54 protein-coding genes and 6 pseudogenes (2 of these 60 only partly in view) are annotated in these 54998 nt (G+C 59.9%); 34 read left to right on the forward strand and 26 right to left on the reverse strand.

The window, feature by feature from the left end; genetic code table 11:
* The 5 genes and pseudogenes from ctlX to ACZRKZ_RS08870 all read left to right on the forward strand — a co-directional run.
* A protein-coding gene (ctlX, locus tag ACZRKZ_RS08850; protein ID WP_463969379.1) for a citrulline utilization hydrolase CtlX crosses the window boundary here: on the forward strand, positions 1 to 386 show its final stretch. It extends 556 nt beyond the left edge of the window; 386 of the gene's 942 nt are visible here — the last part of the coding sequence; its start codon lies beyond the left edge, outside the window; the stop codon is at positions 384 to 386.
* Positions 383 to 1429 carry an ornithine cyclodeaminase gene (locus ACZRKZ_RS08855; RefSeq protein WP_463981386.1) on the forward strand — a complete coding sequence of 349 codons (1047 nt, stop codon included), beginning with the start codon at positions 383 to 385 and terminating at the stop codon, positions 1427 to 1429. Before ctlX ends, ACZRKZ_RS08855 begins: the two co-directional genes overlap by 4 nt.
* Before the next feature lie 277 nt (positions 1430 to 1706).
* Positions 1707 to 1997 (forward strand): annotated as a pseudogene (locus tag ACZRKZ_RS08860) (ABC transporter substrate-binding protein); the annotation flags it as partial.
* A gap of 47 nt (positions 1998 to 2044) precedes the next feature.
* Positions 2045 to 2547: pseudogene (locus ACZRKZ_RS08865) on the forward strand (ATP-binding cassette domain-containing protein).
* Positions 2548 to 2559: 12 nt separating this feature from the next.
* Complete coding sequence (locus tag ACZRKZ_RS08870; protein ID WP_463969377.1) at positions 2560 to 3057, forward strand: Lrp/AsnC family transcriptional regulator; 498 nt, start codon at positions 2560 to 2562, stop codon at positions 3055 to 3057.
* 133 nt (positions 3058 to 3190) lie between these two features.
* Here ACZRKZ_RS08870 and ACZRKZ_RS08875 read toward each other — a convergent pair whose 3' ends face one another.
* The 3 genes from ACZRKZ_RS08875 to ACZRKZ_RS08885 form a co-directional block, all read right to left on the reverse strand.
* A complete protein-coding gene (locus ACZRKZ_RS08875; protein ID WP_463969376.1) occupies positions 3191 to 4024 on the reverse strand; it encodes a TIGR03915 family putative DNA repair protein in 834 nt (277 codons plus the stop codon).
* On the reverse strand, positions 4021 to 5241 hold the full coding sequence (locus ACZRKZ_RS08880; protein WP_463969375.1) for a putative DNA modification/repair radical SAM protein: 1221 nt from the start codon (positions 5239 to 5241) through the stop codon (positions 4021 to 4023). Before ACZRKZ_RS08880 ends, ACZRKZ_RS08875 begins: the two co-directional genes overlap by 4 nt.
* Positions 5242 to 5373: 132 nt before the next feature.
* Positions 5374 to 5718 (reverse strand): FKBP-type peptidyl-prolyl cis-trans isomerase, encoded by a 345-nt coding sequence (locus ACZRKZ_RS08885; RefSeq protein ID WP_463981387.1) that lies wholly within the window; start codon positions 5716 to 5718, stop codon positions 5374 to 5376.
* A gap of 243 nt (positions 5719 to 5961) precedes the next feature.
* Between ACZRKZ_RS08885 and ACZRKZ_RS08890 the strand changes: the two genes are divergently transcribed.
* The 3 genes from ACZRKZ_RS08890 to ACZRKZ_RS08900 all read left to right on the forward strand — a co-directional run bounded on the left by ACZRKZ_RS08890 (position 5962) and on the right by ACZRKZ_RS08900 (position 8115).
* Entirely contained in the window at positions 5962 to 7458 is a 1497-nt protein-coding gene (locus ACZRKZ_RS08890; RefSeq protein WP_463981388.1) for a PAS domain S-box protein, read from the forward strand.
* 122 nt (positions 7459 to 7580) lie between these two features.
* The gene (locus ACZRKZ_RS08895) at positions 7581 to 7832 is read left to right on the forward strand and encodes a CsbD family protein (protein ID WP_463969372.1); all 252 of its coding nucleotides are present in this window, start codon (positions 7581 to 7583) and stop codon (positions 7830 to 7832) included.
* Positions 7833 to 7842: 10 nt separating this feature from the next.
* Positions 7843 to 8115 (forward strand): DUF1652 domain-containing protein, encoded by a 273-nt coding sequence (locus ACZRKZ_RS08900; protein ID WP_149413086.1) that lies wholly within the window; start codon positions 7843 to 7845, stop codon positions 8113 to 8115.
* Here ACZRKZ_RS08900 and ACZRKZ_RS08905 read toward each other — a convergent pair.
* A pseudogene (locus ACZRKZ_RS08905) lies at positions 8078 to 9269 on the reverse strand (MFS transporter). The gene ACZRKZ_RS08900 and the pseudogene ACZRKZ_RS08905 overlap by 38 nt on opposite strands.
* 292 nt (positions 9270 to 9561) lie before the next feature.
* On the opposite strand from ACZRKZ_RS08905, the gene ACZRKZ_RS08910 reads away from it, so the two are divergent.
* From ACZRKZ_RS08910 to ACZRKZ_RS08920, 3 genes are read left to right on the forward strand one after another with little or no spacing between them, the layout of a single operon-like run.
* Positions 9562 to 10119, forward strand: a complete 558-nt coding sequence (locus ACZRKZ_RS08910; protein ID WP_133100401.1) for a cupin domain-containing protein — start codon at positions 9562 to 9564, stop codon at positions 10117 to 10119.
* A gap of 33 nt (positions 10120 to 10152) precedes the next feature.
* On the forward strand, positions 10153 to 11499 hold the full coding sequence (locus ACZRKZ_RS08915) for a glutamine synthetase family protein (RefSeq protein ID WP_463981389.1): 1347 nt from the start codon (positions 10153 to 10155) through the stop codon (positions 11497 to 11499).
* 50 nt (positions 11500 to 11549) lie between these two features.
* Positions 11550 to 12647 carry a DNA alkylation repair protein gene (locus ACZRKZ_RS08920; RefSeq protein WP_463981390.1) on the forward strand — a complete coding sequence of 366 codons (1098 nt, stop codon included), beginning with the start codon at positions 11550 to 11552 and terminating at the stop codon, positions 12645 to 12647.
* Positions 12648 to 12649: 2 nt separating this feature from the next.
* Here ACZRKZ_RS08920 and ACZRKZ_RS08925 read toward each other — a convergent pair whose 3' ends face one another.
* Positions 12650 to 13537: a LysR family transcriptional regulator gene (locus ACZRKZ_RS08925; protein WP_463981391.1), complete on the reverse strand. Its 888-nt coding sequence runs from the start codon at positions 13535 to 13537 to the stop codon at positions 12650 to 12652.
* A gap of 130 nt (positions 13538 to 13667) precedes the next feature.
* On the opposite strand from ACZRKZ_RS08925, the gene ACZRKZ_RS08930 reads away from it, so the two are divergent.
* From ACZRKZ_RS08930 to ACZRKZ_RS08955, 6 genes are all read left to right on the forward strand, one after another.
* The gene (locus ACZRKZ_RS08930; RefSeq protein ID WP_463981392.1) at positions 13668 to 15314 is read left to right on the forward strand and encodes a GMC family oxidoreductase; all 1647 of its coding nucleotides are present in this window, start codon (positions 13668 to 13670) and stop codon (positions 15312 to 15314) included.
* Positions 15315 to 15407: 93 nt separating this feature from the next.
* Entirely contained in the window at positions 15408 to 17030 is a 1623-nt protein-coding gene (locus tag ACZRKZ_RS08935) for an MFS transporter (RefSeq protein WP_463981393.1), read from the forward strand.
* A gap of 164 nt (positions 17031 to 17194) precedes the next feature.
* Positions 17195 to 19144 carry a DNA topoisomerase III gene (locus ACZRKZ_RS08940; protein WP_463981394.1) on the forward strand — a complete coding sequence of 650 codons (1950 nt, stop codon included), beginning with the start codon at positions 17195 to 17197 and terminating at the stop codon, positions 19142 to 19144.
* 133 nt (positions 19145 to 19277) lie between these two features.
* The gene (locus ACZRKZ_RS08945; RefSeq protein WP_463969363.1) at positions 19278 to 19718 is read left to right on the forward strand and encodes a CBS domain-containing protein; all 441 of its coding nucleotides are present in this window, start codon (positions 19278 to 19280) and stop codon (positions 19716 to 19718) included.
* A 203-nt stretch (positions 19719 to 19921) separates the two neighbouring features.
* A complete protein-coding gene (locus tag ACZRKZ_RS08950) occupies positions 19922 to 20227 on the forward strand; it encodes a hypothetical protein (protein ID WP_463981395.1) in 306 nt (101 codons plus the stop codon).
* Positions 20228 to 20308: 81 nt separating this feature from the next.
* The gene (locus tag ACZRKZ_RS08955; RefSeq protein WP_463969361.1) at positions 20309 to 20638 is read left to right on the forward strand and encodes a hypothetical protein; all 330 of its coding nucleotides are present in this window, start codon (positions 20309 to 20311) and stop codon (positions 20636 to 20638) included.
* A gap of 63 nt (positions 20639 to 20701) precedes the next feature.
* Here ACZRKZ_RS08955 and ACZRKZ_RS08960 read toward each other — a convergent pair whose 3' ends face one another.
* Positions 20702 to 21607, reverse strand: a complete 906-nt coding sequence (locus tag ACZRKZ_RS08960) for a LysR substrate-binding domain-containing protein (protein WP_133100410.1) — start codon at positions 21605 to 21607, stop codon at positions 20702 to 20704.
* A 133-nt stretch (positions 21608 to 21740) separates the two neighbouring features.
* Here ACZRKZ_RS08960 and ACZRKZ_RS08965 point away from each other — a divergent pair, with 133 nt between their 5' ends.
* From ACZRKZ_RS08965 to ACZRKZ_RS08975, 3 genes are read left to right on the forward strand one after another with little or no spacing between them, the layout of a single operon-like run.
* Entirely contained in the window at positions 21741 to 22439 is a 699-nt protein-coding gene (locus tag ACZRKZ_RS08965; RefSeq protein WP_463969360.1) for a CoA transferase subunit A, read from the forward strand.
* 34 nt (positions 22440 to 22473) lie between these two features.
* On the forward strand, positions 22474 to 23139 hold the full coding sequence (locus ACZRKZ_RS08970) for a CoA transferase subunit B (RefSeq protein WP_133100412.1): 666 nt from the start codon (positions 22474 to 22476) through the stop codon (positions 23137 to 23139).
* 11 nt (positions 23140 to 23150) lie between these two features.
* A complete protein-coding gene (locus ACZRKZ_RS08975) occupies positions 23151 to 24332 on the forward strand; it encodes an acetyl-CoA C-acetyltransferase (RefSeq protein WP_463969359.1) in 1182 nt (393 codons plus the stop codon).
* A 134-nt stretch (positions 24333 to 24466) separates the two neighbouring features.
* Here ACZRKZ_RS08975 and ACZRKZ_RS08980 read toward each other — a convergent pair whose 3' ends face one another.
* Positions 24467 to 24895 carry a PaaI family thioesterase gene (locus ACZRKZ_RS08980; RefSeq protein ID WP_463981396.1) on the reverse strand — a complete coding sequence of 143 codons (429 nt, stop codon included), beginning with the start codon at positions 24893 to 24895 and terminating at the stop codon, positions 24467 to 24469.
* A 157-nt stretch (positions 24896 to 25052) separates the two neighbouring features.
* Between ACZRKZ_RS08980 and ACZRKZ_RS08985 the strand changes: the two genes are divergently transcribed.
* Positions 25053 to 25832 carry a DUF4349 domain-containing protein gene (locus ACZRKZ_RS08985; protein WP_463969357.1) on the forward strand — a complete coding sequence of 260 codons (780 nt, stop codon included), beginning with the start codon at positions 25053 to 25055 and terminating at the stop codon, positions 25830 to 25832.
* Positions 25833 to 25863: 31 nt separating this feature from the next.
* Here ACZRKZ_RS08985 and ACZRKZ_RS08990 read toward each other — a convergent pair whose 3' ends face one another.
* On the reverse strand, positions 25864 to 26949 hold the full coding sequence (locus tag ACZRKZ_RS08990) for a DUF1615 domain-containing protein (RefSeq protein WP_463981397.1): 1086 nt from the start codon (positions 26947 to 26949) through the stop codon (positions 25864 to 25866).
* 160 nt (positions 26950 to 27109) lie between these two features.
* Here ACZRKZ_RS08990 and ACZRKZ_RS08995 point away from each other — a divergent pair, with 160 nt between their 5' ends.
* Positions 27110 to 27724 (forward strand): LysE family translocator, encoded by a 615-nt coding sequence (locus tag ACZRKZ_RS08995; protein ID WP_463969355.1) that lies wholly within the window; start codon positions 27110 to 27112, stop codon positions 27722 to 27724.
* Between the two features lie 52 nt (positions 27725 to 27776).
* Here ACZRKZ_RS08995 and hemB read toward each other — a convergent pair whose 3' ends face one another.
* The 3 genes from hemB to ACZRKZ_RS09010 all read right to left on the reverse strand — a co-directional run bounded on the left by hemB (position 27777) and on the right by ACZRKZ_RS09010 (position 30512).
* Positions 27777 to 28751, reverse strand: coding sequence for a porphobilinogen synthase (hemB, locus tag ACZRKZ_RS09000; protein ID WP_149413104.1), 975 nt, complete (start codon positions 28749 to 28751; stop codon positions 27777 to 27779).
* A gap of 195 nt (positions 28752 to 28946) precedes the next feature.
* Complete coding sequence (locus tag ACZRKZ_RS09005; protein WP_463969354.1) at positions 28947 to 29789, reverse strand: PhzF family phenazine biosynthesis protein; 843 nt, start codon at positions 29787 to 29789, stop codon at positions 28947 to 28949.
* 21 nt (positions 29790 to 29810) lie between these two features.
* Positions 29811 to 30512: a glutathione S-transferase N-terminal domain-containing protein gene (locus ACZRKZ_RS09010; RefSeq protein WP_463981398.1), complete on the reverse strand. Its 702-nt coding sequence runs from the start codon at positions 30510 to 30512 to the stop codon at positions 29811 to 29813.
* 252 nt (positions 30513 to 30764) lie between these two features.
* Here ACZRKZ_RS09010 and ACZRKZ_RS09015 point away from each other — a divergent pair, with 252 nt between their 5' ends.
* Together ACZRKZ_RS09015 and ACZRKZ_RS09020 are read left to right on the forward strand one after the other, a co-directional pair.
* Complete coding sequence (locus ACZRKZ_RS09015; protein WP_463969353.1) at positions 30765 to 31466, forward strand: histidine phosphatase family protein; 702 nt, start codon at positions 30765 to 30767, stop codon at positions 31464 to 31466.
* Between the two features lie 95 nt (positions 31467 to 31561).
* Positions 31562 to 32617 carry a permease gene (locus tag ACZRKZ_RS09020; protein WP_463969352.1) on the forward strand — a complete coding sequence of 352 codons (1056 nt, stop codon included), beginning with the start codon at positions 31562 to 31564 and terminating at the stop codon, positions 32615 to 32617.
* Here ACZRKZ_RS09020 and mnmH read toward each other — a convergent pair.
* From mnmH to ACZRKZ_RS09040, 4 genes are all read right to left on the reverse strand, one after another.
* Entirely contained in the window at positions 32614 to 33717 is a 1104-nt protein-coding gene (gene mnmH / locus ACZRKZ_RS09025; protein ID WP_463981399.1) for a tRNA 2-selenouridine(34) synthase MnmH, read from the reverse strand. The two genes, ACZRKZ_RS09020 and mnmH, sit on opposite strands and share 4 nt — an antisense overlap.
* Entirely contained in the window at positions 33717 to 34751 is a 1035-nt protein-coding gene (gene selD, locus ACZRKZ_RS09030) for a selenide, water dikinase SelD (RefSeq protein WP_463969350.1), read from the reverse strand. The genes mnmH and selD overlap by 1 nt, the downstream gene beginning before the upstream one ends.
* A 129-nt stretch (positions 34752 to 34880) precedes the next feature.
* A complete protein-coding gene (locus ACZRKZ_RS09035) occupies positions 34881 to 35627 on the reverse strand; it encodes a TerC family protein (RefSeq protein ID WP_149413111.1) in 747 nt (248 codons plus the stop codon).
* Between the two features lie 28 nt (positions 35628 to 35655).
* Entirely contained in the window at positions 35656 to 35916 is a 261-nt protein-coding gene (locus tag ACZRKZ_RS09040) for a hypothetical protein (protein ID WP_149413112.1), read from the reverse strand.
* A 149-nt stretch (positions 35917 to 36065) separates the two neighbouring features.
* On the opposite strand from ACZRKZ_RS09040, the gene nhaR reads away from it, so the two are divergent.
* On the forward strand, positions 36066 to 36971 hold the full coding sequence (gene nhaR / locus ACZRKZ_RS09045; protein WP_463981400.1) for a transcriptional activator NhaR: 906 nt from the start codon (positions 36066 to 36068) through the stop codon (positions 36969 to 36971).
* On the opposite strand, the gene ACZRKZ_RS09050 is transcribed toward nhaR, so the two are convergent.
* Complete coding sequence (locus ACZRKZ_RS09050) at positions 36968 to 38122, reverse strand: MFS transporter (RefSeq protein ID WP_463969347.1); 1155 nt, start codon at positions 38120 to 38122, stop codon at positions 36968 to 36970. The genes nhaR and ACZRKZ_RS09050 overlap by 4 nt on opposite strands.
* A 326-nt stretch (positions 38123 to 38448) precedes the next feature.
* Here ACZRKZ_RS09050 and sstT point away from each other — a divergent pair, with 326 nt between their 5' ends.
* Complete coding sequence (sstT, locus tag ACZRKZ_RS09055; protein ID WP_463981401.1) at positions 38449 to 39672, forward strand: serine/threonine transporter SstT; 1224 nt, start codon at positions 38449 to 38451, stop codon at positions 39670 to 39672.
* 69 nt (positions 39673 to 39741) lie between these two features.
* Here sstT and ACZRKZ_RS09060 read toward each other — a convergent pair whose 3' ends face one another.
* On the reverse strand, positions 39742 to 40251 hold the full coding sequence (locus ACZRKZ_RS09060; RefSeq protein WP_463981402.1) for a DUF1993 domain-containing protein: 510 nt from the start codon (positions 40249 to 40251) through the stop codon (positions 39742 to 39744).
* A gap of 125 nt (positions 40252 to 40376) precedes the next feature.
* On the opposite strand from ACZRKZ_RS09060, the gene ACZRKZ_RS09065 reads away from it, so the two are divergent.
* The gene (locus ACZRKZ_RS09065) at positions 40377 to 41024 is read left to right on the forward strand and encodes a YceH family protein (RefSeq protein WP_463981403.1); all 648 of its coding nucleotides are present in this window, start codon (positions 40377 to 40379) and stop codon (positions 41022 to 41024) included.
* 70 nt (positions 41025 to 41094) lie between these two features.
* Here ACZRKZ_RS09065 and ACZRKZ_RS09070 read toward each other — a convergent pair whose 3' ends face one another.
* A complete protein-coding gene (locus ACZRKZ_RS09070; protein WP_463969343.1) occupies positions 41095 to 41913 on the reverse strand; it encodes a shikimate 5-dehydrogenase in 819 nt (272 codons plus the stop codon).
* 155 nt (positions 41914 to 42068) lie between these two features.
* Between ACZRKZ_RS09070 and ACZRKZ_RS09075 the strand changes: the two genes are divergently transcribed.
* The 3 genes from ACZRKZ_RS09075 (at position 42069) to ACZRKZ_RS09085 (ending at position 43152) form a co-directional block, all read left to right on the forward strand.
* A complete protein-coding gene (locus tag ACZRKZ_RS09075; RefSeq protein WP_463969342.1) occupies positions 42069 to 42419 on the forward strand; it encodes a hypothetical protein in 351 nt (116 codons plus the stop codon).
* A 245-nt stretch (positions 42420 to 42664) separates the two neighbouring features.
* Positions 42665 to 42859 carry a hypothetical protein gene (locus tag ACZRKZ_RS09080; protein WP_133100434.1) on the forward strand — a complete coding sequence of 65 codons (195 nt, stop codon included), beginning with the start codon at positions 42665 to 42667 and terminating at the stop codon, positions 42857 to 42859.
* A 113-nt stretch (positions 42860 to 42972) separates the two neighbouring features.
* On the forward strand, positions 42973 to 43152 hold the full coding sequence (locus ACZRKZ_RS09085) for a hypothetical protein (protein WP_463969341.1): 180 nt from the start codon (positions 42973 to 42975) through the stop codon (positions 43150 to 43152).
* Here ACZRKZ_RS09085 and ACZRKZ_RS09090 read toward each other — a convergent pair.
* On the reverse strand, positions 43149 to 44210 hold the full coding sequence (locus tag ACZRKZ_RS09090; protein ID WP_463981404.1) for an AI-2E family transporter: 1062 nt from the start codon (positions 44208 to 44210) through the stop codon (positions 43149 to 43151). The two genes, ACZRKZ_RS09085 and ACZRKZ_RS09090, sit on opposite strands and share 4 nt — an antisense overlap.
* Positions 44211 to 44372: 162 nt before the next feature.
* On the opposite strand from ACZRKZ_RS09090, the gene trhP reads away from it, so the two are divergent.
* The gene (gene trhP, locus ACZRKZ_RS09095; protein WP_463969339.1) at positions 44373 to 45692 is read left to right on the forward strand and encodes a prephenate-dependent tRNA uridine(34) hydroxylase TrhP; all 1320 of its coding nucleotides are present in this window, start codon (positions 44373 to 44375) and stop codon (positions 45690 to 45692) included.
* Positions 45693 to 45771: 79 nt separating this feature from the next.
* Here trhP and ACZRKZ_RS09100 read toward each other — a convergent pair whose 3' ends face one another.
* The 3 genes and pseudogenes from ACZRKZ_RS09100 to ACZRKZ_RS09110 all read right to left on the reverse strand — a co-directional run bounded on the left by ACZRKZ_RS09100 (position 45772) and on the right by ACZRKZ_RS09110 (position 48890).
* Positions 45772 to 46593, reverse strand: coding sequence for a methyl-accepting chemotaxis protein (locus ACZRKZ_RS09100; RefSeq protein ID WP_463981467.1), 822 nt, complete (start codon positions 46591 to 46593; stop codon positions 45772 to 45774).
* A gap of 36 nt (positions 46594 to 46629) precedes the next feature.
* Positions 46630 to 47451: pseudogene (locus ACZRKZ_RS09105) on the reverse strand (cache domain-containing protein); the annotation flags it as partial.
* Between the two features lie 119 nt (positions 47452 to 47570).
* Entirely contained in the window at positions 47571 to 48890 is a 1320-nt protein-coding gene (locus ACZRKZ_RS09110) for a Na+/H+ antiporter family protein (protein WP_463969594.1), read from the reverse strand.
* A gap of 475 nt (positions 48891 to 49365) precedes the next feature.
* Between ACZRKZ_RS09110 and ACZRKZ_RS09115 the strand changes: the two are divergent.
* Both ACZRKZ_RS09115 and ACZRKZ_RS09120 read left to right on the forward strand, forming a co-directional pair.
* A pseudogene (locus ACZRKZ_RS09115) lies at positions 49366 to 50436 on the forward strand (cache domain-containing protein); the annotation flags it as partial.
* A 348-nt stretch (positions 50437 to 50784) separates the two neighbouring features.
* Positions 50785 to 51294 (forward strand): annotated as a pseudogene (locus ACZRKZ_RS09120) (methyl-accepting chemotaxis protein); the annotation flags it as partial.
* Between the two features lie 84 nt (positions 51295 to 51378).
* On the opposite strand, the gene ACZRKZ_RS09125 reads toward ACZRKZ_RS09120, so the two are convergent.
* Genes ACZRKZ_RS09125 through ACZRKZ_RS09140 form a run of 4 tightly spaced genes read right to left on the reverse strand, consistent with a single transcriptional unit; the run spans position 51379 to position 53994 of the window.
* Positions 51379 to 52698 (reverse strand): sensor histidine kinase, encoded by a 1320-nt coding sequence (locus ACZRKZ_RS09125; RefSeq protein ID WP_463969338.1) that lies wholly within the window; start codon positions 52696 to 52698, stop codon positions 51379 to 51381.
* Positions 52695 to 53363 (reverse strand): response regulator transcription factor, encoded by a 669-nt coding sequence (locus ACZRKZ_RS09130; RefSeq protein WP_463981405.1) that lies wholly within the window; start codon positions 53361 to 53363, stop codon positions 52695 to 52697. Before ACZRKZ_RS09130 ends, ACZRKZ_RS09125 begins: the two co-directional genes overlap by 4 nt.
* Entirely contained in the window at positions 53363 to 53686 is a 324-nt protein-coding gene (locus tag ACZRKZ_RS09135; RefSeq protein ID WP_133100443.1) for a PepSY domain-containing protein, read from the reverse strand. Before ACZRKZ_RS09135 ends, ACZRKZ_RS09130 begins: the two co-directional genes overlap by 1 nt.
* Entirely contained in the window at positions 53686 to 53994 is a 309-nt protein-coding gene (locus tag ACZRKZ_RS09140; RefSeq protein WP_463969336.1) for a PepSY domain-containing protein, read from the reverse strand. Before ACZRKZ_RS09140 ends, ACZRKZ_RS09135 begins: the two co-directional genes overlap by 1 nt.
* 158 nt (positions 53995 to 54152) lie before the next feature.
* Here ACZRKZ_RS09140 and ACZRKZ_RS09145 point away from each other — a divergent pair, with 158 nt between their 5' ends.
* On the forward strand, positions 54153 to 54998 hold the 5' portion of the coding sequence (locus ACZRKZ_RS09145) for a patatin-like phospholipase domain-containing protein (protein WP_463981406.1). 234 nt of this gene lie beyond the right edge of the window; 846 of the gene's 1080 nt are visible here — the first part of the coding sequence; it begins with the start codon at positions 54153 to 54155; the stop codon falls past the right edge of the window.

A 54998-nucleotide genomic window follows, 5' to 3' on the forward strand; every position in this document is an offset into this window, starting at 1 on the left:
ACAGCAACGTGATGATGAGCGTGGGCCGCAACCTCGCCGTGGCCTGCCTGCAAGCGCTGCCCGAAGAGCACGAACGCCTGGCCCTGGAACACTCCCTGCGCGACACTGGCAAGGACATCCTGGCCCTGGACTTCGACCAGTTGGAAGCCTTCGCCGGCAACATGCTGGAAGTCCACGACCGCCACGGCCAGCCGCTGCTGGTGATGTCCGCCAGCGCCTGGCACTCCCTCAAGCCCACCCAGCGCCTGCACGTGGAACGCCACACCCGACCGGTGGTGGTGAACATCGACAACATCGAGCGCATCGGCGGCGGCAGTGCCCGCTGTATGTTGGCGGAAGTGCATCTGCCAGCCCGTCCCTCATACCAACAAGGAGTCTTCCCATGACCCGTTATATCGACGTCAACGACCTCAGCTATCTGGTTTCGCAAAAAGGTCTGCTGACCTGTATCGCCGAGATGGCCGAGTACATTCGCGCCGACTACCTGCGCTGGCATGACTTTGAAAAATGCGCACGCCTGGCCAACCACTCACCGGAAGGTGTGATCGAGTTGATGCCGGTTTCGGACGCCTCGCTGTACGCCTTCAAGTACGTCAACGGCCATCCGAAAAACACCCAAAGCGGCATGCTCACCGTCATGGCCTTCGGCGCCCTCGGCGATGTCGACACCGGTAAGCCGGTGCTGCTCAGCGAAATGACCCTGACCACCGCGATCCGCACAGCTGCCACCTCGGCGCTGGTCGCACGCTACCTGGCCCGGGAAGACAGCCGCAGCATGGCGTTGATCGGCAACGGTTCCCAGAGCGAGTTCCAGGCCCTGGCCTTTCATTCGATGCTGGGCATCAATGAGATCCGCCTGTTCGATATCGACGCCAAGGCCACCGCCAAGCTGGCGAACAACCTCAAGGCCTTCCCGGCGATCAAAGTGATCCTGGCCAGCAGCGTGGCTGACGCCGTACGCGGTGCCGACATCGTCACCACTGTCACCGCAGACAAGGCCTACGCCACGATCCTCGCTGACGAGATGATCGAGCCCGGCATGCACCTCAATGCCGTCGGCGGCGACTGCCCCGGCAAGACCGAACTGGACCGACGAATCGTCGAGCGTGCGCGGGTGATCGTCGAGTACGAACCACAAAGCCGCATCGAAGGCGAAATCCAGCAAATGCCGCAAGATTCCCCGGTGACTGAACTGTGGCAAGTCATCAACGGCCAAGTGGCTGGCCGGGAAAATCCGCGCCAGGTCACGCTGTTCGACTCGGTGGGTTTTGCAATCGAAGACTACTCGGCCCTGCGGTACGTACTGGACGTGGCCAAGGCCCTGGAAGTGGGCAGCGAACTGGAACTGGTTCCGGATCTGGCCGATCCCAAGGACCTGTTTGCACGGCTTGCGCAGCAGCCGTCCGCACAGCAGAAAAAACACGCCTGAGACCGCTCTGGCCTGCCGCTTTGCGCAAGGGGCAGGCTGGAAATAGTTGAACAACAAGCCGATTTAACGGGTATTTCAGCCGATTGCGCCGCCACTCGCGTTTTAACAGTCTATTGCGCGTGTCATCGCTGGGGTAAACGACACAAAAGACGCACCACCTTGAAGCATTCTTTGTGGCGAGCCCGCTCACCACACAAACCCACTTGCCATAAAAAAGCTCGCGACAACACCTTGTTTACTGCCCTGACATCTAATTACAAAATATAGGGAATACACCATGACTCCGCTCCGATCACTTTTCGCTGCGCTGCTCCTGCCTTTGTGCGCAACTGCTGCCCAGGCCCAGGAATGGAAAGAAATCCGCTTCGGGGTGTTCCTCAGCCCAACCTCAGTGATCACCCGCAAGAGCGCCGATTTCGGCGACACGCCTGAGTCGTTGAAAGGCAAACAGGTCGGCGTCCTCCAGGGATCTCTGCAAGAAGCCTAAGCGCGTGCTCATCTGGCCAAACTCGGTGCCCAGGTCAAGGCCTACCAGTCCCTGGACCAGAACTACGCCGACCTGCAAAACCTACCGTCGTAGCGGAAAACGCCAACGTCAAACTCAAGGTCGAAGGCCTGCATAAAAGTTATGGCGAACATGAGGTGCTCAAGGGTGTCTCCCTCAATGCACGCAACGGCGATGTGATCAGCCTGATCGGCGCCGGGTGTTGGGCGTGAGCGCAGCAGAGGCGGATAAACGCGCGCGCATGTACCTCGACAAGGTGGGCTTGCCGGGGCGGGTGGCTGATCAATACCCGGCGTTTCTCTCCGGCGGCCAACAGCAACGAGTGGCCATCGCTCGTGCCCTGGCCATGGAGCCGGAGATCATCCTGTTCGACGAACCCACTTCAGTGCTAGACCCGGAGCTTGTAGGAGAAGTACTTAAAGTCATACAGACGTTGGCTGAGGAAGGTCGTACCATGCTTATGGTCACCCACGAAATGGGCTTTGCTCGGCAGGTGTCCAGCCAGGTGCTGTTTCTGCATCAGGGTCGGGTCGAGGAACAAGGCGGAGCCGAAATCCTCGATCACCCCAACAGCGAACGCTTGCAGCAATTTCTTTCCAACCGCTTGAAGTGAACACCAAACCCCATGGATACCAAGGCAAAAGGCCCTCATTCTTCCCCAGTGCTGGATCGCATCGACGAAGCCATCATCGATGTGCTGCGACATCAGGGGCGCATTACCTACGAGAAGCTGTCTTCCTTGGTGCACCTTACGCCCAGGCCTTGCCTGGAGCGGGTGCGCAAGCTGGAGCGACGTGGGGTGATCCGTGGTTATGGCGCCATCATCGATGTGCAAATGGTCTCGCCGGGGCTCTCCTTGCTAGTGCTGATCGCCCTCTCCAACCAGAGCGGTCGTTCGGCACAGAAAGCCTTCGAGGCCTGCGTCAAAGCTTGCCCGCAGGTGTTCGAGTGCCAATTGATCAGCGGCCCGTTCGACTACAGCCTGCGCATGCGCTGCCGGGACATGGAGCATTATCGGGTGCTGACGGAAACCTGGTTGAACAACGGCGAGCTGCACATCGATAAGCTGGTGGCGCATCCGGAGTTGGCGGTGGTGAAGAATACCGCGACCGAATTAGCCTGAAACCCGGTGTTTTAAATACTGGAGAACCCATGTGGGGCTGGCTTGTCGGGTCGCCGCATCGCTGCGGTAGCATCAACTCGGTTCTACTAATGGACCGAGTCGTCTGCATTGCGGGCAAGCCCGGCTCCCACACTTAACCGTGCCCGCTTGAAATCCGCTTGCCCGGCAGCGCCGCAATCAACTTCGCCTGCCCATCCCGCTGCTTACCCGTGCGAGCCTCACTGATCAACCCCGGTATCAACTTGCCCTCCGGCAGATTCTTCCAGAACCGACTGGGCAAATGCCCTTCCATGACCTTGGGGTTCAACCGTGCCGGGTTGAAGATATGGCTGTAGTAGGTCAGCCACATGGCGCTGTGGGGGTCTTCGACGTTTTGCGCCAACTGCCGCCATTGCGGCGGGCAACTGCGCTGATGAATCAGTTGCTGACCGTCGTAATACACCCCATCCAAAGGCGTGGCGATCAACCAGCGATGCCGGCCCATTCGCCCAACAAAGTGCTGGCTCGCGCTGTGCAGAATGTCGTGGGCCGGTTCATGCCACGCCACGTACTCGGGCAACTCAGGCCCCGCCGCCGTGGGCAACGCAATGAACCGCACAAAGGCATGCAGGTGATGAGCCTCACGCTGCACCTGCTTCAACCGCCGATGCAACTCGCTGCCCAGCTTGTCCCCCGCCAGCATCGCCGTGCGATCACCATGACTGACGCGCCACAGCACTTCATACAGCAGGCTCCAGCGCTGTTCACCGTGATAACAGGCGGCGCTCTCCAACAGTTCCAACAGCGCCTTGGGAATCCGTGCCTGGAACGGTCCCGCGTGTGCCGGATACGCCTCGTCGGTAGCAAACAAGTCAGCCACTTCTGCCTCGCCCCAGCTCACATGGCTCGGATCAATCTGATGGCTGAGTAGCCAGCGCGCCTGCTCGCGCCACGTGCTGAATAGGTTGTCGCATTCCAGGCTGATCATCCCCACAACCCCATTTGTTGTGGTTGCGGGCGGTCCCGCAGTTGCTCACGCAGCAGCACGCTGGTGCTTTCCGCCTGCTGTGGGTGGTAGTCGCTGGTGATGAAAAATGGTTTGGCCTTGCTCAGCACGCAACGCATCCGTGCCAGGTCTTCATAGCGGATCTTGCGTTGCCGACGCAGGTCCACCAAACGCTGGGTGGTGCGCAGGCCAATCCCGGGAATTCGCGCGATCAGCGTCGGCTCGGCGCGGTTTAAATCCAGGGGGAATACATCGCGGTGTTCCAGGGCCCAGGCCAGCTTGGGGTCGATATCCAGGGCCAGGTGCCCCGGGCCCTGAAACAGCTCGCTGGCGCTGAAACCATAACTGCGCAAGAGGAAATCCGCTTGGTACAAACGGTGCTCGCGCATCAAGGGCGGCGCGGCCAGGGGCACGCTTTTCGGGCTATTGGGGATGGGGCTGAAGGCCGAGTAGTAAACCCTGCGCAATTTGAAATTGCCGTACAACGACTCTGCGCTGTGGAGGATGGTGCTGTCGTCAGTGTCATCGGCGCCGACAATCATCTGCGTGCTTTGCCCAGCCGGGGCGAAACGCGGCGAGCGGGGTTCGTTGAGGACCGTTTGCTCGCCGGTAAAGATGGTCTGCATTGCCTGTTTGATCGAGACAATCTGCTTTTCTGGCGCGAGGATCTGCAAGCTCTTGTCCGTGGGTAACTCGATATTCACGCTCAGCCGATCGGCATAGCGGCCAGCCTCGGCAATCAACGCCGGGTCGGCTTCGGGGATCGTCTTGAGGTGGATATAACCGCGAAAGTCATGCTCTTCGCGCAGTAGCTTGGCCACCCGCACCAGTTGCTCCATGGTGTAGTCCGCCGAACGGATGATCCCGGAACTGAGAAACAGCCCGCTGACGCAATTGCGCCGGTAGAAATCCAGGGTCAGGGTCACCACTTCTTCCGGGCTGAACCGCGCGCGGGGCACGTCACTGGAGCGGCGGTTGACGCAGTATTGGCAATCGTAGAGGCAGAAGTTGGTGAGCAACACTTTGAGCAACGACACGCAGCGCCCATCCGGTGTATAGCTGTGGCAAATCCCCATGCCATCGGTCGAACCCAACCCCGCCTTGCCCTCGGAGCTGCGCTTGGGCGCACCGCTGCTAGCGCAAGACGCGTCGTACTTGGCGGCGTCGGCAAGGATGCTGAGCTTTTCGATCAACTGCATGGGGGATACCAATACTGGTTTTTTATACAGTACCAGCAGCGCTGCCGCAGGTTCAAGGGAATGGTGGTGAACGGTCGAACAATCTTTTAAGGCGCGTGCGTTCGATCCCGCAACACCAACCCCACCTATTCCTCAATCCTCCCTTGTCAGCACTTCCAGCAATTGGATCTCGAAGCGCAAATGACTGTTGGGCTTGATATGCGCGCCCATGCTCCGCTCGCCATAGGCCAGGTGCGCCGGCACGGACAACGTGCGAATACCGCCGACCTGCATGCCCATCAACCCCAGATCCCAGCCCTTGATTACCCGGCCAGTACCGATCACACACTGGAACGGCTTGCCGCGCTCCCAGGATGAATCGAACACCGTGCCATCTTCCAGGGTGCCGGTGTATTGCGTAGTGATCAGGGCGCCCTTGACCACGGTTTTGCCGTCGCCCAAGCGCACGTCGGTGATTTGTAGATCTTCGCTGTTCATGGGGGATCTCGTTGGGTTTGCACAGACCGGGGTTTTCCCAGAATCAGCTGGTTTTGGCAAGCGCAGGAAAAATCCAATTCGAGACATTTTTGATCGTTCCCATACTCTGCATGGGAACGATCATCCGATTCAATCAGGCCAGCGGCACCCGTCGGGTAGCAATCGCCATGCGCCCAGGACTTTCTCTGCACTATCCTGAGGCCCAGATGTCGTACTTCTCATGCGACCTACCCCGGAGAAACCATGAGCCAGGCCGTCCTCGCCAAAGAAACCAATCGCCGCCAATTGCAGCAGATCATCTCCGGGTTGTCCGACGGAGTGATTCTCGCCGAGGTCGACCAGACCATCCTCTGGGCCAACGACGCCGCGCTGACCATGCACGGCGTGGGTAGCATCGCCGGGCTGGGCGCCAATACCAGGGAATATGCCGCGCGCTTCGCCTTGCGCTACCGCAATAACCACCCGCTATTGCTGGAGAGCTACCCGCTGAGCCGGGTGGCGGACGGTGAGGAATTCAGCGACGTGGTGGTGGAAGTCACCCCCACCGGTAACGCCGAAAAAACCTGGGTCCATCGCCTGCGCAGCCTGGTGCTCACTGACACTGCTGGCGAGCCAGAGCTGCTGGTACTGATCCTCAGCGATGCTACCGAATGGGCCAGTGCTGAACAGCGTTTCGAAAAGACTTTCAACGCCAACCCGGCACCAGCGGTGATCTGCCGCCTGAGCGACCTGCGCTACATCAAGGTCAACCAGGGTTTCCTGGAGATGACCGGCTACAACCGCGACCAAGTAATCGGCCGCTCAGTGTACGAACTGGACGTGCTGGAACAGGCTGAACGCAAGGAGTTGGCGATCCAGCGCCTGGGCGAAGGTGCAACCATCCCGCAGATGCAGGCCGAGCTGAAGCTGCCCAAAGGCGGCAGCAAGCTGGTAATCGTCGCCGGCCAGCCCCTGGACATGAATGAGGAAGACTGCATGCTGTTTTCCTTCACTGACCTGGAGCCCCGGCGCAAGGCCGAAATTGCCCTGCGCCAGAGTGAAGAGCGCTTCGCCAAATCCTTCCGCCTGACACCGGTGCCGACGCTGGTGTGCTGCGCTGCCAACCAGCAGGTGCTGGACATCAACGAAGCCTTCATGACCATCACCGGCTACACCCGTGAAGAGTTGATCGGCAAATCCATCGAAAACATCGACTTTATCGACAGCCCCCAGGCCTGCACACAGTTGTTCGCTGCACTGGAAAAAGCCGGCAACCTCGACGGCCTGGACCTCAAGGTGCGCAAGAAAGGCAACGAGGTAATCGATTGCGTGCTGTCAGCCGACACCGTCAGCATCCAGGACGTGCCCTGCTACCTGCTGGTGCTGATGAACATCACCGAACGCAAACGCTCGGAACTGGAACTGGTGGCCGCCATCGAGGAAGTGATGCAGGACGCCTCCTGGTTCAGCCAGACCCTGATCGAAAAACTGGCCAACGCCAAGAGCGTCAACAGCCCCGATTTGCCGAGCGTCTCCTTCACCGACCTCACCGCCCGGGAGCGCGACGTGCTGGGGTTGATCTGCGAAGGCCTGGCCGACAAGGAAATCGCCTTGCGCCTGAAGTTGGCGCCCAACACCGTGCGCAATCATGTGGCCACGGTGTATTCCAAGCTTGGCGTGCACAGCCGCAGCGCCGCCATTGTCTGGGCGCGTGAGCGCGGGCTATTTGCCGGCGAACGGCGGTTGAAAAGCAAGAAATAAGGTGCAAATGCACTAGTGCGATCAGTGCAAATTCGCCTTATTCAGCAGTGGTCTACTCCTTAACCTTGAAGGGTAAGCACAGGCTTCAGAGCCTGTGCCATAAGCCCTTGAAGGAGAACACCATGAAAAGCGAACAGGTCAAAGGCACCGTCGAAAAAGTCGCAGGCAAGGCACAAGGTTTCTTCGGTGAGTTGACCGGTGACGAACAGCTTCAAGCCGAAGGTGTTGCCCGCCAGGCCGCCGGCCAATTGCAGCAAACCTACGGCGATGCATTGGATAGCGTCGGTGATTTCGCCAAAAACAAACCGCTTGCCACCGTGGCGATTGTTGCCGGTGTGGGCCTGGTCCTGGGCCTGTTGTTACGTCGTCGCTGAGGGCGCCCGCATGTTTACCCTCTCGCAACTGCGCAACTGCATCGAAGCAGGCTTGCTGCCTCTAAACTGCGAGTTCACCCTGTGCCGCGATGCGTCATTGACCTTGAAAGTCTTTGATGCAGAAAGCGGCCGGGTGGACCTGGTGGTCACAGGAATCAGCATCAACAAGCTGAAAAACCCGCAAGATGTAGAAAACATGATTGAAGAACTGCGCTACGAGTTGCAAAGCAATACCGTAGGGCAGGTCAATCTGGCCGATCCGAGCGTATCGACGCACCAATAAAGTAGAACAAGCCCCCACCGACAATAAACGCCGCCAGCATGTAGAACATATAGTGGGCCGGCAGGCTGGCCAGCACCAGCCCGCACAATACCGGCCCCAGCGCAGCGCCAAGGTTGGAAAGGTTTTGCGCACCGTAGTACATGCCCCTCAGGTGGTCTGGGGCGATCCGGTCGATAAACATGTACTCGGCGGGAAACACGATAATTTCCCCCACGGTGAAAATCGCCATGGCCAGGACCCACCACCACACAGTGGTCGCCAGCGCAAAACCGATCACCCCCAGCATGAACATCCCCAGGCCCAGGATCAGCCAGCGACTCAGGTGGCGATGGGAAATACGCCGGCCAATAAAATACTGCAGGCTGATCACCATCAGTGCGTTGGTGGTTACTACCGAACTGATGATGGTGTAGGTGTATTGCGCAGTGGTGGTGGTCACCAGGTACAGGGACAAGTAGGCCGTGAACTGGCCGAACACCACGGCGCTGAGCAAGCCGCCGACGGTAAAGCAGACCAGCCGGTGGTCGCGCAATAACAAGCCACCCACCGCCAGGAATGACACCGGTTTTTGCGTGGTGTCGACGGTGGTGAGGTACCTGTCGCCCCAACGCCAGTAGAGCAAGAAAAACCCCGCCCCAAGGACCGCCGACAGCACAAACGGCAGGCTGATATCGAGCTTGGCCACCACTGCCCCGAGCGCCGGGCCTACCGCATACCCGATATTGGTCAGGGTGTACTTGATGGAAAATACTTCGCTGCGCGCCGCTTCAGGCAGCAGGCTGGCAAAGCCGGACTTCACCGCGATATCAATCACCGCATAAGCCAGGTTGATCAGGATCAGACAGCTGTAAAACAACCACAGGTCTCGCGCCAGCACGGTGCCGACAAAGCCCAACAAACACCAGGCTCAGGCCAAGCAACAGCCGATAGCTGTTGACCCGGTCCACCAGGAAGCCGCCGTACACACTCAACAGGGAACCGACGATCAGTGAACTGCCAATCACCAGGCCGACCTGGCTGATGTCCAGGGCAAAACGGCTGGACAGGTAGATCACCAGGTAGGGAAAGGTAATCGCCCTCGCCAGTGTGAGAATCAGCGTGGCTAACAGCAGCAGATTAACCGTGCGGGGGTAGTTTTTTATGGTGGCCAGCATCCTGCTCTCATGTCCTTAAGTCGATCGCCCAGGGAGCCATTGCAGCCAGCGGGCGCAGATACCTTAACGCAAGTTGAGCGGCAAAAAATGCTGACTTATGCGTTTATGCAAGATTTAAATGGGGTCGACAGAGAAGCAGATTCGGTATGGGAGCTGTCGAGCTTCAGCGAGGCTGCGATAGCGGTGGGCCAGGCAACATTTCTATTTGATGTGCTGACGTCATTGCGCATATGAAATTAATCCTGTAATTTTTCATGAAATTTATTAAAGATAATTTCACGGCGCCTCCCCCATGGACAAACAAGAAGAACTCGACGCCCTGGCGATCCTGATCCACGACCTGCGCAAGTACAAGAAGCTCACCCTGGCCCAACTGGCGCAAAAGATCGACCGCTCCGTCGGCTTCCTGTCCCAGGTCGAGCGCGGTTTGTCCCGTCCGACGGTGGCCGACTTGACTGCCATCAGCCACGCGCTGGACGTGCCCACTACCTATTTCTACAGCCTGTCCAAGCCCAAGGCGGTGAACTGGGTGACCCGCCCTAACGAGCGGCGCACGGTGTATTACGCCAACGGGATCACCGACATCCTCGTCTCGCCGAGCATGCAGGGTGCTTTTTCGATACTCGACAGCCTGCTGGAACCCGGCGCCAACAGTGGTGAACAGACCATGAGCGACCGCGCCGAACAGGCCGGTTACGTGCTGGAGGGCGAGTTGACGCTGTGGGTCGAGGGTGAGGCCGAGTCGGTCACGCTGGGCCCCGGCGACAGTTTTCACCTGGCCAGTTTTGCCCATTGCCGCTACGGCAACCTGACCGACCTGCCAGCCCGCGTGCTGTGGGTCTATAACTGAGCGCCGATCACGGCACACAAAGGAGCGTCACCCGTGCAAAGCAAGTCTTCCACGCTGCTGGCCGAAGTCCGGACTTTTCGCCAGAACCACCCTGACGTGCGTTACATCGACCTGATTTCCCTGGATATTCCAGGGCACTTTTATGGCAAGCGCTACCCGGTGGAAATGCTGGAAAAAGTCGCCGCCGGCAGTCCCTTGAAGTTGCCGCAAAATGCCGTGCTGCTGGGGGTTCAGGGCGGCCTGTTCAAGATCGGCGACTATTGCTTCCACGACGGCGACCCGGACGCCAATCGGCGCCTGGTGCCCGGCACCCTCAAGCCGGTGAGCTGGGAAGCGCAACCCTTGGGGCAGATGCTGATCACCTCCGATGGCACCGAAGCGCCCATCGAGTTCGAACCCCGCGAGGTATTGGCCAGGGTCCTGGAACGCTTGCAGCGCAAGGGCATTCACCCGGTGGTGGCCTTCGAGCTGGAGTTCTACTTGCTCGATAAAAAACTCGCTGACGGCCTGCCGCAATTTGCCCGCGACCCGCTGAGCGATGACCCTGACGACCAACCCAACCTGCACATCGAACGCCTGTCGCGCTTTGCCCCGGTGCTCGATGACATGGTGCAAACTGCCCAGGCCCAGGGCATCGACATTACGGTGATCACCGCCGAATTGGGCCCCGGCCAGTTCGAGATCAATTTCGGTCACCTCGACGACGGCCTGCGCGCTGCCGACTGGGCCGCCCTGTTCTGCCGCAGCACCCGTGGCGTGGCTCTCAAGCATGGTTATCGCGCCAGCTTTATGGCCAAGCCATACCTGCACCATCCGGGCAGTGGCATGCATGTGCATGTCAGCCTCTACGATGCCGCGGGCAACAACCTGCTGGCGGCGCACCAGCAGCAACCGTTGCGCCATGCCGTGGCCGGCTGCCTGGAACTGCTGCCTCATTGCATGCCGATTTTCTCCCCCAACCACAACGCCTTCCGCCGCCTGGGCGGTACGGTCAACGCGGCCACGAAAGCCTGTTGGGGTTATGAAGACCGCGACGCCTGCGTACGCATTCCCGAGTCCGACCCACGCAACCTGCGCATCGAGCATCGCCTGGCCAGTGCCGACGCCAATCCGTATCTGGTGTTGGCGGCGATCCTGGTGGGGCTTGAGCACGGCCTGCAAGCGGCTCGCGAACCCATCGCACCTCTGAATGAGGACCGTAACAGCGGCACGAATTTCCCCCTGGAGATGCTCGAAGCGGTGCGCGCCATGCAGTACCAACCGGCCCTGCGCGAAGGGCTGGGTGCGGAATTTGTCGACGTCTATTGCGAAAATAAACGCCAGGATCACCTGGCCTTCCAGCAGGAGATCAATGCGCGGGAATATCGCTGGTATCTCTAGGCGCTGATGGTTAGCCTTCCGGGCATCCCCAAGTACCTGCGGACTTGTCCATGACTGACCAAAGCGCTCCTGCCCTCAAGGAAATCTTCAACGTCGAACGCCTGCAACACATCGCCACGCAGATGACGGCGGTGTACCCGGCGTTCGACGCCAAGGGTTTTCTCAAGCATGCCAAACAGGGCTTGGCCGAGTTGTCGGTGATGCAGCGCATAGCCCGGGTCAGCGAAAGCCTGCATGCAGTGATCCCGCAGGATTACCCACAATCGCTCAAGCTGCTGTACGCCCTGGCGCCACGGCTGAACAGCGGTTTTGTCAGCCTGTTCCTGGCGCACTACGTGGCGAGCTATGGCGCCCACGACTTCAAGCGCTCCATGGCGGCGCTCAAGTACTTCACCACCTTTGGCTCCGCCGAGTTTGCCGTGCGGCACTTTCTGCTCAAGGATTTCGACCGCACCCTGGCGGTGATGCACGAGTGGTCGCAGGATGACAACGAACACGTACGACGGCTCGCCAGTGAAGGATCACGACCCAGGCTGCCGTGGTCGTTCCGCCTGGCCCAGGTGCAAGCGGACCCAAGCCTTTGCGCCTCGATCCTCGACAACCTCAAGGCCGACAACAGCCTGTACGTGCGCAAGTCCGTGGCCAATCACCTCAACGACATCACCAAGGACCACCCGGACTGGGTGCTGACCTTGATCGAAGGCTGGTCCCTGGACAATCCCCACACCGCCTGGATCGCCCGGCATGCCTTGCGCAGCTTGATCAAGCAGGGCAACACACGGGCATTAACGATCATCGGCGCGGGGGCCAAGGCCGAGGTGAAGATTCATCAGCTCAAAGTCGAGCCTGCGGTGATTAACCTGGGAGAGCGGATCAACCTGTCCTTCTGCCTGGAATCCATCGTCGACAGCCCGCAAAAGCTGGTGGTCGACTACGCCATCGACTATGTAAAAAGCGCCGGCCACAGTGCATCCAAGGTGTTCAAGCTGAAGTCATTTACCCTTGGCCCCGGTGAACACCACACCCTGCGCCGCGCCCAACATATTCGTGAACTGACCACACGCAAGCACTACCCCGGCAAGCATGCCGTGCATGTGCTGGTGAATGGTGAACGGCTGGGCAGCGCCGAGTTTGAGCTGCGGGGCTGAGACTACTCCCCCAACAACACTCCCTGCTCCCGCGCGCACAACTCCACCACGTAATCCCACAACACCCGCAACCTCACCGACTTGTGCAGCTCGCGCCTGGAGCTGATCCAGTAACTGCGCTGGATGCTCTCCTCCGGCAGCAGCGGCACCAGGTCCGGATCACCTGCCGCCATGAAGCACGGCAGCACCGCGATCCCCAACCCCGAGCGCGCCGCCTGGTGCTGAGCGATGACGCTGGTGCTATGGAATACCACTCTAGGGTTGCGGCAGAAGCTGCTGAGGAGTTTCAGTTCCTGGCTGAACAGCAGGTCGTCGACGTAATCAATCCAGGCATGCACGGCCAGATCTTCACGTTTTTCAATAGGCGGGGTGCGTTCCAGGTAGCTGCGGCTGGCGTAGAGAGCCAGGCGGTAGTTGGTGAGTTTACGGGTCACCAGTTGGTCGACGCTGGGCCGCTCCAGGTGGATGCTGATTTCCGCCTCGCGGTTGAGGATGCTGACAAAACGCGGTACTGCCAGCAGCTCCACTTCCAGCCCCGGATAACGTTCGAATAGGCCGCCCATGCGACCGGCGAGGAACATCACCCCCAGGCCTTCCGCTACGCCGAGGCGGATTTTGCCCAGGGGCGCGGCGCAATGGGTCAACTCATCTTCAGCCAGCAGCGCGACGTTTTCCATGGCTTCGGCATGCTTGAGCAGCGCTTCGCCGGACGGCGTCAGCTCATAACCCTGGGCGTGCTGGACGAACAGTGCGGTGCCGAGGCTTTTTTCGATGGCCTCGATGTGCCGGGCCACGGTGGCGTGGGTGGTTTTCAGTCTTTGCGCCGCCGTGAGCAGGCGACCGCTGCGCTGTAATTCAAGAAAGAACCGCAGATCATTCCAATCGAACATGTCGCCTCCCCTCTTGCCCTTAAAAGCAGCACTGTCTAAAAACGCACAGCAGCTGGGTAAAAACTAACATTTTTAAGACGAAAACTAACAATTAGGATGGCGCCAATAAGAAAAACAAGCGAGACCACAGATGCCCATTGCAGCTGCTGAATACGATTACGTAGTGGTAGGCGCCGGTCCCGCAGGCTGCCTGCTGGCCAATAGACTGTCCGCCAACCCCGCCCATCGCGTATTGCTGCTTGAAGCTGGCGGTCGCGACAATTACCCCTGGATTCACATCCCCGTCGGCTACCTGTTCTGCATCGGCAACCCGCGCACCGACTGGTGCTTCAAGACCGAGGCCCAACAAGGCCTGCAAGGCCGCGCCTTGAGCTACCCACGGGGCAAGGTGCTGGGCGGCTGCTCCTCGATCAACGGCATGATCTACATGCGTGGCCAGGCCCAGGACTATGACGGCTGGGCCGCTGAAGGCAATACCGGCTGGGCCTGGAACGATGTGTTGCCACTGTTCAAACAAAGCGAAAACCATTTTGCCGGCAGCTCCGAATTTCACGGTAATGGCGGTGAATGGCGCATCGAACAGCAGCGCTTGCACTGGCCAATCCTCGATGCCTTTCGTGAGGCGGCCAAGCAAAGTGGCATCGCCAGCATCGACGACTTTAACCAGGGCGACAACGAAGGCTGCGGCTACTTTCAGGTCAACCAGAAAGCCGGTGTGCGCTGGAATGCGGCCAAGGCCTTTCTCAAGCCGATTCGGCAACGGCCCAATCTGACGGTGTTGACTGAGGTTGAAGTCGACCGCGTTTTGCTGGAAAACGGCCGGGCCAGCGCGGTTATCGGGCGCCAGCACGGGCAGCCAGTCACCTGGCAGGCACGCAAGGAAATTGTCCTGTGCGCCGGTGCCGTCGGTTCGCCCGGCATCCTGCAACGCTCCGGCATTGGCCCGGCCAGCGTACTCAAGCCCTTGGGTATCGACGTGCTGCATGAATTGCCCGGTGTCGGCGGTAACCTGCAGGACCACCTGCAACTGCGGCTGATCTACAAGCTGGAAAACGCCCGAACCCTGAACCAGATCGCCGGCACCCTGTGGGGCAAAATGGGCATGGGCCTGCGTTACCTCTATGACCGCAGCGGCCCGCTGTCCATGGCTCCCAGCCAGCTTGGCGCGTTTGCCCGGTCGGGGCCGGAACAGACCTCGGCAAACCTCGAGTACCACGTGCAACCGCTGTCCCTGGAACGCTTTGGCGAACCGTTGCACGCCTTCCCGGCCTTTACCGCATCAGTCTGCGACTTGCGCCCACAAAGCCGCGGACGTATCGATATCCGCTCGGCCGATCCCAAGGATGCCCCGCTGATCCAGCCCAATTACCTGAGCCACCCGGAAGATTTACGGGTCGCCGCCGACGCCATTCGCCTGACCCGGCGCATCGTCGGCGCCCAGGCCCTGAGCCAATTCAAGCCGGTGGAGTACCTACCCGGCGAAGCATTGCAAAGCGACGAACAACTGCAGGAAGCTGCCGCGCGGATCGGCACCACCATCTTCCACCCGGTGGGCACCTGCCGCATGGGCAGCGATAAAGATGCGGTGGTCGACGCGCAACTGCGGGTTCATGGTGTTCCCGGCCTGCGCATCGCCGATGCCTCGATCATGCCGCGCATCACCTCCGGCAATACCTGTTCACCGACGCTGATGATCGCGGAAAAAGCCGCGCATCTGATCCTGTCCCCCGACACAAGGAGCCTCGCCCCAGAGAGAGAACTGGTTACGGCAATCTGAGCACCCTCGTCTCCTGCAGGGGAAGTGGTGCGGCGACGCCGATACGGCGTCGACAGTGGAACAACAATAAATAATCACTGTGAGGGATACCCAATGTCAGAGCATGCTCAACCCCTGGACTCCGCGATCGACGCGAGAACCAGCAACGAAACCAAAAAAGTCATCTTCGCCTCATCCCTGGGGACGGTGTTCGAGTGGTATGACTTTTTCCTCTATGGCGCCCTGGCGGCGGTGATCAGCAAGCAGTTCTTTGCCGGAGTCAACGACACTACGGCGTTTATCTTTGCCCTGATGGCCTTTGCGGCCGGCTTTGTCGTGCGACCGTTCGGCGCGCTGGTATTTGGCCGCCTCGGCGACATGATCGGGCGCAAGTACACATTCCTTGTCACCATCATCCTGATGGGTGTGGCGACCTTTTGTGTCGGCCTGCTGCCAACCTATTCGAGCATCGGCATCGCCGCACCGATAATCCTGGTGGTGCTGCGTATGCTCCAGGGCCTGGCCCTGGGTGGTGAATACGGCGGCGCCGCGACCTACGTCGCCGAGCACGCTCCTGCCGATAAGCGCGGGTTCCACACCAGTTGGATTCAATCCACCGCTACCCTCGGCCTGCTGTTGTCGCTGCTGGTGGTGCTGGCGTGCCGTTATTTCACCGGCGACCAATTCGAAGTCTGGGGCTGGCGTCTGCCGTTCCTGCTGTCGATCGTGCTGCTGGGGATTTCCACCTGGATTCGCATGAGCCTGCACGAGTCGCCAGCGTTCCTGAAAATGAAAGAGGAAGGCAAGGCTAGCAAGGCGCCGATCCGCGAGTCCTTCGGCAAGTGGGAAAACCTCAAGGTGGTGCTGATCGCCCTGTTCAGCATCAACGCTGGCCAAGCTGTGACCTTCTACGCCGCGCAATTCTACGTGCTGTTCTTCCTCACCCAGTTCCTGAAGATGGACCCGGCCCTGGCCAATATGCTGCTGATCATCAGCGTGGTGATCGGTGCGCCGTTCTTTATCTTCTTCGGCTGGCTGTCGGACAAGGTCGGGCGCAAACCTGTACTGATGGTCGGCCTGCTGCTGGCTACCGCGCTGTACTTCCCGATCTTCAAGAGCCTGGCCCACTACACCAACCCGGCCATGGACCAGGCCAGCCAACAGGCACCGATCACCGTGCTGGCGGACCCGGCCACCTGCACCTTCCAGTTCGACCCGGTGGGCAAGGCACGTTTTGACAGCCCATGCGACAAGATCAAGACCTTCCTGGTCAAACAGGGCCTGCCTTACAACAGCGCCGCCGCTCCGGCGGGCAGCACAGTCCAGGTGAGTGTGGGCGAGGTGCGTATCGACGGCTTCGACGAAGCGGCCCTGCGTGGCGCCGTGACCCTGGCAGGCTACCCATCCTCGGCGGATGTGGCGCAGGTCAACAAAACCATGGTGGTGGTGCTGATCGTCGCCCTGATCCTGATCGCCGCCATGTGCTACGGCCCGCTGGCAGCACTGATGGTGGAGCTGTTCCCGACACGCATCCGCTACACCTCGATGTCCTTGCCGTATCACATCGGCAACGGCTGGTTCGGGGGCTTCCTGCCGACAGTGTCGTTTGCGCTGGTGGTGTACACCGGCGATATCTTCTATGGCCTGTGGTACCCGGTAGTAATTACTGGGGTGAGTTTGATCGTCGGGCTGATTTTCCTGAAAGAAACGAAGAATGTGGACATAGATAATAATTGAGCCTCAAGCGGTAAGCTTCAAGCGGCAAGTAAGAGCGAGTCGGCTTTTACTTGCAGCTTGAAGCTTGAAGCTTTTAGCTGTACATCCATCCAGATAAAGGTTGCTCAAATCCCTTCCATTGCCCATCCTGCTCCCCATTCAACTTCGTAACGAATGTGGTGACCATGCGGCTGTTCCTCTGTGAAAAACCGTCCCAGGCCAAGGATATCGCTGCCGTGCTCGGCGCCAGCCGCCGTGGTGACGGTTGCTGGCTGGGTGCCGGGGTCACAGTGACCTGGTGCATCGGCCACCTGCTGGAAACCGCTCCGCCCGATGCCTACGACGCCCGCTACAAGCGCTGGGTACTGACCGACCTGCCCATCGTCCCGGAAAAATGGAAGATGCTGGTCAAGCCCAGGACCGCCAGCCAGTTCAAGGTGGTCAAGCGCCTGCTGGGGGAAGCCCAGGAACTGGTGATTGCCACCGACGCCGACCGTGAAGGCGAGATGATTGCCCGGGAGCTGGTTGAGCACTGCCGTTATCGCGGGCCAATCCAGCGGCTGTGGCTATCGGCACTGGACGACGCCTCGATCCGCAAGGCCCTGGCGGTCCTCAAGCCCGGCGCCGAAACCTTCAGCCTCTACCACTCGGCCCTCGGACGTTCGCGTGCCGATTGGCTGATCGGCATGAATATGAGCCGTCTGTTCACCCTCCTGGGCCGCCAGTCCGGCTACCAGGGCGTATTGCCAGTCGGCCGCGTGCAAACCCCCACCCTGCGCCTGGTGGTGGACCGCGACCGCAGCATCGCCGACTTCGTGCCAGTGGCCTATTGGGCCATCGATGTCGAGCTGCGACATGACTCGATCACTTTCACCGCCCAATGGCGCGCCACCGAAGACGCCTGTGACGATCAGGGCCGCTGCCTCAATCCGCAGTTGGCGCAACAGGCCGCGACGGCAATGAGCAACGCCGCCAGCGCGCGGTTGATCAAGTTGCGTACCGAACGCATGCGCGAAGTGGCACCCCTGCTCTTCGACCTTGGCACCTTGCAGGAAATCTGCTCGAAAAAGCTCGGCCTCGGCGCCCAGGAAACCCTGGATATCGCCCAATCTCTTTACGAAACCCATAAGGTCATCACCTACCCGCGCAGTGACTGCGGCTACCTGCCCGTCAGCCAGCACGGCGATGCGCCAAAGATTCTGGCGGCGCTGGGCCGGGCCGATCCGGCAGTCAACGCACTGATGCCACACATGGATGCCCAGCGGCGCTCCCGGGCCTGGAACGATGCCAAGGTCAGCGCCCACCACGGCATCATCCCCACAGGCGCGGGAAAGGACCTCGGCCAACTGACCGGCAAGCATCGCGCGGTCTACACCCTGATTCGCGCACGCTACCTGGCGCAGTTTCTGCCCAACCACGAGTACGACCGCACCCAGGCAGATTTCGACTGCGCGGGCGAAGCCTTGCGGGCGGTGGGCAAAGTCATCGTCGAGCCGGGCTGGAAACGGGCATTGCCCGAAGCCCTGGCACCGAGCAAAGGCCGCGAGGCGCCCGCACCGCAGCCCTTGCCGGCACTGATACAAGGTCGTGACTACGCGGTGGCGAAGGTCAACCTGAAAGACCTGTGGACCCAGCCGCCGAAGCCCTTCACCGAAGGCGACCTGATCAAGGCGATGAAGAACGTCGCCAAGCTGGTGGAAGACCCGTTGCTCAAGCAGAAACTCAAGGACACCACCGGCATCGGCACTGAAGCGACCCGGGCCGGGATCATCCAGGGTTTGCTGGATAGGGGTTATCTGGTGAAAAACGGCAAGGCCCTGTCCGCGACACCCGCGGCGTTCAGCCTGATTGATGCCGTACCACGGGCAATTGCCGACCCCGGCACCACGGCCATTTGGGAGCAGGCGCTGGACATGGTGCAAAGCGGTGAAATGAGCCTGGAAGAATTCGTCTCCAAGCAGGCCGCGTGGATGAGCAAGCAGGTCAGCCGTTGCAGCGGGTTGAGCCTGACTATCAGCGGTCCGGCCAGCCCCGCGGGAAGTGGCTCCACACCCTGGAAAAACAAACGCAAGCCAGCCAAACGCAAGACCACCGCCAGCCCGAAACGCGCGGCAAAACCGGCAAACAAGACGTGAACAGGGAAAAAGTCCTGCCAATGACGTTTTTCGACGGGATATACACCGCTTTAGACCTTGCTCAGTCGTGGACCGTCTAGGATTCTGTAGGGATCGCTGACTTCCCAACAACAACACCACCGGAGTGGCCGCCATGAAGACCGTTGCACAAGTGCTCAAATCCAAGGAACAGAAAAACCAGGCAGTCCATACCATCAAGTCACACCAGACAGTGATGGAGGCTCTGATTCTGATGGCGGCAAAAAACGTCGGTGCCTTGCCGGTCGTTGATGAAGGCAAGGTTATCGGCGTCATCAGCGAGCGTGATTACGCGCGCAAACTGATTCTCAAGGGTCGATCCTCTGCCACGACAGCGGTCAGCGAAATCATGAGCTCACCGGTAATTACCGTCGACATTCACCAAAGCGTCGAGAAGTGCATGAACATCATGACCGACAGTCACCTGCGCCACTTGCCGGTGGTGGAAGATGGGAAGTTGCTGGGCCTGCTGTCCATCGGCGACCTGGTCAAGGAAGCGATTGCCGAACAGGCCGACCTGATCAAGCAGCTGGAGCAGTACATTCGCGGCGAGTGACAGCCATAAGTACCTACAACAGCAACTGCCGTAGCAGTTGCCGAGCCCCAGCGAGGCTACGTTGGTCGCACCATCGCCATCAGTCGTCCTCGACGCTGCTGGTGGAACGCTTGGGATAGCGAAAGCACTCGACCCAGCCGCACAAAAAATGACGCTCAAGTCATAACTTCCTGCTTTCCCCTACCTCCGCAACGATTTATGTAGTGATCGAAAATAATCACTACATAATCGTTGACGTAACCTTTTTGTCCTTGCATGATTCAGTTGTCTCCCGGATCGGGAGCGTTGGTAACAAGCGTTTTGAACAAGCTCGTCTGACCGCCGAGCTGTTTTTCCCGGATGTGCACTGCCCACAAGGCAGATTGATGAAGCTGACTGGCCCGAAAGGATCGGTACAAGGAGCTAAAACGCTGCTTGTCTTCGTTATGAAAGCATTGCGTAGCAGTTCATCAGCAAGACTACATGCATCAGGTTCAAGACCCTGCCCGTATTCGGCAGCCCGTCGCTGACGCCCGGTTTTCGGAACCGGAGACAACTAAACAGTGTTAACGAATCAATTGAAGATCGCCAACTGGTCAAGGGGCTTACACATGAATCTGAACAACCAACCAACTATTAATGAATTGGCTGAGATGTTCGCAGCGCAGAAAGACACACTCGACGACCATATCCTGTGGATTGGTAAATCGGGTCAGGTCCATATTGACTGCCTGGCGCCCCATACCGTGGAAGAAGAGTTCGACAAGAATAACCGTGAGCTGGCAGCGCGCCTGAAGATGTACCGCCGTGGCCAGGGTTATGTCGGCAAGAAGGCTGCCGCCGATCGCGGCTTTATCGAACAGGTTTTCCATACGCTGAACAGCGAATGGCAGGCCCTGAAAGACAACTCGCAAGTTCGAGTAATCGATAAATACTGCTAATTGATAGCAACTAATAACTTAAGCCTGCTCGCTAAACCGAGCAGGCTTTTTTATTGCTGATTTTTATAACTGGGCCGGAAACCGTCCCTTCCCCGCCTCATCGCGAAAAATATCAAACAATGCCTGGGCTGCTGCCGAGAGTTCATGGCCGGGCTTGGTCAATACGCCAATGGGTCGTTCGATCACCGGATCGCGCAAGGTAATGCAATGGGCGCCCGCCTCCTGCATTTGCCGGGCACACAACGCCGGTACTGCGCTGACACCCAGGCCACTGGCGACCATTTTTCCCACCGTCGCCAGTTGATGACTTTCCAGCGCCACTGGCAATTTCATACCCAAGGCTCCCAGGTGTTCCTCCAGCATCACCCGTACCGTTGAAGGGCGTTGCAGGGTAATAAAGGGTTGCTCCAGCAGGCTTTTCCAGTCGATCTCGGCCATTTGCGTCAACGGTGAATCAGCGGGCACCACGGCGATAAAACGGTCCAGGTACAACGGGGTAAATCCCAGTGACGAGCTTTGTGGCGGTTCGAAGGCTACCCCCAGTTCCACTTGGCGATCACGGACCATTTCCAGCACCTGCTCGTTGATCACGTCATTGACCGTGACATTGACCTGGGGAAAACGCGCACGAAATATCTTCAGGATCGGCGGCAGCAGGTTGCCGGCAAATGACGGCATCGCCGCCACTGTCACCCGCCCACGCTGCAGGGTGAAACGCTGGCGCAGTTCGTCCTCGGCGTTATCCCAATCAGCAATCAAGCGCCGAGCCAGGGGCAACAGGGATTCACCTTCCGGGGTCAGCGCGACATTACGGGTATTGCGGCTGAACAGGCGCCCGCCCAGGCCCTCCTCCAGGCCTTTGATGGTCAGGCTCAGCGCCGACTGGGAAAGGTGCAGGCGCTCGCAGGCGGCAGCAAAACTCAAGCTCTGGGCCACGGCAAGAAAGGCCCGCATCTGTTTAACTGTCATGAGACTACTCCGGACCGTCGGCGACTATGCTGTTTTTTAAATCAATCAACCTTAAAAAACAACTTAACAAATCAATCCCACGGCGCAACACTCGGGGCATATGGCTGACCCACAAACAATAAAAGAGGTGCATATGGCAGGTTTCGATAAACGCGTGGCGTCCTATGAGGAAGCGCTGGCAGGTCTTGAAGACGGCATGACTGTACTCTCCGGCGGTTTCGGCCTGTGCGGCATCCCGGAAAACCTCATCGCCGAGATCAAGCGCAAAGGCACCCGCGACCTGACTGTGGTCTCCAACAACTGCGGCGTCGATGGTTTCGGCCTGGGCGTGCTGCTGGAAGGTAAGCAGATCAGCAAGGTCGTCGCCTCCTACGTCGGTGAAAATGCCCTGTTCGAGAAGCAACTGCTCAGCGGCGAAATCGAAGTAGTGCTCACCCCCCAAGGCACCCTGGCGGAAAAGCTGCGTGCAGGCGGCGCCGGCATCCCGGCCTTCTTCACTGCAACCGGCGTCGGCACCCCGGTTGCCGAAGGCAAGGAAATCCGCGAATTCAATGGTCGCCCTTACCTGATGGAAGAATCCATCACCGGCGACTTCGCCATCGTCAAAGGCTGGAAAGCCGACCACTTCGGTAACGTGATCTACCGCCACACGGCGCAGAACTTCAACCCGCTGGCCGCCACCGCCGGCAAGATCACCGTGGTCGAAGTCGAGGAAATCGTCGAACCGGGCGAGCTGGACCCGGCGCAGATCCACACCCCTGGCATCTACGTCGACAGGATCATTTGCGGCACCTTCGAGAAGCGCATCGAACAGCGCACCGTGCGCAAGTGACCTTTATCCAGCCCAAATAATAAGGAGACAAAACATGGCTCTTACCCGCGAACAAATGGCTCAACGCGTCGCCCGCGAAATGCAGGACGGTTTTTACGTGAACCTGGGCATCGGCATCCCGACCCTGGTGGCCAACTACATCCCCGAAGGCATGGAAGTGATGCTGCAGTCGGAAAACGGCCTGCTTGGCATGGGCGCGTTTCCTACTGAAGAAACCATCGATGCCGACATGATTAATGCTGGCAAACAAACCGTTACTGCCCGTATCGGCGCTTCGATTTTTTCCTCGGCCGAGTCCTTCGCGATGATTCGCGGTGGCCATATCGACCTGACGGTATTGGGCGCCTTTGAGGTCGACGTCGAAGGAAACATCGCCTCCTGGATGATCCCCGGCAAGCTGGTCAAGGGCATGGGCGGCGCCATGGACCTGGTGGCCGGTGCAGAAAACATCATCGTCACCATGACCCACGCCTCCAAGGACGGCGAGTCGAAACTGCTGAGCCGTTGCAGCCTGCCGCTGACCGGTGCCAATTGCATAAAGCGCGTGCTGACGGACCTGGCCTACCTGGAAATCGAAAATGGCGCATTTGTCCTCAAGGAACGCGCACCTGGCGTCAGCGTTGAAGAGATTGTCAGCAAGACCGCCGGTAAACTGATCGTCCCGGACCATGTTCCAGAAATGCAGTTCGCTGCGCAGTGAGGAAAGATTCCATGCAAGACGTCGTCATTGTTGCTGCCACACGCACCGCCGTGGGCAGTTTCCAGGGCTCGCTGGCCAACATCCCAGCGCCGGAACTGGGGGCTGCGGTGATCCGCCGCCTGCTGGAGCAGACCGGCCTGGATCCCGCGCTGGTGGATGAAGTGATCCTCGGCCAGGTGCTGACCGCAGGCAGCGGCCAGAACCCGGCGCGCCAGGCCTCGATCCTCGCCGGCCTGCCCCACGCCGTACCCGCGCTGACCTTGAACAAGGTCTGCGGCTCGGGCCTCAAGGCCCTGCATCTTGGCGCGCAAGCCATTCGCTGCGGTGACGCCGAGGTGATCATCGCTGGCGGCATGGAAAACATGAGCCTGGCGCCCTACGTCCTGCCAGCCGCCCGCACCGGCCTGCGCATGGGCCATGCCAAGATGATCGACAGCATGATCACCGACGGCCTGTGGGATGCGTTCAACGACTACCACATGGGCATCACCGCCGAGAACCTGGTAGACAAGTACGGCATCAGCCGTGAAGCCCAGGACGCTTTCGCCGCCGCCTCCCAGCAAAAAGCCACTGCCGCCATCGAGGCCGGGCGATTTGTTGATGAGATCACGCCGATCCTGATTCCCCAGCGCAAGGGCGACCCGGTTGCCTTCGCCGTGGACGAGCAGCCTCGCGCCGGCACCACCGCCGAATCCCTGGGCAAGCTCAAGCCGGCCTTCAAGAAAGACGGCAGCGTTACCGCTGGCAACTCCTCCAGCCTCAACGACGGCGCCGCTGCCGTGCTGCTGATGAGTGCCGACAAGGCCAAAACCCTCGGCTTGCCGGTGCTGGCGCGTATCGCCAGCTACGCCAATGCCGGCGTCGACCCGGCAATCATGGGCATTGGCCCGGTTTCGGCCACCCGCCGCTGCCTGGACAAGGCCGGCTGGCAGTTGAGCGACCTGGACCTGATCGAAGCCAACGAAGCCTTCGCCGCCCAGTCGCTGGCGGTGGGCAAAGAGCTGGAATGGGATACAGCGAAGGTCAACGTCAACGGCGGCGCGATTGCCATCGGCCACCCGATTGGTGCGTCAGGCTGCCGAGTGCTGGTGACCTTGCTACACGAAATGATCAAGCGTGATGCCAAGAAAGGTCTGGCGACCCTGTGCATCGGCGGTGGCCAAGGCGTAGCACTGGCCCTCGAACGCAGCTGATTCAAAGAGCACCATGGAACAGGCCCGGCTCCACGAAAAGCCGGGCCTTTTCTTTGCCTGGATTTACCCGGTACTTGCCACACGTCGCGTGCCCTGCGCTATTCACGTAGCTGTCGAGCTTTAGCGAGGCGGTGTCAGGAGCAACTCGGTACCTGCGGCACCGCAAACACCGCACTGGCCCGCACCACCACCTTCTCCCCTACCTGCAAGCTCACTGTGGCAAAAGCCATCTGCCGGCCGCGCTTGTGGTGCTCCAGTCGGACCTCGATCCACTCCCCCACCTGTACCGAACCCAGGTAGTCCAGGGTCATGCTGGCAGTGATCAGTGGCAATGGTGGCTCACTGGAAAACGCCATCGCGTAGCCCATGCCGACATCCGCCAGGGTTGCCAATACGCCGCCGTGGACGGTGCCGCGCCCGTTGGCGTGGCGGTTGGCGTGGCGGTTGTCGGCACGCAGGCCGAGTTCCAGTTGCAGGCCTTCGCCGCGACAGTACACCGGGCCCAACAAATCCAGAAGAGGGCTGCTGCGCGATAAGGGGATAAATCCTTCGGGGACAGTCATGGCAGGTTCGTCCTGGAGTGAGACTTGAGGTGTAACCCGGCCCATCCATCGAGACCAGCAAGATCAGCGCGACAAATCCCGGGCGATGCTTTGCGTTAATCCTGCAGACCCGCTTTAATCGCTCTCGACCTTATCTTGCACACTCAAAGGAACTGCAATGCGCCACCTGGAAGGCAGATTCACTGCGCTGATGTTGTTGACGGCCCTGGCCCTCACCGGCTGCTCACCCAAGGATCATTCTGAAGCCACGGTGATCAATGGCGAACAAGGCCGCGCAGGTGCGCAATTGGCCTATGAACATGAATTGAGCCTGTCCTTGCCCGTCGCCGTGCTGGTGCCGCGCATGCAGGCCACCCGCGAAGCCTGCGAATCGGCACGTTTCGGTGCCTGCAATATCCTGCGTATTGAAGAGAACAGCGACGGTGGCACGATTGTGCTGCGTATCGCCCCCACCGGGGTCGAGCCGATGGTGGCCATGGCCGCCGAAGGTGGGCAACGCGGGCAACGGATCACCAGCGCCGAGGACTTGGCCGATGCCGTAGCTAACAACCGCCGCGGTCAGGAACGCTTGCAGGCACAGCAACAGCGCCTTGATGCATTGGCTGCGCGCAAGGACATCACCGTGGGCGACCTGATTGCCTTGACCAAGGAGCAGGCGAACATCGAGAACGCGTTGCAGGAACTGGCCCAGGTTGCCGCCGGCCACCAGCGGCGGCTGGACACCAACCGCGTGACCCTGAACTTCCGGCCCTCCGATGGCACGCAACAACAGTCGCGCTTGAGCCGGATGTTCAGCAACCTTGGGGACAACCTGGTGGACGGCACCGCCGATGCCCTGGAACGGTCGAGCTACGTGCTGCCGTTCGTGATCCTGGCGTTCCCGGTGTTGTGGCTGTGGGTCTGGTTGTGGCGCAAGCTCGTGAAGCGCCGTCACTGAGCGTCGTCGTAGCAAGTTGGGCTGGGCCGTGTCAGCGCTTCATGCAGCGCTGATAGCGATCATCCACCCGCTTGGCAAACCAGGCCGTGGTCAGGTTGCGGGTGATCTTCGGGCTTTTCAGCACGATGCCCGGCAAAATCGCCCGAGGCAGCGGTTTGCCTTCGGCCTTCTCGGCCAGGGCAAACACTCGTTGATACAGGGTGGTGTCTTCGAAATCCAGTCGGTCACCCTGCTCCAACTGGCTGCGAATACTCGGGTTACGCATGTCCAGGGACTTGCCCAGTGAGCGCACCGCCAATTCCGTGGTGCCCGGCAGGATCGATCCATAGCGGATCAAATCCCCATCCAGTGCCAGACTCTTTCCCGAAGCGCGACTGACAGCCGCCTGGAACGCGGCGTTGCGGCTGGCATACCAACCGGCGTTGAAATCGGCGAAGCGGTACAGCGGCTGATCGTAGCTCACCGGGTAGTCCAGCAAGTGGGCAATGCCAAAATACATACCGCCGCGACGGGTGAACACTTCCCGGCGAATAGTGCCATCCACCGTGTAGGGATAACCCCGAGCCTGCTTCTCGGCGAAGCCAATGCTCACCTGCATCGGGCCTGCGGTATGCACCGGATTGAAACTGCCAAACAGCGTGCGCCCCAAGGGTACGACACTGATGAAATCATCAAAGATAGCGCTCAGGTCCTTTTCCGTGCGCGCGGCACTCAAGCGTTCGGCATAGGATTTGCCCGTCGGCGAGCGCAATTGCAGTGCACCACGCACCAGCACAGCGGGCACATGCACCTTGGCCGCACGCCGCAGAATTTCATCCTGGGCAATCTTGCCCATGCCCGGCACTGTCGGGTCGACCTGATAGGTGGACTCCTGTTCGGTCACCGCCAATACCGCGCAGATATTCTCGGTGCTGGGGTAGATTTTCTGGGTATCGAACGCGGTATAGATGTCCTGGGCCCAGCCAGCGCGGTCCGGGACTTTCGCCGGCAGCAACCGCACGATCTGCGCCTTGACCTCGGCTTCGCTGCGCTCAGGCTGTTGCGCGGTACGTTGGCTGGAGCAGCCGGCCAACACCAGCAATGTGGTCAAGCAGAGGATCAGGCGGTGGGAATACATGGGGCTTCCTTGGGCAGCGACAGTCCAGTCATGGCAGATATCGACAGGCAAGTTTAACGCGGGTTCGCCGACCGGCTTGAAGGATCTCTCTGTAGTCGCCATCGCCACCGGAACATGACAGGATCAGGCTCTCACCATTCCAACAAGGAGTTTGAATGCCATGCTCAGCCTGAACTTCCTCATTACCTGCCTGATTGTCGTGCTGATCCCCGGTACCGGCGTGATTTTCACTATTTCCACAGGCCTGACGGCTGGCAAGCGTGCCAGCATCTTCGCGGCGCTGGGCTGCACCGCTGGAATCGTCCCGCACCTCCTGGCATCGGTATTGGGGCTGTCCGCCCTGCTGCACACCAGTGCATTGGCATTCGAGGCGTTGAAGTTCGCCGGGGCGGCTTATCTGTTGTACCTGGCCTACGCGACGTGGCGCGATCGCTCGGCGTTTGCCATGAACGACACACCAACGGTTTCCAGCGCCCGCAGCCTGATGGTCAGAGGCTGCCTGCTGAATATCCTCAACCCGAAGCTGACCATTTTTTTCCTGGCATTCCTGCCGCAATTCGTCAGCCCAGGCAGCACCGCACCAGCCGTGCAAATGCTGATGTTGAGCAGTGTGTTCATGGCAATGACGTTTGCGGTGTTTGTGATTTATGGCCTGCTGGCCAATGTTTTCCGCCGTGGCGTGATCGAATCGCCACGGGTGCAGAATTGGCTGCGTCGCAGCTTTGCCGCAACGTTTGCAGGATTGGGGTTGAATCTGGCGTTTGCGCAGCGGTAAGGCTACTTCCTCTGTAGGTGCTGGCTTGCTCCTACAGAGGATTGGGGTTGGATCAGATCCCGGCCAACGCCAGATCCATCGCAAAGTAGGTAAAGATCAAATCCGCCCCGGCCCGCTTGATCGAGCCCAGGGTTTCCCGAACGATCCGCGCTTCATCAATGGCTCCAGCCTGGGCGCCGAACTTGATCATCGCGTATTCGCCGCTGACCTGATACGCCGCCACCGGCAAGCGCGAGGCTTCGCGGATGTCACGGATGATGTCCAGGTATGCGCCGGCCGGCTTGACCATCAGTGCGTCGGCGCCTTCCTGTTCGTCCAGCAGGGATTCGCGCACGGCTTCGCGGCGGTTCATCGGGTTCATCTGGTAGCTTTTACGATCGCCCTTGAGCGCGCTGCCGCCGGCTTCGCGGAACGGGCCGTAAAGCGCCGAGGCAAATTTGGTGGAATAGGCCATGATCGGGATATGGCTGAAACCAGCCTCATCCAAGGCCCGGCGAATGGCCTGGACCTGACCGTCCATGGCCGCCGAGGGCGCGATTACATCGGCACCGGCGCGGGCGGCGGCCACGGCTTGCTTGCCAAGGTTGACCAGGGTGCGGTCGTTGTCCACTTCACTGCCGTGCATCACGCCGCAGTGGCCGTGATCGGTGTATTCACAGAAGCAGGTATCGGACATGACGATCATTTCCGGCACCGCATCCTTGGCGATAGCGGACATGCGCGAGACCAGGCCGCGCTCGTTCCAGGTGTCGCTGCCGCTGGCGTCCAGGTGATGGGAAACGCCGAAGGTCATCACCGATTTGATCCCGGCACGGGCGTAACGCTCGATTTCGCCCGCCAGTTTCGATTCAGGGATGCGCATCACGCCGGGCATGCTGGTGATGGGCACGAAATCGTCGATTTCTTCTTCGACGAAAATCGGCAGCACCAAGTCGTTAAGGGTGAATTCGGTTTCCTGGAACAGGCTGCGCAACTCAGGGGAACGGCGCAGGCGACGGGGACGTGCTTCGGGGAACTGGCTGGACATTGGTTTTCCTACAATTTTCTACAAGAAGGGCCAACGCATGTGGCGAGGCAGATAGCTTAATAGGGCGAAAGCTTATGCCCGGTTTGACCGAAAACACAAACACCGCATCCATAACGGTGCCTTTGCGTTTGCGTAATAATGGCTTTTGCGACTATGCCCGGGACAAACAAAAGGCACGCTGGCGGCGAATAACCGTTAAAGGGTCAACCGCCCCTCAATACACACCGAGACCGCGCCACCAATCCATATCTCGTCGCCTTGCTGTTCCACGCGGATTCGCCCGGCGCGGCCCATGGCCGTGCCCTGGCTGACCACATAGCGGCTCGGCGCCAGGCCTTCACCCAACAGCCATTGGGCGACGCCGGCGTTGAGGCTGCCGGTTGCAGGGTCTTCCGGGGCGCCGTCGCCAGCAATGAAGGCGCGGACTTCGAACTGCGCTTCGTCGCCGTCCCGATCCGGGTTCCACGGGGCGATCACGCCTACCGCCAGCCCCTGCAGTTGCGAATAGTCCGGACGCAAGCCCAAAACCTCCTCACGATCAGCCAACATTACCGCCAGCCAGCCTGCACCGTTGTCAGCCCACTGGGTACGCACGATGGCACCCGGTTCAAGGCTCAAGGCCAGGCGAACACGCTCCACCAACTCGGCCTCGACCGGACCGGATCGCAACAGCGGTGGTGCAATAAACGCCAGTTCGTCACCTTGACGACGGATACGCACCAGGCCGATTTCGCACTCCTGGATGATCTCCTCACCCATAGGCTTGCCACCGGCACGCAGCCAAGCATGACAACTGCCCAGGGTTGGGTGCCCGGCGAAGGGCAATTCCTGCAGCGTGGTGAAAATTCGCACACGATAGTCGGCACGTGGGTCACGGGGTTTGAGCAGGAAGGTGGTTTCGCTGAGGTTGGTCCACTTGGCGAAGTCGGCCATCTGCTGGTCGCTGAGGCTGTCGGCGCCCAGCACCACGGCCAGTGGGTTGCCTTTGAGGGGCTGGGAACTGAAAACGTCTAGTTGCTTGAAATCGAAGGAAGGCATGGGGCTGCACTCAGATGGAGATTAGGCTGTTGGAATATTCAGGCCACGGATCACCGCCGGCCGCGCGACAAACCCGTCCAGCGCCCGCAGCACGTTAGGAAAGTCGGTGATCCCCACCAGGTCGCCTGACTCATAGAAACCAATCAGGTTGCGTATCCAGGGAAAGGTGGCGATATCGGCGATACTGTAGTGATCGCCCATGATCCAGGTGCGGCCCAACAGGCGCTTTTCCAGCACATCCAGCAGGCGCCTGGCTTCGGCGGCGTAACGGTCGCGGGGGCGCTTGTCTTCGTAGGCCTTGCCGGCGAATTTGTTGAAAAAACCGACCTGACCGAACATTGGGCCAATACCGGCCATCTGAAACATCAGCCATTGAAGCGTCTCGTAACGCGCCGCCGGGTCAGGGGGCAGGAACTTGCCGCCCTTCTCTGCCAGGTAGATCAGGATCGCACCGGACTCGAACAGCGCCAGCGGTTTACCACCTGGGCCATTGGGGTCAATGATCGCCGGGATCTTGTTATTGGGGTTCAAAGACAGGAACTCGGGCGAGAACTGGTCCTGAGTCTCGAAGCTGACCCGGTGTGGCTCGTACGCCAGGCCTAGCTCTTCCAGCATGATCGACACTTTGACCCCGTTGGGGGTCGGCAACGAGTACAGTTGCAGGCGCTCGGGATGTTGGGCTGGCCATTTGGCAGTGATCGGGAAGGCAGAAAGTGAATTCATCAGAGACCCCAAGGCAAGAAGTGCCAATGATAGTCATCTGGCGGGCAACCTGCACCGGTCTTCAATTCGCAACATCTACTGACTATTATCCCTTGGAACCGAACGAAAACGCGTGAGTACACTCTTAAGTGCGCTCAACCGACTGAAGGGAGACCCGCCGCCACACCGACACGAAACACCGCACGACGCTGGATGCGTCGTTGGGGCCTGGCTTGTCCGCCTTAATCCGACGCACTGAAGACTCGAACCATAATGAAGATCAAGCCTCTGTGCCTTGCCAAACGCCTTAAACGATATTCATACACCATGTTGCCGCTGCTACTGGTAGGCGGAGCGCTGGTGCTGACCCTGGAAGCCCGAGAAAGCCGTGCCCAGCAAGTGGACGGCGTGCAGACCCTGGTGTTCCTGCGCCACGGCGAAAAACCCGCCGGCGGCCTGGGCCAGCTCAATTGCCAGGGCCTCAACCGCGCCATGAACCTGGCCACCGTGCTGCCAGAAAAATTCGGCAACGCCAACTTTGTGTTCGCCGCCAACCCGACGCGCAATGTCGAGGAAGGCGAACTAGACAACTCCTACAGCTACATTCGCCCGCTGATGACCATCAGCCCCAGCGCCATCAAGCTCGGTTTGCCAGTGAACATCAAGTTCTCGGCCAACGACACCAGCGCCCTGGCCGATGAACTGGTGGAGGACAAGTACCACAACTCGATCATCTACACTGCCTGGTCCCACGGCTATCTGCCGGAGTTGATCAACAAGGTGGCGAGCGAAGCGGTCGGTGAAAAACACACCATCACCGATGACTGGTCCGGCAGCGATTTCGATACCCTGTATGTACTGACCCTGACCTGGCACAACGGCAAGGCCACCTTGCTCAGTCGCAACTACAAGCAGGGCCTGGATAATGGCCTGAAGACTTGCCCGGATGCTACGCAGGTCAGTGCTGATACCTGAATGCACTGAATCTGTGGCGAGCGGGCTTGCTTGCTCGCCACAAGAGCCACACGGAGTATGATGCGCCGCTATCGACTCATCTGCGGAATCCCAACATGTCCAACCTCACCTCTACCAGCCTCGCCCGGGGCTGGTCCTTCTGGTGGAAGCCTGCGCTTTTTCTGCTGGTGGCCTGTGTCGGCCTCTACTACGTAAAGTGGTCGCCCTACTACTTCAAGGCGTTTGTGGCTGCGGATAACCACAGCATTGGCGCCTCAATTCTCAACGACGAGCAAAGTGCACCACTGGCGGCAGCGCTGGCCTATGCCAAGGTGTATTTCCTGGCCATCTGGAAAGCTGCCGTCCTGGCCGTGATTCTCGGCTCGTTGCTGCAAGTGCTGATCCCCCGGGACTGGCTATTGCGTCTGTTCGGCCGTGCCGGGCTGGGTTCAACCCTGCGCGGTGGGCTATTCGCCTTGCCGGGGATGATGTGCAGTTGCTGCGCCGCACCGGTGGCCGCAGGCATGCGTCGGCAACAAGTGTCAGTGGGCGCCGCGCTGGCGTTCTGGATTGCCAACCCGGTACTTAACCCGGCAACGCTGGTGTTCATGGGCTTCGTGCTGGGTTGGGGGTTTACTGCCTTGCGACTGGTGGCGGGGATTGTGCTGGTGGTCGGTGTGTCCCTGGTGGCGCAGCGTATCGCCCGTCCTGATCAGGTACCCGAAGCGGCGCTGGACGCCGTGGCCGAAGTCAGCACCACCGACAACCAACCGTTCCTGACCCGCTGGCTGCGCACCTTGTGGCAGCTGTTCTGGAGCACTATTCCGGTCTATATCCTGGCGGTGTTGCTGCTGGGTGCGGCGCGGGTCTGGCTGTTTCCCCACGTCGACGGGGCGATGGCTGACAGCCTGTGGTGGCTGGTGCCTCTGGCGATTGTCGGCACGCTGTTCGTAATCCCCACGGCGGCGGAAATCCCTATCGTCCAGACCATGATGACCTTGGGGATGGGCACCGGCCCTGCAGTGGCCTTGCTGATGACCCTGCCGAGCGTGAGCCTGCCGTCGCTGTTGATGCTGCGCAAGGATTTCGATGCGCGAGTGCTGGTGACGGTGGCAGGGCTGACCATGCTCATGGGCGTGCTGTGTGGTTTGATCGGGGCCTTCATTCTCTAAACTGACCGAACAGCCCGCTCGCGCAAATACTCCAATACGGCCACCTGTTCCCCGGAGAACTCGATTCGTACGCCTTTGCTTTCACGTTGGAAGGCGTACATCGGGTCGTAATACTCTCGCAACAAGCCTTCGATCCAGCCCCGATGCAGGTCTACGGCACCGCTGCGCGCCTGTTCCGCCAGGGCGTCCTGCATGATCGCCTGCAACCGTTGAAACCGCTCGCCGCCCAAACGTTTATGGATGTTACCCAAGCTTTGGGTTAGACGCTCGGCAAATAGCCGGTAACCCGTTTCGCCAAATACCTCGATGAATTCAGCACACAAGTCGATCACATAATCGCGCAGGATTCGTTCGACCCGGCCTTCAACGCTGTCTTCCAGCCACACCAAGGGAAAGGCTTGCATACCTTTATGCAAGGTCAATGGCAGGGCACAACTGCCGATCATGCGGCTTTCGTCCTCTACCACGAACTGTTCGATACCAAGCGCACGTTTTTTCAGCAGGTCGACCGCCAGGCGATTCTCAAAATCGATGTTGGAGGGCTGCGTCGTGGCGCGCTTGCCAAAGCTGGAACCACGGTGATTGGCGTGGCCCTCAAGGTCCAGGGCATTGTTCAATTGGCCGAGCACTTCGGTTTTGCCGGTGCCGGTCATGCCGCCCAGCAAAACGAAATCACACTGGGTGGTGGCCTGCTCGACGGTGTCGAGCAGGAACGTGCGCATAGCCTTGTAGCCACCCCCGACCCGGGGATAATCGATTCCCGCCTCACTTTTCAACCATTGCTGGACGATCTGCGAGCGCAGCCCGCCGCGAAAGCAGTACAGATAACCGTCAGGGTTGGCGCGGGCGAACTGCGCCCACTGCTCGATACGTTCGGCCTTGATCGTCCCGGACACCAACTCATGCCCGAGCACAATCGCCGCCTGCTGGCCCTGCTGTTTGTAACAAGTGCCCACGCGCTGACGTTCATCGTCGTTCATCAGCGGCAGGTTGATCACCCCTGGGAACGCGCCCTTGACGAACTCTACCGGCGCACGGGTATCCATCATTGGCCGGTCGTTGAGAAAGATGTCGCGGTAATCGGTGATGTCGATGGGCATCAAAACACCTCTACCGCGTTGGTCTGTCGCTCAACCAGTTGACCAATCGGCTCCAGGTTCAAGCCCAACTCAGCCGCTACTGCCAGGAACTCGGCATCACCCTCGGGCGTAACCGCTACCAACAGGCCGCCACTGGTTTGCGGGTCGCACAACACACGCTTGTGCAATTCAGTCATGCGCCCCAGTTTGCTGGCGTAGCTGTCGAAGTTGCGCAAGGTACCGCCGGGCACGCAGCCCTGCTCCAGGTAGTACTCGACCCCTGGCAGGCGTGGGACTTTTTCATACTCGATGCGCGCGGTCACACCGCTGCCGTCGGCCATTTCCACCAGGTGGCCCAACAGGCCGAAACCGGTGACATCGGTCATTGCTGTGACGCCAGACAACTTGCCAAAACGGCTGCCAGGCTTATTGAGGGTGCACATCCAATCCCGCGCCAGGCCAATGTCGGTTTCCCGCAGTTTGCCCTTTTTTTCCGCCGTGGTGAGGATGCCGATGCCCAAGGGCTTGGTCAGGTACAACTGGCAGCCGGCGGTGGCGGTGTCGTTGCGCTTCATATGGCGCTTTTCCACTAGCCCGGTAACGGCAAGACCGAAGATCGGCTCCGGGGAGTCAATGGAGTGACCACCGGCCAGGGGAATGCCAGCAGCGTCACACACCGAGCGGCCACCGCGAATCACCTCACGGGCAATCTCCGGGGCCAGTACGTTGACCGGCCAGCCGAGAATGGCGATGGCCATCAATGGGTCGCCGCCCATGGCGTAGATATCGCTGATAGCGTTGGTGGCGGCGATGCGGCCGAAGTCGAAGGGATCATCGACAATCGGCATAAAGAAATCAGTGGTGGAGACCACGCCACGTTCGTCGTCGATGGCGTAAACCGCCGCGTCGTCGCGGGAGGCGTTGCCTACCCAGAGCTTGGGATCAAGGTTCTGCGCGCCGCTGCCGGCAAGAATCACTTCCAGTACTTGGGGGGAAATTTTGCAACCACAACCCGCACCGTGGCTGTACTGGGTCAGGCGAATCGGCTCGTTCATGGTTTACCTCCGGACATCAAGGTGACGGATTCTAACAGAGCCGTCCGGCAAACCTGTGTTCTTGGTGTCAGACAGCAAAAAGGCCAGCCGCGCTGATCAGAGCGCGGCCGGCCTTTGTTGTTTCAGCCCTTAGTGTTTTTCAGCAAGCCGTCTATGCCGGGTACGCCGTGCAATATTCAGGCACTCGATCACCGCCGAGAACGCCATGGCCGCGTAGACATAGCCTTTTGGCACATGAGCGCCGAAGCCTTCGGCAATCAGGGTCATGCCGATCATGATGAGGAAGCCCAGGGCCAGCATCACCACCGTCGGGTTGTCGTTGATGAACTTGGCCAAAGGTTCGGCCGCCACCAGCATTACGATTACCGAGACCACCACGGCAATGATCATGATCGGCAAGTGCTCGGTCATACCCACGGCGGTGACGATGCTGTCGATGGAGAACACCAGGTCCAGCAGCAGGATCTGGCCGATGGCCGAGGCAAAGCCCAGGGACACGCTCGGCGAATTGCTTCCAACCTTTTCCGGCTCAGGGTCCATGCTGTGGTGGATTTCGGTAGTCGCCTTCCACAGCAGGAACAGGCCACCGGCGATCAGGATCATGTCTTTCCAGGAGAACGCATTCCCCAGGATTTCAATGACTGGCTCAGTCAGCTGCACGATAAACGCGATGGTGCTCAACAGGCCCAGACGCAAAATCAGCGCCATGCTGATACCGATGCGCCGTGCCTTGGCCCGGTGTTGCACGGGCAATTTGTTGGTGAGAATCGAGATGAAGATCAGGTTGTCGATCCCCAGCACGATTTCCATGACGATCAAGGTCGCCAGGGCCACCCAGGCGGTAGGGCTCGCGGCCAGTTGTACAAGGTAGTCCATAGGTCAGTCCTGACTCGGTGTGCTGGGGTTAGGTTTCCTGCGAGGAGGCTTCACGCGTCTCGCTGTCGGATTGCTCTTCGGCGTTTTTCTCTTTGGGGCTGATCAACCCTTGGGTCGCCTCGCTCAACGCCTGCTCGGCCGCCTGATGAGTATCGTCGATGACTTGCTTGGCCGACTCGCTCGCTTTGCCCAGCAGTTGCTGCGCACTTTTTTCGGCCTGATCACAACCACTGATCATCACCAATGAAAGCGCAAGCAACGACGCTGCGCCCAGGGAATTGAGTTTCATGATGCGTTCCTCGTTAGAACCGTTGGACCCAAGCATTGAGCCCGCCATAGCGAGGCATTCTAAGGAAGCAAACAGTTCAGGAAAATTCGTATTTTTTCCGCTTATACTTCGGTTTACACGAACTAATAATTTCCCCTTGAAGGCGGCTCATGCTCAATTACCGACAATTGCACTACTTCTGGGTGGTCGCCAAGACCGGCAGCATCGTGCGCGCCTGTGAGCAATTGAACCTCACGCCGCAGACTATCAGTGGGCAAATCAGCCTGCTGGAGCAGACTTTCGGCGTGGCGCTGTTTCAGAGGGTGGGGCGCAAGTTGGAGTTGACTGAGGCCGGACGGCAGGCGCTGCCTTATGCCGAACAGATGTTCCAGATGGGCAATGAATTGGAGGCCATGCTGCGGGCCCAGCCCAATGAACAGCAAATTCTGTTTCGTGTCGGCGTCGCTGATGTGGTGCCCAAGTCGATCGTCTACCGGCTGATCGCGCCCATCATGGAATTGAGCGAGCCGATCCGCATTACCTGCCGCGAAGACAAACTCGAACGCTTACTGGCTGATCTGGCGATCCAGCGGCTGGACCTGGTGATCTCCGACAGCCCGATGCCCTCGCACCTGGATATCAAGGGCTACAGCCAAAAACTGGGGGAATGCGGCATCAGCTTCTTCGCCACCCAGGCATTGGCTGACCGGCATGGCGGCGAGTTCCCACAGTGCCTGCAGGGCGCCCCGCTGCTGATTCCGGGGGCGGAAACGGTGGTGCGTAGTCGTTTGTTACGCTGGTTTGCCGAGCAGCAGATCCAGCCACGGATTGTCGGTGAGTTTGACGACAGCGCCTTGATGCAGGCTTTCGGCCAATCCGGCAGCGGCATTTTCATCGCCCCCAGCGTCATCGCCGATGAGGTCAAGCGCCAGTACGGCGTGGCCCTGATCGGCCAGACCGACGCGGTGACTGAATCGTTCTACGCTATCTCGGTGGAGCGCAAGGTCAAGCACCCCGGCATCGTGGCGATTACCGAAGGTGCCCGGCGAGAGCTGTTTACCTCACTGCCCGACTAGACGCAGACTTCGCGGGTCTTGGCGGTCATCAGCCAAAACGCCAGGAGGATCGACAGCAGGATAAAACCGGAGGCGGCAAAGCCAAGGCTGCCCAGCCCTAGGGTATCGATCACCCGCCCACCGACCATCGCCCCCAGGCCAATGCCCAGGTTGGCACCGGCGATGTTCAGCGAAGCGGCAAACGCCGGCGCATGAGGTGCTACTTTCATCAGTCGTACATGGCTGACCAGGAACAGCGCCGCCTGGGTCACGCCCCAGATGCCCATCGCCGCCGCCAGGCCCAGGGTGGAATGGATAGCCGGCACCAGCGCCACCATACCGGTGATCATGAAACCGCAGAACACCATCGAAGCGATCAGCGGATGGCGGTCGACCATGCGTCCGCCCAATGAGTTGCCGATCAGGCCAACGGCGCCAAAGCCCATCAAGCACCAGCCCACCAGTGTGCCGTCGAAGCCGGCCAAACGCTCCAAAATGTCCGCCAGGTAGGTATAAACGGTGAACATGCCGCTAAAGACCAGAATCGACAGCAGAACGTGGCCTTGCATCAAAGGGCTGCGCAGGATTTTGAACTGCGAGCGCAAGGTCACCGCTTCTTTCTTCACCGTGGTGGCAGGCAGGTAGATAAACAGCAACAAGGCCTTGGCAGCCGCCACCACGGCCAGAATGCCAAAGGCTGTGCGCCAGCCAAACATATCAGAGATCAACGTGCCCACAGGAATGCCGAACACCGTGGCACAGACGATGCCGAAGCCGATCTTGGCAATGGCCCGGCCCGCGTACTCCGGCCCGACGATGTCCACGGCGGTTTCACTGGCCAGGGCCCAGAACACGGGTAGCCCAAGCGCCGGAATTAGCCGCGCCACGGACATGACCCAGATATTGGGCGCCAGGGCCGCCAGGGTATTGGCCAGGCTGAACATGATCAGGATCGTGATAAACAGGCGCTTGCGCTCAAAGCGGGCGAAATAGGCGGTAAGGAACGGGCCGAAGGCCGCCACGGTGAAGGCGAACAGGGTCACCAGCAAACCGGCCTGGGACACGCTGACATCCAGGTCGCGGGCGATGGAAGGCAGCAGGCCGACGATGACGAACTCCGTGGTCAGCACGGTAAAACCGGCTGCCGAGAGCAGCAGGATGGGCAACAGCATGAATAACTCCAGAAACAGCGACGCCAACGACAGCCCGAGGGCCCGCTGACAGGTATGGAATAAAAAGGATGTTGAATGTTAACAGAGTGTGTCGAGCTTGGGGGCCGGTAAGGTTGAATGGTCTGATCTCTGAGCGACCTAATGCCGCACGCTGGGCGGGGCACGCCCTACAGCATGTTAGACTTCGTCGATTGCACCAGGCGCATTCGGCTACCGTGTGCCCTCATCAAAACTTTCCAGCGTTTTACTCTCTGGCAGCCTGCCCGGCTTCTGCTGCCTTGGTTGCACGCACCGCCGCATACCCTAAAAAAACTAGAGACGCCCTTATGACTGCTGTCCCGCCCCTCTTTCGTCGACTCATGCGCGTCAGCCTGGTCACGCAAATTATCATCGGCCTGGTGGCCGGTATTCTGCTGGCTCTACTTTTGCCCAGCGTCGCCCAATCCACGGGCTTTATCGGCAAAGTGTTTGTCTCGGCCCTCAAGGCAGTCGCACCGATCCTGGTATTTGTACTGGTCATGGCCTCAATCGCCAACCACAAGCACGGCCAGGAAACCCATATTCGGCCGATCCTGTTCCTGTATCTGCTGGGCACCTTTGCCGCTGCCGCCGTTGCGGTGATTGCCAGTACGCTATTCCCTTCCCCCCTGGTGCTCGTGACCCACGATGTGGCCGTGAGCGCCCCCGGCGGCATCGGCGAAGTGCTGCAAAGCCTGTTACTCAGTGTGGTGGACAACCCTGTCAGCGCGCTGATGAACGCCAACTTCATCGGTATCCTGGCCTGGGCCATCGGCATGGGCGTCGCTATCCGCCATGCCGGCGAAACCACGCGCACCGTGCTGAATGACCTGTCCAACGGGGTCACGTTGATCGTACGCATGGTGATTCGCTTTGCGCCGCTTGGGATCTTCGGCCTGGTGGCCTCGACACTGGCCACCTCCGGTTTCGGCGCGCTGCTGGGCTACGCGCACCTGCTGCTGGTGCTGATCGGTTGCATGCTGTTCGTAGCGTTGGTGGTCAACCCGGCCATTGTCTTCTGGAAACTGCGCCGCAACCCTTACCCGCTGGTGCTGATGTGCCTGCGGGAAAGTGGCATCACGGCGTTTTTCACCCGCAGCTCAGCGGCCAATATTCCGGTCAACCTGGCGTTGAGCAAGCGCATGGGACTGCATGAGGACACCTATTCAGTGTCGATCCCACTGGGGGCAACCATCAACATGGCCGGCGCCGCCATTACCATTACCGTATTGACCCTTGCCGCCGTGCATACCCTGGGCATTGCCGTCGACTTGCCGACCGCCATACTGCTCAGCGTAGTGGCAGCGGTCTGTGCCTGTGGTGCGTCGGGCGTTGCCGGTGGTTCACTGTTGCTAATCCCCCTGGCGTGCAGCCTGTTCGGCATTCCCAGTGAAATCGCCATGCAAGTGGTCGCCGTGGGCTTCATCATTGGCGTGCTGCAGGACTCGGCGGAAACCGCACTGAACTCATCTACCGACGTGCTGTTCACTGCCGCTGCATGCCTGGGCCAGGATGCAAAAACTGCGGCATAAACCGTCAGCTACAAAAAAGCCCAGGCCAACTCACTGCGAGCTGGCCCGGGCTTTTTTATGTCTCTGGGCTTAGAACGCGCCCATGTAATCGCGCTTGCCCACTTCCACTCCGTTATGACGCAGCAAGGCGTAGGCGGTGGTGACGTGGAAGAAGAACTGCGGCAGGCCGTAGGTCAGCAGGTAGGACTGGCCGCTGAAGCGCTTCTCTTTAGGTGTGCCTGGGCGGGTGACGATTTCGATACCTTCCTTACCGTCGACTTGGGCTGGGGTGATGGTATCGATAAAGGCCAGGACCTTGGCGATCAGTGCTTGCAGGTCGGCGAAGGTGACTTCGGTGTCTTCATATTTCGGCACTTCGATCTCAGCCAGGCGCGCAGAAACACCCTTGGCGAAGTCGACAGCAATCTGCACCTGACGCACCAGCGGGAACATGTCCGGGAACAAGCGCGCTTGCAGCAAGGCGTTCGGGTCGATGTTCTTGGCGGCGGCGTGGGCTTGGGCCTTGTTCAGCACATCGCTCAGGGCGTTGAGCATTTGCTTGAAGACCGGGAGGGAAGCGGCGTACAGGGAAATAGTCATGACAGTCTCGACAGTTGTGGCAGGGTTCGGATCAGGCACGATTATAGCCATGCAGGCTGCCAGTGCCGCTTGTCTTTTATTTTTTCGAGATTAGGCTAGTGGGCTCACAGCATAGGGAAAGCGCGATGACCAGCGAGCACGACACCACCTCCTCAGAGCCACGTCTCAACAGCACGGAAATCCGCGTTTTGGGTTGCCTGATCGAAAAACAGGCCACCAATCCTGAAACCTACCCGCTGACGCTTAATGCCCTGGTGATCGCCTGCAACCAGAAAACCAGCCGGGAACCGGTGATGAACCTCAGCCAGGGCCAGGTCGGCCAGAGCCTGCGCGCCCTGGAAGGTCGCGGCTTTACCAAGCTGGTGATGGGCAGCCGTGCCGACCGCTGGGAGCACCGTGTGGACAAGGCCCTGGAGCTGGTGCCAGCCCAGGTGATTCTCACCGGCCTGCTGTTCCTGCGCGGCCCGCAGACGGTCAACGAACTGCTGACCCGCAGCGGGCGCATGCACGACTTTGAAGATGCCGAGCAAGTGGTGCATCAACTGGAGCGCCTGATCGCTCGCGACCTGGCATTGCTGGTGCCTCGTCAGGCGGGGCAGCGCGAAGATCGCTATACGCATTCCCTGGGGGACCCGGCGGATATCGAGGTGATCCTTGCCGCCCGCGGCAATCCGCAGGACCGTGGCGCTGGCGGCGGTGTTTCCCTGGAGCGCATTGAAGAACTGGAAGCTCGAATTGCAGCGCTGGAAGAGCGTCTTACCCGCCTGGAATAAAACCCTCTGTGGCGAGCGGGCTTATTGTGGCGGTCACAGGCACATTGTTCGCCCTTAACTGCTTGCCACATTACCCCCTAGCAAACGCCACTGCCGCCTGAAACTGCTCATCCGTCGGCCGCACGCCGGTGTACAACACAAACTGCTCCAACGCCTGGATCGCGATCACTTCCAGACCCGTAATCACCCGTTTGCCCTGGGCACGACCGCGCAGGATCAACGGGGTTTCCGCGGGAATAGCCACTACATCGAACACAGTGTCAGCAGCATCGATGGCATCGGCGTCAAAAGCCAACTGCTCGGCTTGCGGGCCGCCGGTCATGCCGATGGGCGTCACATTGATCAGCATCTGCGGGCGCAGGTCGCCCAGTTGCGCCTGCCACTCATACCCCAGGCTTTGCGCCAATGCCCTGCCGGCGGCTTCGTTGCGCGCAACAATCACGCCCTTGGTGTAGCCGCCATCGCGCAATGCGCTGGCCACGGCCTTGGCCATGCCGCCGCTACCGTGCAGGACGAAGGTCAAATCCTTGGGCACCGCATGTTTGTTCAGCAATTGTTCAATGGCGATGTAGTCGGTGTTGTAGGCCTTGAGGTGCCCAGCGGTGTTGACGATGGTGTTGATCGAGGCGATGGCCCGCGCCGAGTCGTCCAACTCGTCCACCAGGGCAATACAGGCTTCCTTGAACGGCATGGACACACCGCAACCGCGAATGCCCAGGGCGCGGATACCGGCAACGGCACCGGGCAAATCCTGACTGCTGAAGGCCTTGTAGTAAAAATTCAGACCCAATTGTTCATACAGGTGGTTGTGAAAGCGCAGGCCAAAATTCCCGGGGCGCCCCGACAGTGACATGCACAGTTGGGTGTCCTTGTTGGGGTTCATCAGCATGAGTAACTCCTTGAGTAAGCAAATCGGTACAGACCTTACACAACCTTTACCTACCGGCTGTGCTGTTTTTCAGAAATACGCTGTCTTAAAAGTATCCCCGCGACAATCCTTGAGTCTATTGATTGCAGACCACAAGCGCAGGGGCCAACCGAGGAATGACCATGATTCGTAAACTCCCCAAGATCGCTTTGCTGATCGGTGCACTGGCTGTGGCAGGCCAAGCCTCTGCCCACGGTGGTGGCTGGGGTGGCCCGGCCGTAATCGGCGCCGTCGTCGGTGCCGCCGTAGTGGGTTCGGTGATCGCCAACCAATCCCGGCCGGTCTATGTAGAGCAACCGGTGTATGTCCAGCCGCAGCCGGTATACGCGGCTCCACCGCCGGTCTACTACCAACCACAACCGGTCTACGTGCAACAGCCGGTTTATTACCGCCCTGCCCCGGTTTACTACGGGCCACCACGAGGCTATTACGGTCCACATCGCGGCTATTATGGTCGCGGCTGGTAACTTGTTTGACTGAGACACCTGAACAGGCCTCGCAGCAGCTGCGGGGCCTTTTTTATGGCTCATACGGCCTGAATAAATCTTGCCAAGGTCGTTGTGAGGACAATGGCTGCGGTTAAATCCGACATCATTGAGCTCAATGTGCACTTGCCCAAACCGAGTTCGTGCTGTCATGTTTTCGTCATGTCACGCTTTCACTATCAAAACTGTCCACCCCTAACAAGTCATAACAACAAGGACGCCCCAGCATGCCCACACAGAACCCGCACCGCACCGCCGGCCTCTGCACTTCCAGCAAGGTCTATAGCGCCTTGACCGAACTCAAGCACCTGGAAGGCCATCGCAGCGCCAAGTTCCTCTCGCTGCTAACGGAAAATCTAGTCCGCAAGGGTCTGCTCAGCGAACAGGAAGTGGTGAGCATGCTCGATCAGGTGGTTGACTGATCGCAGCATGCCGCGCTTGTCTCGATGACAGTGATGTCGACTATCGAGCAGGGTGATTTCTCCTCAAGGCGTATGAACCGTAAGGTGAGCGCCATAGAGAAATGGAGGTAGATATGCCCACTATTCAAATCATGTCCGTCATCGGCAGCGCCGTTCCCGCCCCACTCAGGGATCTGGGTTTACTCGCCTGCTGGTACCTGGTACGGGACGGTGAGGCCATCAGCGGCCCGCTCACCTCATTGCCCGACGCCCAGGCCCTGTCACGCAAGATGGCTCACTGTTTCCAAGCCTAAGGCAATCGTACACGTGGCTTGGTTTCGACGAACAGCGCCCAGCTCGACATGAACAACGCAGCGATCAACGGCCCGATGACAAACCCATTGAGACCGAAGATCGACAGGCCGCCCAAGGTCGAGATCAGAATCAGGTAATCGGGCATCTTGGTGTCCTTGCCTACCAGGATCGGCCGCAGCACGTTGTCCACCAGGCCGATCACAAAAATGCCGAACAGCGCCAGCACCACCCCTTGCCAGATCAAACCGCTGAGCAGGAAGTATGCCGCCACCGGGGCCCAGACAATCCCCGCGCCCACCGCCGGTAGCAGTGACAGAAACGCCATCAATACCGCCCACAGCAATGCACTGGGAATATCCAGAAACCAGAAGATCAAGCCGCCCAGCGCGCCCTGGGTCACGGCCACCAGTAAGTTGCCCTTGACGGTAGCGCGCACCACCCGGTTGAACTTCAGTTGCAGGCGACGCTTCTGTGGTTCGTCCAGCGGCACCGCCGTGCGCACCTTGCGTACCAGTTCAGGGCCGTCGCGCAGCAGGAAAAACAGCAAGTACAGCATGATGAAAAAACTGACAAGGAAATCAAAGGTGCCCTGGCCAAAGCTGAACGCCTGGCTGGCGAAGAACTGGCTGCCTTGCATGGCGCTCTTGACGATTTTTTCCCGCAGCCCTTCCAGGTTGCCCATGCCGAAGCGATCCAGCAGATGCTGGAAATACGGCGGCAGAAGGGTCTTGAATTGCTCGATATAGCCGGCAATGTCCAGTTTGCCGCTTTCAATATTCTTGTACAGAGTCGCGCCTTCCTGCACCAGCAAGGCACTGGTGATGATCACCGGCAAAATCGCGATCACCAGGCAGACCAGTAGGGTGGAGAGTGACGTCAGGTTTCTATTCCAGCCAAACCGCAGCTGCAGGCGCTGCTGCAGGGGCGCAAAGACAATCCCCAGAATAATCGCCCAGAACACTGCACCGTAGAACGGCAGCAGTATCCAGAGAAACGCACTGGTCACCAGAGCCAGCAGCAACAGCAGGGTTTTGAATTGCAAATTCGTTTGGTTCATGTCCAATCCATGCCAGAAAAACACAGAGCGCCCAGCGCGCCCTGTTGCTTAGTCCGCCGCAAATCCTGCGAGTGCCATCTTTGTCCCTACAGAGTAGACGCAGATCAATAAAGCCCAGGCCGGGCTCGATTACCCTGCCACCCTTTTGCGATCGAAGTCCTCATGCTCCCTGCCCTCGCCCCCGAATTGCTCGCCCCCGCCGGCACCCTGAAAAACATGCGCTACGCCTTCGCCTACGGCGCCGATGCGGTGTACGCCGGGCAACCGCGCTACAGTCTGCGGGTGCGCAATAACGAGTTCGACCATGCCAACCTGGCCCTCGGCATCGAGGAGGCCCATGCCCAGGGCAAGCGTTTCTACGTGGTGGTCAACATCGCGCCCCACAACGCCAAGCTGAAAACCTTCCTCAAGGACATGGCGCCTGTGATCGCCATGGGGCCGGACGCGTTAATCATGTCCGATCCGGGTTTGATCATGCTGGTGCGCCGGCACTTCCCGCAGATGCCGATTCACCTGTCGGTGCAGGCCAATACGGTGAACTGGGCGAGCGTCGAGTTCTGGCAGCAGCAAGGGATCTGCCGGATCATCCTGTCCAGGGAACTGTCCCTGGAGGAAATCGCTGAAATCCGCCAGCAGGTGCCAGCCATGGAGCTGGAAATTTTTGTCCATGGTGCGCTGTGCATGGCCTACTCCGGACGCTGCCTGCTGTCGGGTTACATGAACAAGCGTGACGCCAACCAGGGCACTTGCACCAATGCCTGCCGCTGGAAGTACCAGGCGACGCCTGCGGTGGAAAACGCAGCCGGCGATATCGTCCAGGAATATCAACCCGAGCCGACCCTGGGCCTTGGCGCCCCCACCGACCAAGTATTCCTGCTCCAGGAAGCCAATCGTCCGGACGAACAGATGCCGGTGTTCGAAGACGAGCACGGCACCTACATCATGAACGCCAAGGATTTGCGGGCGGTGCAGCACGTCGAGCGCCTGACCCGGATGGGCGTGCATTCGCTGAAGATCGAAGGCCGGACCAAATCACATTTCTATTGCGCACGTACCACCCAGGTCTACCGCCAGGCCATTGATGACGCGGTGGCCGGACGGGAGTTTGACCGTGGCCTGATGACCAATCTGGAGTCCCTGGCCCAGCGCGGCTACACCGAAGGCTTCCTGCGTCGGCATGTGCATGACGAGTACCAAAACTATCAGAACGGCAGCTCAGTGTCGGAGCGCCAGCAGTTTGTCGGTGAGTTGACGGGTGAGCGGCGCGGGGAGTTGGCCGAGGTCAAGGTGAAGAATCGCTTTGCCGTGGGCAATCATCTGGAGTTGATGACGCCGGCGGGGAATTTTCATTTTGATCTAGGGATGATGCAGAACGGTAAAGGCGAGGCCATCGAGGTAGCACCGGGGGACGGGCATACCGTGTATGTGCCGATACCCATGGAGATGGGTCTGCAGTTTGGGCTTTTGATGCGCGATGTTTAAGGGAAATTGAGGGTACCTGTTCCGGCCTCATCGCGGGCTTGCCCGCAATGAGGCCCGTACAGGCGCCTCATTGCCTGAATCAGATCCTGAACTGCCCCACCAACTTGCCCAGCCGCTGCCCCAGATCAGCAAGGCTACGGGACGTCTGCGCGCCCAGCTGAGTCTCATCCGCCACGCTGTCCACCGCCACGGCAATCTGATGCACGCTGCGGTTGATCTCTTCGGCCACGGCAGTCTGCTCTTCGGCGGCGCTGGCGATCTGCGCGTTCATTGAGTTAATGGTGCCGATCAACTGGGCCATGGCGTCCAGGGACGCACCGGCTTCGTTGGCCTGAGCCGAGGTGCCGTCGCCAGCATCGCTGGAGCGGCGCATGGCTTCCACGGCCGCCTCGGTGCCCTTTTGCAGGCGGTCGATCATGCCCTGTATTTCCTGAGTGCTTTGCTGGGTGCGGCTGGCCAAGGCCCGCACTTCATCGGCCACCACCGCAAAACCACGGCCGGCTTCACCCGCGCGGGCCGCTTCGATGGCAGCGTTGAGGGCCAGCAGATTGGTTTGCTCGGCAATCGAGCGAATCACCCCGAGCACGCTGACGATCGACGAAACGTCCTGCTGCAGGCTGTCCAGGGACACGCCGCTGCTGCGAATGTCATTCACCAGCGCATGGATCTGCGCAATGCTGCCGTCCACCACACGCTTGGCAGCCTGGCCTTCGGCGTCGGTCTGTTGCGCCGCCACTGCCGCACCCTGGGCACTGCGGGCCACTTCATGGGCCGCCGAGGACATTTCATTGATAGCCGTCGCCACTTGGTCAGTCTCGTGACGTTGGCGCTCCATCGCCTGTTCCGAGCGATGAGCCTGGTCGGTGACCTGGCTGACAAGGCCGGTGAGTTGCGAGGTCATTTCGGTGATCTGGCGCACCAGACCGTGGATCTTGTCAACAAAACGGTTGAACGAACCCGCCAACTCTCCAAGCTCATCCTGGCTGGTGATTTCCAGACGACGGGTCAAGTCACCTTCGCCGGCGGCGATGTCGTCAAGGTTGATTTTCATCAGGTGCAGCGGCCGCAAGATGGTATTGGCCACCAGCATGCCCACAGCAGCAATCACCAACAGCACCACCACTGCGATGCCGATGATGTTCATCAGCACGCCTTCCATGCGCTCATGCACCTTGACCTCGACCTCGGCGACCTGGGCTTCGATGCCATCCAGGTTGACCGCGGTACCGATGACCATGTCCCACTTGGGCAAGTATTCGGTGTAGCCGAGTTTGGGCACCAAGGCCGTTTGCCCAGGCTGCGTCGAACTGTATTGCAGGTAATGCGTGCCATCCTTGCCCACTTTTACCAGGTCACGATTGACGTAGACGCCGTTGGGGTCCCGGTTGTCCTTGAAGCTTTTGCCAACGCCCTCAGGGCTGTTGCCCTTGAACAGGCGAATGGTTTCGGAGTCGTAACCAAAGAAGTAGCCGTCCTTGCCGTAGCGGGTGTTCGACAGCAGCTTGACCACCTGCACCCGCGCGGCAGTGTCACCTGGGGCGGCGGCATCGTAGAGCGGTTTGATGGTAGTCATTGCCACCTCGACATAACTCTGCAGGGTGGCCTTGGCGTCATTAAGTAAGCCCTGGCGGGTTTCTTCGACCTCGTTACGGGCTTGCTCCTGAAGAATCCACACGGTGGTCAGGCTGATGACCACGGCAAACAACAGAACAGGCAGTACTGCGAGGGACAATACTTTGGCCTTCAGGCTAAGGCGCATGGCTTTTCTCTCTCGAATGGGGACGACGTAAGAGGGTTAACGGCCTGGGGGGATAAAACTGTAGGAGCGGGCTTGTTGTGGCGAGCGAGCTTGTCGGATCGCCACAAGACAATTCAACGTCACAAGGTCATCGCGGCAAACCAGCCAAACGCCAGCAACGGCAGGTTGTAGTGCAGGAACGTCGGCACCACGGTGTCCCAGATATGGTGATGCTGGCCGTCGATGTTCAAACCCGAGGTCGGGCCCAGTGTCGAGTCTGAGGCTGGCGAACCGGCATCGCCCAGGGCGCCGGCCGTACCGACGATGCAAACGATCGCCAGCGGGCTGAACCCCAGCTGCACACACAGCGGCACGAAAATCGCGGCAAGGATCGGCACCGTGGAGAACGACGAGCCGATGCCCATGGTCACCAGCAGCCCGACCAGCAACATCAGTAAGGCGCCCACACCACGACTATTGCCGATGAAGGCGGCGGACGCTTGCACCAGGGTCTGCACTTCGCCGGTGGCCTTGAGCACTTCGGCAAAACCCGACGCGGCGATCATGATGAAGCCGATCATCGCCATCATCTTCATGCCTTCGGTGAACAGGTCGTCAGTGTCACGCCAGCGCACGATGCCCGACACCGAGAAGATCAGGAACCCGGCCAGGGCGCCGATGATCATCGAATCCAGCCACAACTGGATAATGAACGCCGAGGCAATCGCCAGGCCGGCCACCAATAGAGTCAACGGGTTGTATTGCACGGCGACCTGCTCGACTCGCTCGATTTTCTCCAGGTCGTACACGCGTTTCTTGCGGTAGCTGATAAACACCGCCACCAGCAGCCCAAACACCATGCCCAGCGCCGGGATGCCCATGGCGTGGGTGACGTTGACCTGGCTGATGTCCACCCCGCTCTTGGCAACGTTGGCCAGCAGGATCTGGTTGAGGAAGATATTGCCGAAACCCACGGGCAGGAACATATAGGGGGTGATCAGACCGAAGGTCATGACGCAGGCAATCAGGCGGCGGTCCAGTTGCAGCTTGGTCAGCACATATAGAAGCGGCGGCACCAGCAGCGGGATAAAGGCGATATGGATCGGCAGGATGTTCTGCGAGGCGATGGCCACCGCCCAGAGCAGGCCGATCAGTACCCATTTGACGTGGTTGCCACCGTTGGCTTCCTGGCGATCCACCAGCAGCAGGGCCTTGTCCGCCAAGGCGTGGGCCAGGCCGGACTTGGCAATCGCCACCGCGAAAGCACCGAGCAAGGCGTAGGACAACGCCACCGTGGCGCCGCCGCCCAGGCCGCTGTTGAACGCCTTCAGCGTCGCATCGATACCCAGCCCACCGGTCAAGCCGCCCACCAGGGCGCCGACAATGATCGCGATGACCACATGCACACGGGACAGGCTGAGCACCAGCATGGTGCCGACCGCGGCAATGACTGCATTTATCATGGTTACCTCAAGACAGAAAGCATAAAAAACAGCAACAAACGGCACACATCCGCCCTGGCTACCGTCGAGAACGGCTGCCGGAAGGGAAGCAAAAAGGGAGTTTTATTAGAGGGCGCGCACTTTGCAGCAGGTGGAGCAGCATGTCAAAGAGCGACGTCGCTGGCAGCGATGCAATTGGGCGTATGAATAAAGAAAAAACCCGAGCCGCCGATACAGTTAATCATCTCTGCCGTAACGAAGGTTAAGGATCTCCATGTCGCTCAGACAGCTGTCCATTCAATGGAAAATCACCCTCCTGGCCGGCCTTTGCCTGCTGGGGATCGTGACCCTGCTGGTGGGTCTTTCGCTGTATCGCATGGAGCAGAGTTCTCTGCGGGTCAAAGCCTCCAGCATGGAGATGCTCGACGTCGCGGCCCAGGCCCGTATCGAGGCCCAGGGTGAAGTGCAGGCACTGGGCATTCGCCAGCAATTCATGGACGCCTATCAATACGGTCACGGTTTTTCCCGCCAGGTACTGTTCCTGCGCGAACAAGCCGAGAAGCGCTTCCTGGATGCCTTCGACCTGCGCGAAGACCTGACCCGCCAGGTCAAGGCGGCGCTGCAAGCCAACCCGGACCTGCTGGGCCTGTCCCTGGTGTTCGAGGCCAATGCGTTGGATGGCAAGGACGAACTGTTTACCGACCAGAAAGATCTGGGCAGCAACGAAAAAGGTCGATTCGCCCTCTACTGGTCACAGCCAACACCCGGCACATTGACCTCCATGTCGCTTCCCGAAAGCGACATGTCCGACACCAGTGTCGGACCCAGCGGCGAAAAAGCCAACGCCTGGTTCACCTGCCCACGCAACACCCTCAAGCCGTGTGTGATCGAGCCCTACTTCTATGTGATCGATGGGCAAAACGTGCTGATGACCAGCATCGTCTTCCCATTGATGGTGGACGGCAAAGTCATCGCCTCGCTGTCGGTAGACATCAACCTCAACAGCCTGCAGGCAATCAGCCAACGCGCCAGCCAGAAGCTTTATGACGGCCAGACCAACGTCAGCATCATCAGCCCGGTGGGCCTGCTGGCCGGCTACAGCCCGGACGCCAGCAAACTCAGCCAGCGCCTGGACAGCGTTGACACCGCCAGCGGCGCGCAACTGATCAGCGCACTGGCCGCCGGCACCCAGACACACAGCCTGCGCACCGACCATCAACTCAAAGTGCTGGCGCCCTTCCAACCGATTCCCGACGGCAAGTCGTGGGGCGTGTTGCTGGACGTGCCTGAAAAAATCCTGATCGGTCCCGCCGAAGCCCTAAAGGCCGAACTGGATGCTGATAACACCAAGGGCACCCTGCTGGAACTGGGCCTGGGCCTCTTGGCAGCGGTGGTCGGTCTGTTGCTGGTGTGGCTGATGGCCCGCAGCGTGACCCGGCCAATCCTTGGCGTGGCACGCATGCTGGAAGACATTGCCAGCGGCGAAGGCGACCTGACCCGGCGCCTGGCCTACGACAAGCGGGATGAACTCGGTGAGCTGGCCGGCTGGTTCAACCGTTTCCTCGACAAACTTCAACCGATCATCGCCGAGGTCAAGCGTTCGGTGCAGGACGCACGTGGCACCGCCGACCAGTCCGCCGCCATTGCCACCCAGACCAGCGCCGGCATGGAGCAGCAATACCGCCAGGTCGATCAGGTGGCCACCGCCTCCCACGAGATGAGCGCCACCGCCCAGGACGTCGCCCGCAGCGCCGCCCAGGCAGCACAGGCCGCCCGCGATGCCGATAAGGCTACCCGCGAAGGCTTGACCGTGATTGACCGTACCACCACCAGCATCGGGCATCTGGCCGCCGACATGAGCACGGCGATGGCTCAAGTCGAGGGCCTGGCCGCCAACAGCGAGAAGATCGGTTCGGTCCTGGAAGTGATCCGCGCCATCGCCGAACAGACCAACCTGCTGGCGCTCAACGCGGCCATCGAAGCCGCCCGTGCCGGTGAAGCCGGTCGTGGTTTTGCGGTGGTTGCCGATGAAGTGCGCAACCTGGCCCGGCGTACCCAGGAGTCGGTGGAGGAAACTCGCCTGGTGATTGAGCAATTGCAGAACGGCACCCAAGAAGTGGTTGGCTCCATGAGCAACAGCCATCGCCAGGCCCAGGGCAGTGTCGAACAGGTAGGCCAGGCGGTCACGGCCTTACGCCAGATCGGCGAGGCGGTGACGGTGATCAGCGATATGAACCTGCAGATTGCCAGCGCCGCCGAGGAGCAAAGTGCCGTGGCCGAGGAGATCAACAGCAACGTGGCGACTATTCGCGATGTGACCGAGTCGTTGTCCGAGCAGGCCAACGAGTCGGCACGGGTTAGCCAGGCGTTGAACAGCCTGGCCAATCAGCAGCAGGGGTTGATGGATCAGTTCAAGGTTTGAGGCACTGGCGTCATCGCCCGTTCGATGACAATCCAGTGTGGTTTGTCTGCGATAGCTATGGGTAGCTGCACATTGTTGCGGCCTTCAGCCATGACGGCGGGGCAATTCGATCGCCACCTTCAACCCGCCCAACGCGCTCTCCTGCAACTGCAATGTCCCATCCCACACCTCGACGATATCCCGCACGATCCCCAGGCCCAGCCCGTGGCCGGCGGTCTGTTCATCCAGTCGCGTGCCACGGCTGAAGACCTGATCACGCTGGGCCTCGGGAATGCCAGGCCCATCATCCTCGACGCTCAGACTAAAGCCTTGCGCAGTTTCAACGATGCTCAAGCGTATCTCGGCATCCGCCCATTTGCAGGCGTTGTCCAGCAGGTTGCCAAGCAGCTCCAGCAAGTCCTCGCGGTCCCACGGCAATTGCAGGCCAGGACGAACGTGATAACTCAAGTCCAGATGCTCGCCGTGGATCATATTCAGGGTCGCCAGCAATCCCGGCAATTCTCCATCGCAATCAAACAAAGCGCCCGGCAAGGTCTCCCCGGCCAGCCGCGCGCGATTGAGTTCACGGTTGAGCCGTTGCTGCACCTGCTCCAACTGCTCACGCAACAGCTTGCTCAACTGCGGATGGTCCTTGAGCTGTTCGCTGGACGCCACGCTCAGCAGTACCGCCAGCGGGGTTTTCAAGGCATGGCCTAGATTGCCCAGGGCATTGCGTGAACGTTTGAGGCTGTCTTCAGTGTGGGCCAGCAGATGGTTGATCTGTGCCACCAGCGGCTCCAGTTCCACCGGCACCTGGGTGTCCAGTTGCGAGCGCTGGCCTTGTTGCAGTTGGGCGATCTGTTCGCGGGCGATTTCCAGTGGGCGCAAGGCCCGGCGCACGGTGACCCGTTGCAGGATCAGGATCAGCAGCAACGCCGCCAATCCCAGCACCAGGCCGACCTGGCGCATTAAGCGAAAGCTTTCCCTGACCGGTGAGTAGTCCTGGGCCACGCTGATGGAAATCGACTGGCCAAAACGCTTGTAGTCCGAACGCAACACCAGCAGTTGCTGGCCTTCTGGCCCCAGTTGCAGGTTGCCCTTGAGACCGGCCTGGGGCAGTTGCGGCAACTCCTGGTCCCACAGTGAGCGAGAGCGCCAATGAGTGTTACCAAAGTCGATACGGAAATAGTGCCCGGAAAACGGCCGCTGATAGGCCGGAGACAGACGCTGCTCATCCAGCTGTACGCCGTTGGGTCCGCGTACCAGTGCCACCAACAGGTTCTCACTGTCGTTGCGCAGCCCTGATTCGAGGTAACGCTGCAAACCCACTTCGAACAGCCACAGACTGGTCTGCGCCAGCACCAGGCCTATGATCACCATCACGCTGATCAGTCCCAGGCTCAACCGCCGCTGGATGGATTTCACGTTGGGGCGGCGCCAAAGCGGTAGCCCTGGCCGCGCCGGGTTTCGATCACGCTGCGGCCCAGCTTGCGGCGCAGATGGTTGACGTGGACTTCCAGCACGTTGGAGTCGCGTTCGGTCTCACCGTCGTACAGATGCTCGGCCAGGTGGCTTTTCGAAAGAATCTGTTCGGGGTGCAACATGAAATAGCGCAATAACCGGAACTCGGCGGCGGTCAGTTGAATCTCTTCACCGTCGAGGATGACGCACTGACGGCCTTCGTCCAGGTGCAAGCCGGCCGCCTGCAGGGTCGGTTGGTTAGGCTGGCCATGGGAGCGGCGCAGCAGGGCCTGGATGCGCAGGTACAACTCTTCAGGGTGGAATGGTTTGCTCAAATAGTCATCGGCGCCGGCCTTGAGCCCTTCGATGCGTTCGGCCCAGGAGTCGCGAGCGGTAAGGATCAGCACCGGGGTGGCCAGCGCGGCGGCGCGCCATTGAGCCAATACTTCAAGCCCGGGCAAACCCGGCAGGCCGAGGTCGAGGATGATCAGGTCGTAAGGTTCGCTACGCCCCTGATAGACCGCATCGCGCCCGTCCGCCAGCCAGTCCACCGCATAGCCTTGGCGGTTGAGCCCGGCCATCAGTTCATCGGCCAGCGGGACGTGGTCTTCCACCAGAAGCAGGCGCATCAGTCATCTTCCTTGTCTTTAAGCACTTGACCGGTGTTGGCGTCGAGTTCGATCTCGCGCACCACACCGTCGACGGTCAACAGTTCGATTTCATAGATATAGCGCACCGAGCGATCCTTGTGCTCCTCCAGCTCCGCATCCAGCAACTTGGCGCCCGGATAGCGCGCCATGGCTGGCCCCAACAGGTGCTCAAGGGGTGCGATTTCGCCCTTCTGGCGCAGGTGCAGCGCTTCGTCCTGGCCCAGGTCCCGGGCAGCTACCACCGAGCAAAAAGCCAGGAGCACCAGTGCCACTCGACTGCTGGTGCGTAGATTTACCTTCATTACGTATCCTGATGATCCTTGAGGACAACCCCAGTGACAGCATCCAATTCCAGGTCCCACTCAATGCCCTGGGCATCGCGCAGTTCAACCTGATAAAGGTACTTGCCGTATTCCTCTTCAAGCTCGGTTTCAGTCACCGTCGCTCCGGGATGCTTGGCCAGTGCCGTGGCATTGAGCTTCTCGAAAGACACAATGGTACCAGCGTCGCGCAGTTTCAACGCCTCATCCGGCCCCAGGTCGCGGGCCTGGGCCAGACTGGCGGTGAGGGCGATGATACTGGTGGCAACTAAAGCTGTGAGGTTTTTCATGGTGCGTCTCCGTTTCAGGATGTTTTTCCTACGGGGCTCACGGTAACGCCTGCAACTTAACTGAAACTGAATTGCCACCATGGCAATTATCCTAAACACCTTGCCCTCAAACGTGCGAGATTTTCTATACTGCCCTGCTCGCGTCAAAAGAGAACGGTATGACCGCTATTCACATCAAGTTTCCAGCCCTCACGCTCAAGGCCGGCAAGCGCGCCTTTTCGCGCATTCGTGAACAAGGTTTGAAGCCGGTTGATGTCGGCATTCTCCCCGGCGCGGCAGGTGGCCCGAAAGCCCTGGGCATCCAGGGCCTGGACCTGGCGCTGTTCGGTGACTGGCTGGCACGGGAACCCCGGGAGCGCTCACTGATCGGCGCGTCCATTGGCTCCTGGCGCTTTGCCAGCGCCTGCCTGCCCGACCCTGTGCAAGGCCTGCTTGACCTTGGCCGCTTGTACAACGAACAGCGTTTTGCCAAGGGCGTGACCATGGCCGAGGTCAGCCAGAGCTGCCAGCGCATGCTCGATGACCTGCTGGCCGGGCGCGATGCAACGCTGCTGACCAACCCCCTCTATCGCCTGAACATCGTCGTGGTCAAAAGCCATGGGCTGCTGGCCGACGATCACCGTGGCCGCCTGGGCCTCGGGTTGTCATCGGTGATTGCCGATAACCTGCGGGGCCGTGCACGTCTATCACGACACTTTGAGCGGCTGATCATCCACGACCCCCGCCAGGCACCGCCGCTGCACCCGCTCAAGGATTTTCCCTCGCGTTTTCTCGACCTGGACACGGGCAACCTGCGCCAGGCGCTGCTGGCATCCGGTTCGATCCCGATGGTCATGCAAGGGGTGCGCGACCTGCCGGGAGCCGGTGTCGGAACTTACCGCGACGGCGGCCTGCTGGACTACCACCTCGACCTGCCCTACCAGGGCGATGACATCGTGCTGTACCCGCACTTCACCGACCGGGTCATCCCTGGCTGGTTCGACAAGGGCCTGCCTTGGCGACGT

It is taken from the genome of Pseudomonas sp. c313 (assembly GCF_055407145.1).

Coding starts and splice junctions, on each gene's coding strand:
- ACZRKZ_RS08855 (WP_463981386.1), top strand. CDS start 383: ATGACCCGTTATATCGACGTCAACGACCTCAGCTATCTGGTTTCGCAA.
- ACZRKZ_RS08870 (WP_463969377.1), top strand. CDS start 2,560: ATGGATACCAAGGCAAAAGGCCCTCATTCTTCCCCAGTGCTGGATCGC.
- ACZRKZ_RS08875 (WP_463969376.1), bottom strand. CDS start 4,024: ATGATCAGCCTGGAATGCGACAACCTATTCAGCACGTGGCGCGAGCAG.
- ACZRKZ_RS08880 (WP_463969375.1), bottom strand. CDS start 5,241: ATGCAGTTGATCGAAAAGCTCAGCATCCTTGCCGACGCCGCCAAGTAC.
- ACZRKZ_RS08885 (WP_463981387.1), bottom strand. CDS start 5,718: ATGAACAGCGAAGATCTACAAATCACCGACGTGCGCTTGGGCGACGGC.
- ACZRKZ_RS08890 (WP_463981388.1), top strand. CDS start 5,962: ATGAGCCAGGCCGTCCTCGCCAAAGAAACCAATCGCCGCCAATTGCAG.
- ACZRKZ_RS08895 (WP_463969372.1), top strand. CDS start 7,581: ATGAAAAGCGAACAGGTCAAAGGCACCGTCGAAAAAGTCGCAGGCAAG.
- ACZRKZ_RS08900 (WP_149413086.1), top strand. CDS start 7,843: ATGTTTACCCTCTCGCAACTGCGCAACTGCATCGAAGCAGGCTTGCTG.
- ACZRKZ_RS08910 (WP_133100401.1), top strand. CDS start 9,562: ATGGACAAACAAGAAGAACTCGACGCCCTGGCGATCCTGATCCACGAC.
- ACZRKZ_RS08920 (WP_463981390.1), top strand. CDS start 11,550: ATGACTGACCAAAGCGCTCCTGCCCTCAAGGAAATCTTCAACGTCGAA.
- ACZRKZ_RS08925 (WP_463981391.1), bottom strand. CDS start 13,537: ATGTTCGATTGGAATGATCTGCGGTTCTTTCTTGAATTACAGCGCAGC.
- ACZRKZ_RS08930 (WP_463981392.1), top strand. CDS start 13,668: ATGCCCATTGCAGCTGCTGAATACGATTACGTAGTGGTAGGCGCCGGT.
- ACZRKZ_RS08935 (WP_463981393.1), top strand. CDS start 15,408: ATGTCAGAGCATGCTCAACCCCTGGACTCCGCGATCGACGCGAGAACC.
- ACZRKZ_RS08940 (WP_463981394.1), top strand. CDS start 17,195: ATGCGGCTGTTCCTCTGTGAAAAACCGTCCCAGGCCAAGGATATCGCT.
- ACZRKZ_RS08945 (WP_463969363.1), top strand. CDS start 19,278: ATGAAGACCGTTGCACAAGTGCTCAAATCCAAGGAACAGAAAAACCAG.
- ACZRKZ_RS08955 (WP_463969361.1), top strand. CDS start 20,309: ATGAATCTGAACAACCAACCAACTATTAATGAATTGGCTGAGATGTTC.
- ACZRKZ_RS08960 (WP_133100410.1), bottom strand. CDS start 21,607: ATGACAGTTAAACAGATGCGGGCCTTTCTTGCCGTGGCCCAGAGCTTG.
- ACZRKZ_RS08965 (WP_463969360.1), top strand. CDS start 21,741: ATGGCAGGTTTCGATAAACGCGTGGCGTCCTATGAGGAAGCGCTGGCA.
- ACZRKZ_RS08970 (WP_133100412.1), top strand. CDS start 22,474: ATGGCTCTTACCCGCGAACAAATGGCTCAACGCGTCGCCCGCGAAATG.
- ACZRKZ_RS08975 (WP_463969359.1), top strand. CDS start 23,151: ATGCAAGACGTCGTCATTGTTGCTGCCACACGCACCGCCGTGGGCAGT.
- ACZRKZ_RS08980 (WP_463981396.1), bottom strand. CDS start 24,895: ATGACTGTCCCCGAAGGATTTATCCCCTTATCGCGCAGCAGCCCTCTT.
- ACZRKZ_RS08985 (WP_463969357.1), top strand. CDS start 25,053: ATGCGCCACCTGGAAGGCAGATTCACTGCGCTGATGTTGTTGACGGCC.
- ACZRKZ_RS08990 (WP_463981397.1), bottom strand. CDS start 26,949: ATGTATTCCCACCGCCTGATCCTCTGCTTGACCACATTGCTGGTGTTG.
- ACZRKZ_RS08995 (WP_463969355.1), top strand. CDS start 27,110: ATGCTCAGCCTGAACTTCCTCATTACCTGCCTGATTGTCGTGCTGATC.
- hemB (WP_149413104.1), bottom strand. CDS start 28,751: ATGTCCAGCCAGTTCCCCGAAGCACGTCCCCGTCGCCTGCGCCGTTCC.
- ACZRKZ_RS09005 (WP_463969354.1), bottom strand. CDS start 29,789: ATGCCTTCCTTCGATTTCAAGCAACTAGACGTTTTCAGTTCCCAGCCC.
- ACZRKZ_RS09010 (WP_463981398.1), bottom strand. CDS start 30,512: ATGAATTCACTTTCTGCCTTCCCGATCACTGCCAAATGGCCAGCCCAA.
- ACZRKZ_RS09015 (WP_463969353.1), top strand. CDS start 30,765: ATGAAGATCAAGCCTCTGTGCCTTGCCAAACGCCTTAAACGATATTCA.
- ACZRKZ_RS09020 (WP_463969352.1), top strand. CDS start 31,562: ATGTCCAACCTCACCTCTACCAGCCTCGCCCGGGGCTGGTCCTTCTGG.
- mnmH (WP_463981399.1), bottom strand. CDS start 33,717: ATGCCCATCGACATCACCGATTACCGCGACATCTTTCTCAACGACCGG.
- selD (WP_463969350.1), bottom strand. CDS start 34,751: ATGAACGAGCCGATTCGCCTGACCCAGTACAGCCACGGTGCGGGTTGT.
- ACZRKZ_RS09035 (WP_149413111.1), bottom strand. CDS start 35,627: ATGGACTACCTTGTACAACTGGCCGCGAGCCCTACCGCCTGGGTGGCC.
- ACZRKZ_RS09040 (WP_149413112.1), bottom strand. CDS start 35,916: ATGAAACTCAATTCCCTGGGCGCAGCGTCGTTGCTTGCGCTTTCATTG.
- nhaR (WP_463981400.1), top strand. CDS start 36,066: ATGCTCAATTACCGACAATTGCACTACTTCTGGGTGGTCGCCAAGACC.
- ACZRKZ_RS09050 (WP_463969347.1), bottom strand. CDS start 38,122: ATGCTGTTGCCCATCCTGCTGCTCTCGGCAGCCGGTTTTACCGTGCTG.
- sstT (WP_463981401.1), top strand. CDS start 38,449: ATGACTGCTGTCCCGCCCCTCTTTCGTCGACTCATGCGCGTCAGCCTG.
- ACZRKZ_RS09060 (WP_463981402.1), bottom strand. CDS start 40,251: ATGACTATTTCCCTGTACGCCGCTTCCCTCCCGGTCTTCAAGCAAATG.
- ACZRKZ_RS09065 (WP_463981403.1), top strand. CDS start 40,377: ATGACCAGCGAGCACGACACCACCTCCTCAGAGCCACGTCTCAACAGC.
- ACZRKZ_RS09070 (WP_463969343.1), bottom strand. CDS start 41,913: ATGCTGATGAACCCCAACAAGGACACCCAACTGTGCATGTCACTGTCG.
- ACZRKZ_RS09075 (WP_463969342.1), top strand. CDS start 42,069: ATGACCATGATTCGTAAACTCCCCAAGATCGCTTTGCTGATCGGTGCA.
- ACZRKZ_RS09080 (WP_133100434.1), top strand. CDS start 42,665: ATGCCCACACAGAACCCGCACCGCACCGCCGGCCTCTGCACTTCCAGC.
- ACZRKZ_RS09085 (WP_463969341.1), top strand. CDS start 42,973: ATGCCCACTATTCAAATCATGTCCGTCATCGGCAGCGCCGTTCCCGCC.
- ACZRKZ_RS09090 (WP_463981404.1), bottom strand. CDS start 44,210: ATGAACCAAACGAATTTGCAATTCAAAACCCTGCTGTTGCTGCTGGCT.
- trhP (WP_463969339.1), top strand. CDS start 44,373: ATGCTCCCTGCCCTCGCCCCCGAATTGCTCGCCCCCGCCGGCACCCTG.
- ACZRKZ_RS09100 (WP_463981467.1), bottom strand. CDS start 46,593: ATGACCTCGCAACTCACCGGCCTTGTCAGCCAGGTCACCGACCAGGCT.
- ACZRKZ_RS09130 (WP_463981405.1), bottom strand. CDS start 53,363: ATGCGCCTGCTTCTGGTGGAAGACCACGTCCCGCTGGCCGATGAACTG.
- ACZRKZ_RS09135 (WP_133100443.1), bottom strand. CDS start 53,686: ATGAAGGTAAATCTACGCACCAGCAGTCGAGTGGCACTGGTGCTCCTG.
- ACZRKZ_RS09140 (WP_463969336.1), bottom strand. CDS start 53,994: ATGAAAAACCTCACAGCTTTAGTTGCCACCAGTATCATCGCCCTCACC.